This is a genomic window from Leclercia sp. LTM14 (genome assembly GCF_023736175.1).
GTDB lineage: Bacteria > Pseudomonadota > Gammaproteobacteria > Enterobacterales > Enterobacteriaceae > Enterobacter > Enterobacter barmai.
The window spans coordinates 115,344-173,014 of sequence record NZ_JAIKTT010000007.1; the positions used below are offsets into that span (position 1 = coordinate 115,344).

The 57,671-nt window shown below is 55.7% G+C and carries 45 protein-coding genes and 3 pseudogenes (1 of these 48 only partly in view); 32 read left to right on the top strand and 16 right to left on the bottom strand.

Translation table 11 applies throughout. The features are described 5' to 3' along the window. Positions 1-1,273 (bottom strand): annotated as a pseudogene (gene leuA, locus K5I40_RS15250) (2-isopropylmalate synthase) (it extends 298 nt beyond the left edge of the window). A 94-nt stretch (positions 1,274-1,367) separates the two neighbouring features. Continuing rightward, positions 1,368-1,454: a leu operon leader peptide gene (leuL, locus tag K5I40_RS24145; RefSeq protein WP_072036675.1), complete on the bottom strand. Its 87-nt coding sequence runs from the start codon at positions 1,452-1,454 to the stop codon at positions 1,368-1,370. Positions 1,455-2,089: 635 nt separating this feature from the next. On the opposite strand from leuL, the gene leuO reads away from it, so the two are divergent. The 23 genes from leuO to mutT all read left to right on the top strand — a co-directional run bounded on the left by leuO (position 2,090) and on the right by mutT (position 29,243). Next, positions 2,090-3,034 (top strand): transcriptional regulator LeuO, encoded by a 945-nt coding sequence (gene leuO, locus K5I40_RS15255; protein ID WP_223074968.1) that lies wholly within the window; start codon positions 2,090-2,092, stop codon positions 3,032-3,034. Positions 3,035-3,419: 385 nt separating this feature from the next. After that, complete coding sequence (gene ilvI, locus K5I40_RS15260; protein ID WP_223074967.1) at positions 3,420-5,144, top strand: acetolactate synthase 3 large subunit; 1,725 nt, start codon at positions 3,420-3,422, stop codon at positions 5,142-5,144. 1 nt (position 5,145) lies between these two features. Then, positions 5,146-5,637 (top strand): acetolactate synthase small subunit, encoded by a 492-nt coding sequence (gene ilvN / locus K5I40_RS15265; RefSeq protein WP_032616525.1) that lies wholly within the window; start codon positions 5,146-5,148, stop codon positions 5,635-5,637. A 179-nt stretch (positions 5,638-5,816) separates the two neighbouring features. Continuing rightward, entirely contained in the window at positions 5,817-6,821 is a 1,005-nt protein-coding gene (gene cra / locus K5I40_RS15270; RefSeq protein ID WP_039030384.1) for a catabolite repressor/activator, read from the top strand. Positions 6,822-7,420: 599 nt separating this feature from the next. Beyond that, positions 7,421-7,879, top strand: a complete 459-nt coding sequence (gene mraZ / locus K5I40_RS15275; protein ID WP_039030383.1) for a division/cell wall cluster transcriptional repressor MraZ — start codon at positions 7,421-7,423, stop codon at positions 7,877-7,879. Between the two features lie 2 nt (positions 7,880-7,881). Next, positions 7,882-8,823 (top strand): 16S rRNA (cytosine(1402)-N(4))-methyltransferase RsmH, encoded by a 942-nt coding sequence (gene rsmH, locus K5I40_RS15280; RefSeq protein ID WP_039030382.1) that lies wholly within the window; start codon positions 7,882-7,884, stop codon positions 8,821-8,823. Next, positions 8,820-9,185: a cell division protein FtsL gene (gene ftsL / locus K5I40_RS15285; protein WP_039030381.1), complete on the top strand. Its 366-nt coding sequence runs from the start codon at positions 8,820-8,822 to the stop codon at positions 9,183-9,185. The genes rsmH and ftsL overlap by 4 nt, the downstream gene beginning before the upstream one ends. Positions 9,186-9,200: 15 nt before the next feature. Then, on the top strand, positions 9,201-10,967 hold the full coding sequence (locus tag K5I40_RS15290) for a peptidoglycan glycosyltransferase FtsI (RefSeq protein ID WP_039030380.1): 1,767 nt from the start codon (positions 9,201-9,203) through the stop codon (positions 10,965-10,967). Continuing rightward, on the top strand, positions 10,954-12,441 hold the full coding sequence (gene murE, locus K5I40_RS15295; RefSeq protein WP_223074966.1) for a UDP-N-acetylmuramoyl-L-alanyl-D-glutamate--2,6-diaminopimelate ligase: 1,488 nt from the start codon (positions 10,954-10,956) through the stop codon (positions 12,439-12,441). The genes K5I40_RS15290 and murE overlap by 14 nt, the downstream gene beginning before the upstream one ends. After that, positions 12,438-13,796 (top strand): UDP-N-acetylmuramoyl-tripeptide--D-alanyl-D-alanine ligase, encoded by a 1,359-nt coding sequence (murF, locus tag K5I40_RS15300; RefSeq protein ID WP_223074965.1) that lies wholly within the window; start codon positions 12,438-12,440, stop codon positions 13,794-13,796. The genes murE and murF overlap by 4 nt, the downstream gene beginning before the upstream one ends. After that, a complete protein-coding gene (gene mraY, locus K5I40_RS15305) occupies positions 13,790-14,872 on the top strand; it encodes a phospho-N-acetylmuramoyl-pentapeptide-transferase (RefSeq protein ID WP_039030377.1) in 1,083 nt (360 codons plus the stop codon). The genes murF and mraY overlap by 7 nt, the downstream gene beginning before the upstream one ends. A 2-nt stretch (positions 14,873-14,874) precedes the next feature. Next, entirely contained in the window at positions 14,875-16,191 is a 1,317-nt protein-coding gene (gene murD, locus K5I40_RS15310; RefSeq protein ID WP_223074964.1) for a UDP-N-acetylmuramoyl-L-alanine--D-glutamate ligase, read from the top strand. Continuing rightward, positions 16,191-17,435 carry a cell division protein FtsW gene (ftsW, locus tag K5I40_RS15315; RefSeq protein WP_039030375.1) on the top strand — a complete coding sequence of 415 codons (1,245 nt, stop codon included), beginning with the start codon at positions 16,191-16,193 and terminating at the stop codon, positions 17,433-17,435. The genes murD and ftsW overlap by 1 nt, the downstream gene beginning before the upstream one ends. After that, positions 17,432-18,496, top strand: coding sequence for an undecaprenyldiphospho-muramoylpentapeptide beta-N-acetylglucosaminyltransferase (gene murG, locus K5I40_RS15320; RefSeq protein WP_039030374.1), 1,065 nt, complete (start codon positions 17,432-17,434; stop codon positions 18,494-18,496). Before ftsW ends, murG begins: the two co-directional genes overlap by 4 nt. Before the next feature lie 59 nt (positions 18,497-18,555). Next, positions 18,556-20,031, top strand: coding sequence for a UDP-N-acetylmuramate--L-alanine ligase (murC, locus tag K5I40_RS15325; protein ID WP_039030373.1), 1,476 nt, complete (start codon positions 18,556-18,558; stop codon positions 20,029-20,031). Next, the gene (locus K5I40_RS15330) at positions 20,024-20,944 is read left to right on the top strand and encodes a D-alanine--D-alanine ligase (RefSeq protein WP_223074963.1); all 921 of its coding nucleotides are present in this window, start codon (positions 20,024-20,026) and stop codon (positions 20,942-20,944) included. The genes murC and K5I40_RS15330 overlap by 8 nt, the downstream gene beginning before the upstream one ends. A 1-nt stretch (position 20,945) precedes the next feature. Further along, positions 20,946-21,779 (top strand): cell division protein FtsQ, encoded by an 834-nt coding sequence (gene ftsQ, locus K5I40_RS15335; RefSeq protein ID WP_039030371.1) that lies wholly within the window; start codon positions 20,946-20,948, stop codon positions 21,777-21,779. 2 nt (positions 21,780-21,781) lie between these two features. Then, the gene (gene ftsA / locus K5I40_RS15340) at positions 21,782-23,038 is read left to right on the top strand and encodes a cell division protein FtsA (RefSeq protein WP_039030370.1); all 1,257 of its coding nucleotides are present in this window, start codon (positions 21,782-21,784) and stop codon (positions 23,036-23,038) included. Positions 23,039-23,101: 63 nt separating this feature from the next. Beyond that, positions 23,102-24,253 (top strand): cell division protein FtsZ, encoded by a 1,152-nt coding sequence (ftsZ, locus tag K5I40_RS15345; RefSeq protein WP_039030369.1) that lies wholly within the window; start codon positions 23,102-23,104, stop codon positions 24,251-24,253. A gap of 101 nt (positions 24,254-24,354) precedes the next feature. Continuing rightward, on the top strand, positions 24,355-25,272 hold the full coding sequence (gene lpxC, locus K5I40_RS15350; RefSeq protein WP_223074962.1) for a UDP-3-O-acyl-N-acetylglucosamine deacetylase: 918 nt from the start codon (positions 24,355-24,357) through the stop codon (positions 25,270-25,272). Between the two features lie 251 nt (positions 25,273-25,523). Beyond that, positions 25,524-26,027 (top strand): secA translation cis-regulator SecM, encoded by a 504-nt coding sequence (gene secM, locus K5I40_RS15355; RefSeq protein WP_171029968.1) that lies wholly within the window; start codon positions 25,524-25,526, stop codon positions 26,025-26,027. 60 nt (positions 26,028-26,087) lie between these two features. Continuing rightward, positions 26,088-28,793, top strand: coding sequence for a preprotein translocase subunit SecA (gene secA / locus K5I40_RS15360; protein ID WP_039030367.1), 2,706 nt, complete (start codon positions 26,088-26,090; stop codon positions 28,791-28,793). A gap of 57 nt (positions 28,794-28,850) precedes the next feature. Further along, on the top strand, positions 28,851-29,243 hold the full coding sequence (mutT, locus tag K5I40_RS15365) for an 8-oxo-dGTP diphosphatase MutT (protein WP_223074961.1): 393 nt from the start codon (positions 28,851-28,853) through the stop codon (positions 29,241-29,243). A 34-nt stretch (positions 29,244-29,277) separates the two neighbouring features. On the opposite strand, the gene yacG is transcribed toward mutT, so the two are convergent. Genes yacG through coaE form a run of 3 tightly spaced genes read right to left on the bottom strand, consistent with a single transcriptional unit; the run spans position 29,278 to position 30,836 of the window. Beyond that, entirely contained in the window at positions 29,278-29,472 is a 195-nt protein-coding gene (gene yacG / locus K5I40_RS15370; RefSeq protein WP_223074960.1) for a DNA gyrase inhibitor YacG, read from the bottom strand. Between the two features lie 9 nt (positions 29,473-29,481). After that, positions 29,482-30,225 carry a cell division protein ZapD gene (zapD, locus tag K5I40_RS15375; RefSeq protein ID WP_223074959.1) on the bottom strand — a complete coding sequence of 248 codons (744 nt, stop codon included), beginning with the start codon at positions 30,223-30,225 and terminating at the stop codon, positions 29,482-29,484. After that, complete coding sequence (gene coaE, locus K5I40_RS15380) at positions 30,225-30,836, bottom strand: dephospho-CoA kinase (protein ID WP_223074958.1); 612 nt, start codon at positions 30,834-30,836, stop codon at positions 30,225-30,227. Before coaE ends, zapD begins: the two co-directional genes overlap by 1 nt. A 236-nt stretch (positions 30,837-31,072) precedes the next feature. Between coaE and K5I40_RS15385 the strand changes: the two genes are divergently transcribed. Further along, on the top strand, positions 31,073-32,116 hold the full coding sequence (locus K5I40_RS15385; RefSeq protein ID WP_039030362.1) for a GMP reductase: 1,044 nt from the start codon (positions 31,073-31,075) through the stop codon (positions 32,114-32,116). Between the two features lie 30 nt (positions 32,117-32,146). Here the strand turns inward: K5I40_RS15385 and hofC are convergent, their stop codons facing one another. From hofC to nadC, 4 genes are all read right to left on the bottom strand, one after another. Continuing rightward, positions 32,147-33,343 (bottom strand): protein transport protein HofC, encoded by a 1,197-nt coding sequence (gene hofC, locus K5I40_RS15390; RefSeq protein WP_223074957.1) that lies wholly within the window; start codon positions 33,341-33,343, stop codon positions 32,147-32,149. Beyond that, positions 33,333-34,718, bottom strand: coding sequence for a type II secretion system protein GspE (gene gspE / locus K5I40_RS15395; protein ID WP_223074956.1), 1,386 nt, complete (start codon positions 34,716-34,718; stop codon positions 33,333-33,335). Before gspE ends, hofC begins: the two co-directional genes overlap by 11 nt. Further along, positions 34,708-35,166, bottom strand: a complete 459-nt coding sequence (gene ppdD, locus K5I40_RS15400) for a prepilin peptidase-dependent pilin (protein ID WP_138370438.1) — start codon at positions 35,164-35,166, stop codon at positions 34,708-34,710. Before ppdD ends, gspE begins: the two co-directional genes overlap by 11 nt. Before the next feature lie 189 nt (positions 35,167-35,355). Further along, a complete protein-coding gene (gene nadC / locus K5I40_RS15405; RefSeq protein ID WP_139564339.1) occupies positions 35,356-36,249 on the bottom strand; it encodes a carboxylating nicotinate-nucleotide diphosphorylase in 894 nt (297 codons plus the stop codon). Positions 36,250-36,336: 87 nt separating this feature from the next. On the opposite strand from nadC, the gene ampD reads away from it, so the two are divergent. Continuing rightward, on the top strand, positions 36,337-36,900 hold the full coding sequence (gene ampD / locus K5I40_RS15410; RefSeq protein WP_223074955.1) for a 1,6-anhydro-N-acetylmuramyl-L-alanine amidase AmpD: 564 nt from the start codon (positions 36,337-36,339) through the stop codon (positions 36,898-36,900). Continuing rightward, complete coding sequence (ampE, locus tag K5I40_RS15415) at positions 36,897-37,751, top strand: beta-lactamase regulator AmpE (protein ID WP_039030356.1); 855 nt, start codon at positions 36,897-36,899, stop codon at positions 37,749-37,751. The genes ampD and ampE overlap by 4 nt, the downstream gene beginning before the upstream one ends. An 18-nt stretch (positions 37,752-37,769) precedes the next feature. On the opposite strand, the pseudogene K5I40_RS15420 reads toward ampE, so the two are convergent. The 3 genes and pseudogenes from K5I40_RS15420 to aroP all read right to left on the bottom strand — a co-directional run bounded on the left by K5I40_RS15420 (position 37,770) and on the right by aroP (position 41,659). Then, positions 37,770-38,719, bottom strand: a pseudogene (locus tag K5I40_RS15420) (family 43 glycosylhydrolase). A 10-nt stretch (positions 38,720-38,729) separates the two neighbouring features. Next, positions 38,730-40,127 carry a glycoside-pentoside-hexuronide (GPH):cation symporter gene (locus K5I40_RS15425; protein ID WP_039030354.1) on the bottom strand — a complete coding sequence of 466 codons (1,398 nt, stop codon included), beginning with the start codon at positions 40,125-40,127 and terminating at the stop codon, positions 38,730-38,732. 161 nt (positions 40,128-40,288) lie between these two features. Beyond that, positions 40,289-41,659: an aromatic amino acid transporter AroP gene (aroP, locus tag K5I40_RS15430; RefSeq protein WP_039030353.1), complete on the bottom strand. Its 1,371-nt coding sequence runs from the start codon at positions 41,657-41,659 to the stop codon at positions 40,289-40,291. A gap of 538 nt (positions 41,660-42,197) precedes the next feature. Between aroP and pdhR the strand changes: the two genes are divergently transcribed. From pdhR to lpdA, 4 genes are all read left to right on the top strand, one after another. Next, positions 42,198-42,962: a pyruvate dehydrogenase complex transcriptional repressor PdhR gene (pdhR, locus tag K5I40_RS15435; protein ID WP_039030352.1), complete on the top strand. Its 765-nt coding sequence runs from the start codon at positions 42,198-42,200 to the stop codon at positions 42,960-42,962. A 242-nt stretch (positions 42,963-43,204) separates the two neighbouring features. Continuing rightward, complete coding sequence (aceE, locus tag K5I40_RS15440) at positions 43,205-45,868, top strand: pyruvate dehydrogenase (acetyl-transferring), homodimeric type (RefSeq protein WP_039030351.1); 2,664 nt, start codon at positions 43,205-43,207, stop codon at positions 45,866-45,868. 14 nt (positions 45,869-45,882) lie between these two features. Beyond that, the gene (aceF, locus tag K5I40_RS15445; RefSeq protein WP_223074953.1) at positions 45,883-47,784 is read left to right on the top strand and encodes a pyruvate dehydrogenase complex dihydrolipoyllysine-residue acetyltransferase; all 1,902 of its coding nucleotides are present in this window, start codon (positions 45,883-45,885) and stop codon (positions 47,782-47,784) included. A gap of 175 nt (positions 47,785-47,959) precedes the next feature. Beyond that, a complete protein-coding gene (gene lpdA, locus K5I40_RS15450) occupies positions 47,960-49,384 on the top strand; it encodes a dihydrolipoyl dehydrogenase (RefSeq protein ID WP_039030349.1) in 1,425 nt (474 codons plus the stop codon). Positions 49,385-49,438: 54 nt separating this feature from the next. Here the strand turns inward: lpdA and K5I40_RS15455 are convergent, their stop codons facing one another. Together K5I40_RS15455 and K5I40_RS15460 are read right to left on the bottom strand one after the other, a co-directional pair. Continuing rightward, positions 49,439-50,233, bottom strand: a complete 795-nt coding sequence (locus K5I40_RS15455) for a DUF2950 family protein (RefSeq protein ID WP_139564342.1) — start codon at positions 50,231-50,233, stop codon at positions 49,439-49,441. 11 nt (positions 50,234-50,244) lie between these two features. Next, positions 50,245-51,857, bottom strand: a pseudogene (locus tag K5I40_RS15460) (DUF3300 domain-containing protein). A gap of 891 nt (positions 51,858-52,748) precedes the next feature. Here K5I40_RS15460 and acnB point away from each other — a divergent pair. Together acnB and yacL are read left to right on the top strand one after the other, a co-directional pair. Continuing rightward, positions 52,749-55,346, top strand: coding sequence for a bifunctional aconitate hydratase 2/2-methylisocitrate dehydratase (gene acnB / locus K5I40_RS15465; RefSeq protein WP_072036672.1), 2,598 nt, complete (start codon positions 52,749-52,751; stop codon positions 55,344-55,346). A 181-nt stretch (positions 55,347-55,527) separates the two neighbouring features. Next, entirely contained in the window at positions 55,528-55,890 is a 363-nt protein-coding gene (gene yacL / locus K5I40_RS15470; RefSeq protein ID WP_039030345.1) for a protein YacL, read from the top strand. A 30-nt stretch (positions 55,891-55,920) separates the two neighbouring features. On the opposite strand, the gene speD is transcribed toward yacL, so the two are convergent. Both speD and speE read right to left on the bottom strand, forming a co-directional pair. After that, complete coding sequence (gene speD, locus K5I40_RS15475; RefSeq protein ID WP_039030344.1) at positions 55,921-56,715, bottom strand: adenosylmethionine decarboxylase; 795 nt, start codon at positions 56,713-56,715, stop codon at positions 55,921-55,923. Positions 56,716-56,720: 5 nt separating this feature from the next. Further along, positions 56,721-57,578, bottom strand: coding sequence for a polyamine aminopropyltransferase (gene speE / locus K5I40_RS15480; protein WP_138370446.1), 858 nt, complete (start codon positions 57,576-57,578; stop codon positions 56,721-56,723). Positions 57,579-57,671 lie beyond the last annotated feature (93 nt).

Sequence of the window (57,671 nt, forward strand, 5' to 3'; positions counted from 1 at the left end):
CGTTAGCCGCTTCGGCTTTAATCTCTTCACCGCAGGCCAGCTTGACGGAGGCGGTGGCGATATCGCTTGAACCCGACTGCACGCTGAAGTAGTCCAGACGGAAATGCTCTGGCTCTTCCTGCTGCTTGTTGATAAACGCCAGCGCTTCCAGATCGTAATCAAAGACCTGACCTTTCTTATCGGCCAGCTTCAGGAAGGCGTCGTACAGATGATCCATGTTGTAGTCGGTATCTTTGTAACCCATCTCTTCCATGCGGTGTTTTACCGCCGCACGGCCAGAGCGGGAAGTCAGGTTCAACTGCACCTGATTCAGACCGATAGATTCCGGGGTCATGATTTCGTAGTTTTCACGGTTCTTCAGCACGCCGTCCTGGTGGATACCGGAGGAGTGGGCGAAAGCACCGGTGCCAACAATCGCTTTGTTCGCCGGGACCGGCATGTTGCAGATCTGGCTGACGGTCTGGCTGGTGCGCCAGATCTCCTGGTGATTGATGCGGGTCTGCACATTCATGATGTCTTTGCGCACTTTGATCGCCATGATCACTTCTTCCAGCGAACAGTTACCGGCGCGCTCGCCGATACCGTTCATGGCGCCTTCAACCTGACGTGCGCCGGCATGGACCGCGGCAATGGCGTTGCCCACCGCCAGGCCTAAATCGTCATGGGTATGAACAGAGATAATCGCTTTATCAATGTTCGGCACGCGCTCATACAGGCCGGTGATGATATTGGAGAACTCGAACGGCATGGTGTAGCCGACGGTATCAGGGATGTTGATGGTGGTGGCACCGGCACGGATGGCCGCTTCAACCACACGGGCCAGATCGTCAATCGGCGTACGGCCTGCATCTTCACAGGAGAACTCAACGTCGTCAGTGTAATTACGGGCGCGTTTTACCATATAGATGGAGCGCTCGATCACCTCATCCAGCGTGCTGCGCAGCTTGGTGGCGATATGCATCGGCGAGGTGGCAATAAAGGTATGAATACGGAAGGCTTCGGCGACTTTCAGCGACTCCGCGGCGACATCAATATCTTTCTCGACGCAGCGAGCCAGCGCACAGACCCGGCTGTTTTTAATGGTGCGGGCGATGGTCTGAACGGACTCAAAATCACCTGGAGAAGAGACCGGGAAGCCCACTTCCATTACGTCTACGCCCATACGTTCAAGGGCCAGAGCAATCTGCAATTTCTCTTTGACGCTCAGGCTTGCCTGTAATGCCTGTTCACCGTCACGTAAGGTCGTATCGAAAATAATGACTTGCTGGCTCATGGTTTAGGTCCTTGTCTGAATTTGGGCGCCTTGCTACGAGCATAAAAAAACCCGCGCAGTGGCGCGGGTTTTTTGTCTTAACCGGGGGAACGATTCAACGCTGAATTTCGCCCGCCAGTCTACCGCGCACAGTGGATGCGTTTAGTAGTAGTAGACCGGTGAAACGAGTGCTGTGAATCATGAGTCATGCCCCAGAGAAATAAGATATGCTTTTAGTGGTACTGGATACGCAGTTTGATGTCAACCCCTCAGATGTGAAAACGGCCCTTTGCTCCCCTGACATGTCAGAATGAAATTAGCTTATTGTGCTGGTTTTTCCCTGTCAGACAATTTTGTTCTTCTGATTTATGTCGGCGAATTTAACGGTGGAATTATTTAAATATATTTAATTGCAATTGTTTAAACTTTCGAAACAATAAGTCTGGCTTTTGAATTCTTTAACTTTCATTAAGTTACCATGATGAGACAGTCGAGAAAGATGGGAAAGTAATTTTCCCGATAATGAAATGTTAATTAATTTAATTATTTTACTGTTAATCTTTCATTAGTACTTAATTGGACCTTAACGAAATGCCATGTTGTTTATTTGTGTGATCTATGGTTTCATTCGCAATATAAACTAATTGATATGTTTTGTTGTTTTTTGAACATGTTCTCTTATCTTATGCCTTAGTCCTGTCACTGCTGACGGGTATTTATATATTCCTAATTTGTAACATTTCTCTTTAGCTTGTTTTATATGCGTGATAAATCATATTTTTTAAATTTATTGTTGCACACGAGAAAAGGGAGTTCAGCGTGACAGTGGAGCAGGATATGTCTGAAGAAAGTAGCGAAAAATCGCCTGTGTCAGAGGGGACGAAACCCCAACTTCGTACGGTGGATCTGAACCTTTTAACTGTCTTTGATGCGGTGATGCAGGAGCAAAATATTACGCGCGCCGCCCAGTCTCTGGGGATGTCGCAGCCCGCTGTCAGCAATGCTGTCGCAAGACTCAAGGTCATGTTTAACGATGAATTATTTGTTCGTTATGGCCGCGGTATTCAGCCTACTGCCCGCGCCTATCAGCTGTTTGCATCGGTACGCCAGGCGCTACAGCTGGTGCAGAATGAACTGCCGGGATCGGGGTTTGACTCCAGCAGCAGCGAGCGTATTTTCCATTTATGCGTTTGTAGCCCTCTGGATAATTATCTCACCTCGCTTATTTATAATAAGGTTGAGGAGGTTGCACCTAATATTCAGCTGGTTTTCAAATCATCCCTTAACCAGAATACGGAACATCAGCTGCGGTATCAGGAAACGGAGTTTGTTATTGGCTACGAAGAGTTTCGTCGCCCGGAGTTTTCCTGCGTGCCGTTATTCAGAGATGAAATGGTGCTGGTGACCAGCAAAACCCATCCGCGCCTGAATGGTATGTTGCTGGAAAGCGATATTTATCGCGAACAGCATGCGGTTGTCGCCCTCGATCGCTACGCTTCATTTAGCCAGCCATGGTACGACACGCCAGATAAGCAGGCCTGTGTGGCCTATCAGGGAATGGCGATGGTCAGCGTATTGAATATTGTCTCGCAAACCCACCTGGTCGCCATTGCCCCGCGCTGGCTGGTTGAAGAGTTTGCCGAGTCGCTGAACCTGCGAATTATGCCGCTGCCGCTGAACCTTAACTCGCGTACCTGCTATCTCTCATGGCATGAAGCAGCCGGTCGCGATAAAGGCCATCAGTGGATGGAGGAGTTGCTGGTCAGCGTCTGCCGACGATAAACACCGTCAGGATAAATTTCAGTGTTATTGTTATTTATCCTGACTATCTGATTATTTCTGAAATTTTATTCTGTTGGTGAATTTTTTATTGTTATTGTCTGGCAGTAAAAATGCATGAATTCCTGCGCCTCCCCCTTTTCAAATGACGAACGCTCACTCCTCCTCGTTATCGTAGTAGATTTATCCATAACAAATATTAATACCTCTTATTTCTTCTTTTTGGTTTATGCGCCAGCCGAGGTTTGCTAATTGCCTGCCTTCCGGCGAGCGGTTATGGTAACTGTCACTCTGCACAATAAAAATCGCCAGGGGTAACCCTGACAAAAACGACGGCTCAGAACCTGGATCTCCTGTCCGTCTGAAACGATAAGCCTGGAGGCAAATCATGGAGATGTTGTCTGGCGCCGAAATGGTCGTCCGATCGTTAATCGATCAGGGCGTGAAGCAAGTGTTCGGTTACCCTGGGGGCGCGGTCCTCGATATTTACGACGCACTACATACCGTTGGCGGTATCGATCACGTCCTGGTGCGTCATGAGCAAGCTGCCGTGCATATGGCCGACGGACTGGCGCGTGCGACAGGTGAGGTGGGCGTTGTGCTGGTGACATCCGGTCCTGGCGCGACCAACGCTATTACCGGTATCGCCACGGCCTATATGGATTCCATCCCGATGGTGGTGCTCTCCGGTCAGGTTGCGACCTCGCTGATTGGCTACGATGCCTTTCAGGAGTGCGACATGGTTGGCATCTCGCGTCCGGTGGTGAAACACAGTTTCCTGGTCAAGCAGACGGAAGATATTCCGGGCGTGCTGAAAAAGGCCTTCTGGCTGGCGGCCAGCGGACGTCCGGGGCCGGTGGTGGTTGACCTTCCCAAAGATATTCTGAATCCGGCAAACAAATTGCCTTATGTCTGGCCAGAGTCGGTCAGCATGCGTTCTTATAACCCAACCACTCAGGGGCACAAGGGCCAGATTAAGCGCGCCCTGCAAACCCTGGCGACGGCCAAAAAGCCGGTGGTGTACGTTGGCGGCGGAGCGGTCAATGCCCAGTGTGAAACACAGCTGCGGACGCTTATCGAAAAGCTGAATCTGCCGGTAGCCTCTTCATTAATGGGACTCGGGGCGTTCCCGGCCACGCATCGCCAGGCGCTTGGTATGCTCGGCATGCATGGCACGTATGAAGCTAACATGACGATGCACAATTCCGATGTCATCTTTGCCGTGGGGGTGCGCTTTGACGATCGCACTACCAATAACCTGGCGAAATACTGCCCCAATGCCACGGTGCTGCACATCGACATCGATCCTACCTCTATTTCCAAAACCGTTCCGGCGGATGTGCCAATTGTGGGCGACGCACGTCAGGTTCTGGATCAGATGCTGGAGCTGCTGGCGCAGGAAAACTATGTCCAGCCGCTCGATGATATTCGTGACTGGTGGCTGCAAATTGAGCAGTGGCGTGCGCGTCAGTGTCTGAAGTACGACACCCAAAGCGAGAACATCAAACCGCAGGCGGTGATTGAAACCATCTGGCGGCTGACCAAAGGCGAGGCTTACGTTACGTCTGACGTCGGCCAGCACCAGATGTTCGCCGCGCTCTATTACCCGTTTGATAAGCCGCGTCGCTGGATCAACTCCGGCGGCCTCGGCACCATGGGCTTTGGCCTGCCTGCCGCGCTGGGCGTTAAGCTGGCGTTACCGGAAGAGACGGTGGTCTGCGTGACCGGCGATGGCAGTATCCAGATGAACATCCAGGAGCTCTCCACCGCGCTGCAGTATGAGCTGCCGGTGCTGGTGCTCAACCTGAATAACGGCTATCTGGGCATGGTGAAGCAGTGGCAGGACATGATCTATTCCGGTCGTCATTCGCAGTCTTACATGAACTCGTTGCCTGATTTTGTCCGTCTGGCAGAAGCTTACGGCCACATAGGTATGCGCATCAGCAATCCGGCAGAGCTGGAAGCGAAGCTCAGCGAAGCCCTTGAGCACGTTAAAAATAACCGTCTGGTCTTTGTCGATGTGGTTGTGGATGGCACTGAACATGTTTATCCGATGCATATTCGCGGCGGCGGTATGGATGAAATGTGGTTAAGCAAAACGGAGAGAACCTGATATGCGCCGGATATTATCTGTATTACTGGAAAACGAGTCCGGGGCGCTGTCTCGCGTGATTGGGCTCTTTGCACAGCGCGGCTATAACATCGAAAGCCTGACGGTTGCTCCGACGGACGATCCAACGCTTTCCCGCATGACCATTCAGACGGTGGGTGATGCCAAGGTGCTGGAGCAGATCGAAAAGCAGCTGCATAAGCTGGTGGATGTCTTACGCGTCAGCGAGCTGGGGCAGGGGGCCTACGTTGAGCGCGAGATCATGCTGGTGAAAATTCAGGCCACCGGCTACGGGCGTGAAGAGGTGAAACGCAACGCGGATATTTTCCGTGGGCAGATCATCGATGTCACCCCGTCTATCTACACCGTTCAGCTTGCCGGTACCAGCGATAAGCTGGATGCCTTCCTTGCCTCGGTGCGGGATGTGGCAAAAATTGTTGAAGTGGCGCGTTCTGGCGTCGTGGGGCTCTCTCGCGGTGACAAAGTGATGCGTTAAGGATAAAAAGTTCGCCTCTCTATTGCCCGGTGCGATTAACCGGGCTTTTTTTTGCGCACCGATGCCGTTGTACGGACAAAAGCGGTTGCCGCACAGACTATTCTGCGCTTAGATGTTACAAGATTTAGTCTTAACCCTGACAAGGTCATGGACTCTTTTATACTTTTTAAGGGGCAATTGTGAAACTGGATGAAATCGCCAGGCTCGCCGGCGTGTCGCGAACAACGGCAAGCTATGTGATTAACGGTAAAGCGAAGCAGTATCGGGTCAGCGACAAGACCGTTGAGAAAGTGATGGCCGTGGTTCGTGAACATAACTACCATCCGAATGCTGTCGCGGCAGGTTTACGCGCCGGCCGCACCCGTTCGATCGGCCTGGTGATCCCGGATCTGGAAAACACCAGTTACACCCGGATCGCAAACTACCTTGAGCGCCAGGCGCGTCAGCGCGGCTATCAACTGTTGATCGCCTGTTCGGAAGATCAGCCCGATAATGAAATGCGTTGTATTGAGCACCTGCTGCAGCGTCAGGTCGATGCCATTATCGTTTCAACTTCACTTCCCCCGGAGCATCCGTTCTACCAGCGCTGGGCCAATGATTCCTTCCCTATTGTCGCCCTCGACCGTGCATTAGACCGCGAACATTTTACAAGCGTAGTGGGTGCCGATCAGGATGATGCCGAGATGCTGGCGGCGGAGCTGCGGACCTTCCCGGCGGAAAACGTCCTCTATCTGGGCGCCTTACCTGAGCTTTCCGTGAGCTTCCTGCGCGAGCAAGGGTTCCGCACCGCATGGAAAGACGATCCCCGCGAAGTGGATTTCCTCTATGCCAACAGCTACGAGCGTGAAGCCTCGGCGCAGCTTTTTGAGAAGTGGCTGGAAACCCATCCGATGCCGCAGGCGCTGTTCACCACCTCTTTTGCGCTTCTGCAGGGGGTGATGGATGTGACGTTGCGCCGCGAGGGCAAGCTGCCTTCGGATCTGGCGATTGCGACCTTCGGCGATCACGAGCTGCTCGACTTCCTGCAGTGTCCGGTGCTGGCCGTTGCCCAGCGTCATCGCGACGTGGCAGAACGGGTGCTGGAGATCGTTCTGGCGAGCCTCGATGAGCCGCGTAAGCCTAAACCAGGGCTAACGCGCATCCGTCGTAATCTCTACCGTCGTGGCATATTAAGCCGTACGTAAGGGTAGCAGGGCAGTGAAAGCTGCCCTGTATTTATTGCCATTACTATGCGCAAGAATTCCCTTATTATTTTTAAGATAATTCTCTAAAACACATCGCCTGCTATGCTTTTTATTTCCCCTGGCTATTTAAAACTTCTTTTCATGTTTATTTAATTGCCATAGATGACATCAATTGTATTATTTTGTTACATAACCGATCGCTATTGCTGAATTATCAGCCATTTTTTTCCTTGCACTATCCCACTCTCTGTTTACGCGCCACCGGCATGGCACCCGCGTTGAATCTGGCGCTGTTATCCCCTGAGAATATGGCTTAAAATGCCGCCCGCGTCGCAAACTGACACTTTATATTTCGTTGCGATGAGATGAGTGATTTTTAACGCTGGTATGCATATCTGAGTTTTTTCTCGCAAATATTCATCACGTTAATTTTGCCTCGCCAGTTGTACGGTTAATAGCCTGATTAACTTCCGTTCGTAAATCAGTAACATTTAGACTGATGTCGCGGAAGTCCTGGCTTGACAAGCTTTTCCATCGCTCCGTAAACTCCCTTAAGTGGGAATTTGTGGGTAAAAGTGGTGAGGAGGGGTGAGACTGGCATGTTCCGTGGAGCGACGTTAGTCAATCTCGACAGCAAAGGGCGTTTATCGGTCCCAACACGATATCGCGATCGGCTGAACGAGAGCGCTTCTGGTCAAATGGTCTGCACCATTGACATCAACCACGCCTGCCTGCTGCTTTACCCCTTGCCTGAATGGGAAATCATTGAGCAAAAGCTGTCTCGACTGTCGAGCATGAACCCGCAGGAACGCCGCGTGCAGCGGCTGTTATTGGGTCATGCCAGTGAATGTCAGATGGATAGCGCGGGGCGTCTGTTGATTGCGCCTGTGCTGCGGCAACATGCCGGTCTGACAAAAGAAGTGATGCTGGTCGGACAGTTCAATAAATTTGAACTGTGGGATGAAACGGCCTGGTATCAACGGGTCAAGGAAGATATCGACGCAGAGCAGTCTGATTCCGCGACATTGTCGGAACGATTGCAGGATTTGTCTCTATAAATATGATGGAAAATTATAAACATACGACGGTGCTACTGGATGAGGCCGTCAATGGCCTGAATATTCGTCCTGATGGCATCTATATTGATGGCACTTTTGGCCGGGGTGGTCACTCACGATTGATCCTCTCCCAACTGGGAGCGGAAGGCCGTTTGCTGGCAATCGATCGCGATCCACAGGCGATTGAGGTGGCAAAAACCATCGATGACCCACGCTTTTCCATCGTTCACGGTCCTTTCTCCGCGTTGGCTGATTACGTCGGCGAGCGCGGTTTAACCGGCAAGATCGACGGTATTCTTCTCGATCTTGGCGTCTCCTCACCACAGCTTGACGATGCTGAACGCGGTTTCTCCTTTATGCGCGATGGTCCACTGGACATGCGCATGGATCCAACGCGCGGCCAGTCTGCCGCCGAGTGGCTGCAAACCGCCGATGAAGCCGATATCGCCTGGGTGATCAAAACCTTTGGCGAAGAGCGTTTTGGCAAGCGTATTGCTCGTGCCATCGTTGAGCGCAACCGCATTGAGCCGATGACCCGCACCAAAGAGCTGGCGGAAGTGATCGCCGCGGCAACCCCGGTGAAGGACAAATACAAACATCCCGCCACCCGCACCTTCCAGGCCGTTCGCATCTGGGTGAACAGCGAGCTGGATGAGATTGAGCAGGCGCTGAAGAGTTCGCTTGGCGTGCTTGCCCCGGGTGGTCGCCTGTCGATTATCAGCTTCCACTCGCTGGAAGATCGCATCGTGAAGCGCTTTATGCGCGAGCAAAGCCGCGGCCCACAGGTTCCGGCCGGCTTACCGATGACGGAAGAGCAGCTCAAAAAGCTGGGTGGTCGTCAGCTGCGCGCATTGGGCAAATTAATGCCGGGCGAAGCAGAAGTGGAAGAGAACCCACGCGCCCGTAGTTCCGTGCTGCGTATTGCAGAAAGGACGAGCGCATGATTGGCAAGGTGGCAGATACCTTCAGCAAGGTTAAAGATTCGCTTAGCAGCAACGAGCGTCATGCCTTGCCCGGCGTCATCTGGGACGATCTGTTGCGTTTCGGCAAGCTGCCACTGTGCCTGTTTATTTGCATCATTGTGTCGGCGGTCACGGTCGTGACCACCGCTCACCATACCCGTTTGTTAACGGCGCAGCGCGAACAGCTGGTGCTGGAGCGTGATGCGCTGGATATCGAGTGGCGAAATCTGATCCTCGAAGAAAATGCGCTCGGCGATCATAGCCGGGTTGAACGGATCGCAACGGAAAAGCTGCAGATGCAGCATGTTGATCCTTCTCAGGAAAATATCGTAGTACAAAAATAAGGAAAAACGCGACGCATGAAATCGGCGGCGAAGGCGCTAAAACCAAAACGTCAGGAAGAACAGGCCAGCTTTATCAGCTGGCGTTTTGCGTTGCTGTGCGGCTGCATTTTACTGGCGCTGGGTTTCCTGCTGGGACGCGTGGCGTGGCTGCAGATCATTGCGCCCGACATGCTGGTGCGTCAGGGTGATATGCGCTCCCTGCGCGTTCAGGAAGTCTCCACCTCGCGCGGGCTGATCACCGACCGCTCGGGTCGTCCGCTGGCGGTCAGCGTGCCGGTAAAAGCGATCTGGGCGGATCCTAAAGAGCTGCATGACGCCGGTGGGATCTCGCTGGATAACCGCTGGAAAGCGCTGTCAGACGCGCTGAAAATGCCGCTCGATCAGCTGGCGGCGCGCGTGAATGCCAACCCGAAAGGGCGCTTTATCTATCTTGCGCGTCAGGTTAACCCTGACATGGCCGACTACATCAAAAAACTGAAGTTGCCCGGCATTCACCTGCGTGAAGAGTCACGTCGCTACTACCCATCCGGGGAAGTGACTGCCCACCTGATCGGCTTTACCAACGTCGACAGCCAGGGTATTGAAGGCGTAGAGAAGAGCTTCGATAAGTGGCTGACCGGTCAACCGGGCGAGCGCGTGGTGCGTAAAGACCGCTACGGCCGCGTAATTGAAGATATCTCTTCAACGGATAGCCAGGCGGCGCACAACCTGGCGCTGAGCATCGACGAACGTCTGCAGGCGCTGGTGTATCGTGAGCTGAATAACGCCGTGGCCTTTAACAAAGCGGAATCCGGCAGTGCGGTACTGGTGGATGTCAGCACTGGCGAAGTGCTGGCGATGGCCAGCAGCCCGTCCTACAACCCGAACAATTTTGCCGGAACGGCCAAAGACGCCATGCGTAACCGTTCGATCACTGACGTCTTCGAGCCGGGTTCAACGGTCAAACCGATGGTGGTGATGACGGCCCTGCAGCGCGGCATCGTCAATGAAAATACCGTGCTCAACACCATTCCTTACCGAATTAACGGTCACGAAATCAAAGACGTGGCGCGTTACAGCGAATTGACCCTCACCGGGGTTTTACAGAAGTCGAGTAACGTCGGCGTTTCTAAGCTGGCGTTAGCGATGCCGTCCTCAGCGTTAGTAGAAACTTACTCACGTTTTGGGCTGGGAAAAGCGACCAATTTGGGGTTGGTCGGAGAACGCAGTGGCTTATATCCTCAAAAACAACGGTGGTCTGACATAGAGAGGGCCACCTTCTCTTTCGGCTACGGGCTAATGGTAACACCGTTACAGTTGGCGCGAGTCTATGCAACGATTGGCAGCTATGGCGTCTATCGCCCGCTCTCAATCACCAAAGTTGATCCCCCGGTTCCCGGTGAGCGCGTCTTCCCGGAATCGATCGTCCGTACCGTCGTTCACATGATGGAAAGCGTGGCGCTGCCCGGCGGCGGCGGCGTGAAGGCGGCGATCAAAGGCTATCGCATCGCGATCAAAACCGGTACGGCGAAAAAAGTCGGTCCGGACGGCCGCTACATCAATAAATACATTGCATACACCGCAGGCGTTGCGCCTGCGAGTAATCCGCGTTTTGCGCTGGTGGTGGTCATCAACGATCCACAGGCGGGTAAATACTACGGTGGCGCCGTTTCCGCGCCGGTCTTCGGTGCCATCATGGGCGGCGTACTGCGCACCATGAACATCGAGCCGGATGCGCTGGCAACGGGCGAGAAAAGTGAATTTGTAATTAATCAAGGCGAGGGAACAGGTGGCAGATCGTAATTTGCGCGACCTTCTTGCTCCGTGGGTATCAGGTTTACCTGCGCGAGTACTGCGAGAGATGGTACTCGACAGCCGTTTGGCTGCGTCGGGCGATCTTTTTGTGGCAGTAGTGGGTCATCAGGCGGACGGGCGTCGGTATATCCCGCAGGCGATAGCGCAAGGTGTAGCTGCCATTATTGCTGAGGCAAAAGATGAGGCCACTGACGGTGAAATCCGTGAAATGCACGGCGTGCCGGTCATCTACCTCAGCCAGTTGAATGAACGACTCTCTGCGCTGGCGGGACGTTTTTATAACGAACCCTCTGACCGGCTGCGTCTGGTTGGCGTCACCGGAACTAACGGTAAAACCACGACCACGCAGCTGATGGCGCAGTGGGCACAATTGTTGGGTGAAACCAGTGCGGTGATGGGGACCGTAGGCAACGGCCTGCTGGGCAAAGTGAACCCAACGGAAAACACCACAGGCTCTGCGGTCGACGTACAGCACGTGCTGGCGGGTCTGGCAGGGCAGGGCGCGACCTTCGCGGCAATGGAAGTCTCTTCCCACGGGCTAGTACAGCACCGTGTTGCGGCCCTGAAATTTGCGGCTTCCGTGTTCACTAACCTGAGCCGGGACCATCTCGATTACCATGGCGACATGGAAAACTACGAAGCGGCGAAATGGCAACTTTATGCCACGCATCACTGCGGTCAGGCGATTATCAACGCTGATGACGAAGTGGGACGCCGCTGGCTGGCTAAGCTGCCGGATGCCGTTGCGGTCTCCATGGCCGACCATATCAACCCGAACTGCCACGGCCGCTGGCTGAAAGCCACCGACGTGACCTATCACGACAGCGGGGCGACCATTCGCTTTACCTCCTCATGGGGCGAAGGCGAAATCGAAAGCCGCCTGATGGGGGCCTTCAACGTCAGCAACCTGCTGCTGGCTCTCGCCACCCTGCTGGCGCTGGATTATCCGCTGGCGGACCTGCTCAGTACCTCCGCGCGCCTGCTGCCGGTCTGTGGTCGTATGGAAGTGTTCACCGCCCCTGGCAAACCGACCGTGGTGGTGGATTATGCCCACACGCCGGACGCACTGGAAAAAGCGCTGGAAGCCGCGCGCCTGCACTGTGCCGGTAAGCTGTGGTGCGTCTTTGGCTGCGGCGGCGATCGCGACAAAGGCAAACGCCCGCTGATGGGGGCTATTGCCGAGCAGTTCGCGGACATCGCGGTAGTTACCGATGACAACCCGCGCACCGAAGAGCCGCGCGCTATCATCAACGACATTCTGACCGGTATGCTGGATGCGGGCCGCGCCCGCGTGGTGGAAGGCCGCGCAGAAGCGGTGACCAACGCCATTATGCAGGCTAACGAAAACGACGTAGTGCTGCTGGCCGGTAAAGGCCACGAAGACTATCAAATTGTCGGCACCAACCGTCTGGATTACTCCGACCGTGTGACCGCGGCGCGTCTGCTGGGAGTGGTGGCATGATTAGCGTAACGCTAAACCAGCTAGCGACGATCCTGGGCGCTGACGTCAGCGGCGACGATCTGACCTTCGATGCTGTTACCACCGACACGCGCAAAATCACTCCTGGCTGCCTGTTTGTGGCGCTGAAGGGTGAGCGTTTCGATGCCCACGATTTTGCAGAACAGGCGAAAGCCGCCGGTGCTGGCGCACTGCTGGTAAGCCGTAAGCTGGATATCGACCTGCCGCAGGCGGTAGTGAAAGATACCCGTCTGGCGTTTGGTGAGCTGGCGGCATGGGTTCGCCAGCAGGTTCCGGCGCGCGTTGTGGCGCTGACCGGCTCCTCCGGTAAAACCTCCGTTAAGGAGATGACCGCCGCCATCCTCTCGCAGTGTGGCAACACGCTTTATACCGCAGGCAATCTGAACAACGACATCGGCGTGCCAATGACGCTGCTGCGCCTGACGCCCGAGCACGAGTTTGCGGTGATCGAGCTTGGGGCTAATCACCAGGGTGAAATCGCCTGGACCGTCAACCTGACCCGTCCGGAAGCGGCGCTGGTGAACAACCTTGCTGCGGCGCACCTCGAAGGTTTCGGCTCACTTGAAGGCGTGGCGAAAGCGAAAGGCGAGATTTATACCGGCCTGCCGGCAAACGGCATCGCCATCATGAATGCCGATAACAACGACTGGCTGAACTGGAAAAGCGTCATCGGGGATCGTAAAACCTGGCGCTTCTCGCCGAATGCTGCCAACAGCGACTTCACCGCGACCAACATCCACGTGACCTCCCACGGCACCGAATTTACGCTCCAGACCCCAACCGGCAATGTGGATGTGCTGCTGCCCCTGCCGGGTCGCCACAACATCGCCAATGCCCTGGCGGCAAGTTCGCTGGCGATGGCCGTCGGCGCGCCGCTGTCGGCTATCAAAGCCGGGCTGGCAAACCTCAAAGCCGTCCCTGGACGCCTGTTCCCTGTTCAGTTGGCAGAAAACAAACTGCTGCTGGATGACTCCTACAACGCCAACGTCGGCTCTATGACCGCTGCCGTACAGGTGCTGTCTGAGATGCCGGGCTATCGCGTGATGGTGGTCGGGGATATGGCCGAGCTGGGTGATGAGAGCGAGGCCTGCCACACCGAGGTGGGTGAGGCGGCGAAAGCCTCCGGTATCGATCGCGTGTTAAGCGCCGGTCATCTCAGTAAAAATATCAGCCAGGCCAGCGGCGTCGGTGAGCATTTTGCCGATAAAGCGGCGTTGATCGCCCGCCTCAAGGCGCTGGTTGCAGAACAACAAATAGTGACAGTTTTAGTGAAAGGTTCACGCAGTGCCGCCATGGAAGAGGTTGTGCACGCTTTACAGGAGAATGGGACATGTTAGTTTGGCTGGCCGAGCATTTGGTCAAATATTATTCCGGCTTTAACGTCTTTTCCTATCTGACGTTTCGCGCCATCGTCAGCCTGCTGACTGCGCTGTTCATCTCGCTGTGGATGGGCCCGCGCATGATTGCCCGTCTGCAAAAACTCTCTTTCGGTCAGGTTGTGCGTAACGACGGTCCGGAATCACACTTCAGCAAACGCGGTACGCCGACCATGGGCGGCATTATGATCCTTACCGCGATTGTGGTGTCGGTGCTGCTGTGGGCTTATCCGTCAAACCCGTACGTCTGGTGCGTGCTGGTGGTGCTGGTCGGGTACGGGATTATCGGTTTCGTCGATGACTACCGCAAAGTGGTGCGCAAGGACACCAAAGGCCTGATCGCCCGCTGGAAGTATTTCTGGATGTCGGTGATTGCGCTGGGCGTGGCGTTTGCGCTCTATCTGGCAGGCAAAGACACGCCAGCCACCGAACTGGTGGTGCCGTTCTTCAAAGACGTGATGCCGCAGTTGGGCCTGTTCTACATCCTGCTGGCCTACTTCGTGATTGTCGGTACCGGTAACGCAGTAAACCTGACTGACGGCCTCGACGGCCTGGCGATTATGCCTACCGTCTTCGTGGCGGCGGGCTTTGCGCTGGTGGCGTGGGCGAGCGGCAACATGAACTTCGCCAGCTATCTGCACATTCCTTATCTGCGTCATGCCGGTGAACTGGTGATCGTCTGCACGGCGATTGTCGGGGCAGGTTTAGGGTTCCTGTGGTTTAACACCTATCCGGCGCAGGTCTTTATGGGCGACGTGGGTTCGCTGGCGCTGGGCGGCGCGCTGGGCATTATCGCCGTGCTGCTGCGCCAGGAGTTCCTGCTGGTGATCATGGGCGGCGTGTTTGTGGTTGAAACCCTGTCGGTGATCCTGCAGGTGGGTTCATTCAAGCTGCGCGGACAGCGCATCTTCCGGATGGCCCCTATCCATCACCACTATGAACTGAAAGGCTGGCCGGAACCGCGCGTCATCGTGCGCTTCTGGATTATTTCGCTGATGCTGGTGCTGATTGGCCTGGCAACGCTGAAGGTACGTTAATCATGGCAGATTACCAGGGTAAAAAAGTCGTTATCATCGGGTTAGGCTTAACCGGCCTCTCCTGCGTGGACTTTTTCCTCGCGCGCGGCGTCACGCCTCGCGTGATGGATACGCGTGTCTCTCCGCCTGGTCTGGACAAACTGCCGGAACAGGTTGAACGCCACCTTGGTGGTCTGAATGAAGAGTGGCTGAACGCCGCCGATCTGATTGTCGCAAGCCCGGGTATCGCCCTGGCGCACTCGGCCCTCAGCGCTGCCGCCGAGGCGGGCGTTGAGATCGTCGGCGATATCGAACTGTTCTGCCGTGAAGCCCAGGCGCCAGTTATTGCCATTACCGGTTCAAACGGTAAAAGCACCGTCACTACGCTGGTCGGTGAGATGGCGAAAGCGGCGGGCGTCAATGTGGGGGTCGGCGGCAACATCGGCCTACCGGCACTGATGCTGCTCGATCCCGCGCGTGAGCTCTATATCCTTGAGCTCTCCAGCTTCCAGCTGGAAACCACTTCAAGCCTGCAGGCGGTGGCGGCGACCATCCTCAACGTCACCGAAGATCATATGGATCGCTATCCGTTTGGTCTGCAGCAGTACCGCGCCGCCAAGCTGCGCATCTATGAAAATGCCCGCGTATGCGTGGTGAACGCCGATGATGCGCTGACCATGCCGGTACGCGGCGCAGATGAGCGCTGCGTGAGCTTTGGCATCAATATGGGCGACTATCACCTGAACCGTCAGCAGGGCGAAACCTGGCTACGGGCAAACGGTGAGAAGGTGCTGAACGTCAAAGAGATGCCGCTTTCGGGCCAGCACAACTACACCAACGCCCTTGCGGCGCTGGCGCTGGCGGACGCTGCGGGATTACCCCGCGCCACCAGCCTGAAAGCCCTGACCACCTTTACGGGCCTGGCGCACCGTTTCCAGCTGGCGCTGGAGCATAACGGCGTGCGCTGGATCAACGATTCAAAAGCCACCAACGTCGGCAGTACGGAAGCGGCGCTGAATGGCCTGCACATCGACGGCACCCTGCACCTGCTGCTGGGTGGCGACGGTAAATCCGCCGATTTCTCTTCGCTGAAACAGTATCTCAGCGGCGATAACGTGCGTCTTTACTGCTTTGGCCGTGACGGTGCCGAACTTGCAGCGCTGCGTCCGGACATCGCCGAACAAACCGGGACCATGGAACAGGCGATGCGGCTGATCGCTCCGCGCGTGAAGCCAGGCGATATGGTGCTGCTCTCTCCGGCCTGCGCCAGCCTCGATCAGTTTAAGAATTTCGAACAGCGGGGCGATCTCTTCACCCGCCTGGCGAAGGAGTTAGGCTGATGCGCTTCTCTCTCCCTCGCCCGAAAATGCCGCGCCTGCCAGGATTTGGCATCCTGGTGTGGATCTCGTCGGCGTTAAAAGGCTGGGTCATGGGCTCCCGGGATAAAGATTCCGATAGCCTGGTGATGTACGACCGCATGCTGCTCTGGCTAACGCTGGGGCTGGCGGCGATTGGTTTTATTATGGTGACGTCGGCCTCGATGCCCGTCGGGCAGCGTCTGGCGAACGATCCCTTCCTGTTTGCCAAGCGTGACGGGCTGTACATCATCCTCGCGTTCTGTCTGGCGATGGTGACCTTACGTCTGCCGATGGCGTTCTGGCAGCGCCACAGTACCGCGATGCTGATCGCCTCGATCGTCATGCTGCTGATCGTACTGGTGGTGGGTAGCTCGGTGAACGGGGCATCGCGCTGGATTGCCTTCGGCCCGCTGCGTATCCAGCCGGCGGAATTTACCAAGCTGTCGCTGTTCTGCTATCTCGCCAACTACCTGGTACGTAAGGTTGATGAGGTGCGTAACAACCTGCGCGGCTTCTTAAAACCGATGGGCGTGATTCTGGTGCTGGCGGTTCTGCTGCTGGCCCAGCCTGACCTCGGTACCGTGGTAGTACTGTTCGTCACTACGCTGGCGATGCTGTTCCTGGCGGGGGCGAAACTGTGGCAGTTCATCGCCATCATCGGAATGGGGATCTCCGCGGTCGTGCTGCTGATCCTCGCCGAGCCGTATCGTATCCGCCGCGTGACCTCTTTCTGGAACCCCTGGGAAGATCCGTTTGGCAGCGGTTATCAGCTGACACAGTCGCTGATGGCGTTTGGCCGCGGTGAAATGTGGGGCCAGGGGCTGGGGAATTCAGTCCAGAAACTGGAGTATTTACCCGAGGCACATACCGACTTTATCTTCTCCATTATTGGGGAAGAACTGGGTTATATCGGTGTGGTATTGGCGCTTTTAATGGTATTCTTCGTCGCTTTCCGTGCAATGTCGATCGGTCGTAAAGCGCTGGTGATTGACCACCGTTTCTCGGGTTTTTTAGCCTGTTCGATCGGTATCTGGTTCAGTTTTCAGGCATTAGTCAACGTAGGTGCAGCAGCAGGTATGCTGCCGACCAAAGGTCTGACGTTGCCGTTAATCAGTTACGGTGGTTCGAGTCTGTTGATCATGTCGACCGCCATTATGTTTTTGTTGCGCATAGATTATGAAACGCGTCTGGAGAATGCCCAGGCGTTTACACGAGGTTCACGATGAATCAACCGAAGCGGTTAATGGTGATGGCGGGCGGTACCGGCGGACATGTTTTCCCGGGGCTCGCGGTTGCACACCATTTAATGGATCAGGGCTGGCAGGTACGCTGGCTGGGAACCGCAGACCGCATGGAAGCCGATCTGGTGCCAAAACACGGTATTGAGATCGACTTTATTCGTATTTCTGGCCTGCGCGGAAAAGGGATCAAAGCCCTGGCGCTGGCACCGGTGCGTATTTTCAATGCCTGGCGTCAGGCGCGGGCGATCATGAAGCGTTTTAAGCCGGACGTGGTGCTGGGAATGGGCGGTTATGTCTCGGGTCCTGGCGGACTGGCGGCGTGGTCGCTGGGGATCCCGGTTGTGCTCCACGAGCAGAACGGTATTGCGGGCCTCACCAATAAATGGCTGGCAAAAATCGCCAGCAAAGTGATGCAGGCATTCCCGGGCGCATTCCCGAAAGCCGACGTGGTGGGTAACCCGGTGCGCGTCGACGTGCTGGCGCTGCCATTGCCGCAGGAGCGACTCACCGGCCGTGAAGGGCCGGTACGCGTGCTGGTGGTAGGGGGATCGCAGGGCGCGCGCGTCCTGAATCAGACCATGCCGCAGGTGGCCGCAAAGCTTAACGATAGCGTGACGATCTGGCATCAAAGCGGAAAGGGCGCTCAGCAATCGGTAGAGCAGGCCTATGCCGATGCGGGCCAGCCGCAGCACAAAGTAACCGAATTTATCGACGACATGGCGGCGGCATATGCCTGGGCCGATGTCGTTGTCTGCCGCTCCGGCGCGCTGACGGTGAGCGAGATCGCCGCCGCCGGTTTGCCGGCGCTGTTTGTGCCCTTCCAGCACAAAGACCGTCAGCAGTACTGGAATGCGCTGCCGCTTGAAAAAGCCGGGGCAGCCAAAATTTTTGAACAGCCGCAGTTTACCGCCGAGGCGGTCGCCACCACCCTGGCGGGCTGGGACCGGGAGACATTACTGGCGATGGCGCAGCACGCACGTGCGGCGGCGATCCCGGATGCAACGGAGCGGGTGGCGAAAGAAGTGAGCCTGGCAGCCCAGGTTTAATCCTCGCAGCGCGTGTTGCGCTGCAAGATTTTTTTGAAGTAGTCGATGGCGTTTAGAGAATGAATACACAACAACTGGCGAAACTGCGTTCAATCGTGCCCGAGATGCGTCGCGTCCGGCACATTCACTTTGTTGGCATCGGCGGCGCCGGTATGGGCGGTATTGCCGAGGTGCTGGCGAATGAAGGCTACCAGATCAGCGGGTCCGATCTGGCGCCGAACCCTGTTACGCAACAGTTGGCGTCCCTGGGTGCGACAATCTATTTCAACCATCGCCCGGAAAACGTTCTTGATGCGAGCGTGGTGGTGGTCTCCAGCGCCATTTCTGCCGATAACCCGGAAATCGTTGCGGCACACGAAGCGCGTATTCCGGTGATCCGCCGCGCAGAGATGCTGGCAGAACTGATGCGTTTTCGTCACGGCATTGCCATTGCCGGTACCCACGGCAAAACCACGACCACGGCGATGGTCTCCAGCATTTATGCTGAAGCGGGCCTCGATCCGACCTTCGTTAACGGCGGCCTGGTGAAAGCTGCGGGCGTTCACGCTCGCCTGGGGCACAGCCGCTATCTCATCGCTGAAGCGGATGAAAGCGACGCGTCGTTCCTGCACCTGCAGCCGATGGTCGCGATTGTGACCAACATCGAAGCCGACCATATGGATACCTACCAGGGCGATTTCGAAAATTTAAAGCAAACCTTTATAAACTTTTTGCACAACCTGCCGTTTTATGGACGTGCCGTAATGTGCGTTGACGATCCGGTGATCCGCGAGCTGCTGCCGCGCGTAGGACGTCAGATCACCACCTACGGTTTCAGCGAAGATGCTGATGTCCGCGTGGAGAGTTACAGGCAGGTTGGTGCGCAGGGGCATTTCACCCTGGCGCGTCAGGACAAAGAGCTGTTGCAGGTGACGCTTAACGCGCCGGGACGCCATAACGCACTGAACGCGGCGGCGGCCGTTGCGGTCGCCACGGAAGAGGGCATTGACGACGAGGATATCCTGCGGGCGCTCGAAAGCTTCCAGGGGACCGGTCGTCGTTTTGATTTCCTCGGCGAGTTCCCGCTGGAAAGCGTTAACGGGAAAAGCGGTACCGCAATGCTGGTGGATGACTACGGCCATCACCCGACGGAAGTGGACGCCACGATCAAAGCGGCGCGCGCAGGCTGGCCGGACAAAAATCTGGTTATGCTGTTCCAGCCACACCGTTACACCCGTACGCGTGACTTATACGACGATTTCGCTAATGTGCTGTCACAGGTTGATACGCTGCTGATGCTGGAAGTGTACGCGGCAGGTGAGGCGGCCATTCCGGGTGCCGACAGCCGTTCGCTGTGCCGTACCATTCGTGGTCGCGGCAAGATCGATCCGATTCTGGTCTCCGATCACGCCCAGGCGGCAGCGATGCTTGCCCCGGTATTGACCGGCAATGATTTGATTCTGGTGCAGGGTGCCGGAAATATCGGCAAAATCGCCCGTACGCTGGCCGAAATCAAACTTAAGCCGCAAATTTCGGAGGAAGAGCGCCATGGCTGATAAGATTGCGGTCCTCTCTGGCGGCACCTCTGCCGAGCGCGAGGTTTCCCTGAATTCCGGCGCGGCCGTGCTGGCAGGGCTGCGCGAAGGCGGCGTTAATGCGCACCTGGTCGATCCGAGAGAGACCGACGTGACGCGCCTGAAAGAGCTGGGCTTTGATAAAGTTTTTATCGCGCTGCACGGTCGCGGCGGTGAGGATGGCACGCTGCAAGGCTTGTTGGACATCATCGGCCTGCCTTACACCGGCAGCGGTGTGATGGCGTCGGCCATTTCCATGGACAAACTGCGCAGCAAACTGCTGTGGCAGGGTGCCGGTTTACCGGTTGCCCCCTGGGTGGCACTGACGCGTCGTGAATTTGAGCAGGGCCTGACAGCCAGCGTTAGCGGGCACATTGCCGCGCTGGGTTTACCGGTGATTGTTAAGCCCAGCCGTGAGGGCTCAAGCGTAGGAATGTCTAAAGTTGATAAAGCTGACGATATATCATCAGCATTAGCGCTGGCTTTTCAACATGATGAAGAAGTTCTGGTGGAAAAATGGCTAAGCGGACCGGAATTTACCGTCGCGATGCTCGGTGAAGAAATTTTACCGTCAATTCGTATCCAACCAGCCGGAACCTTCTATGATTATGAGGCGAAGTATCTCTCTGATGAGACGCAATATTTCTGCCCAAGTGGTCTGGATGCCGGGCGTGAAGCTCAAATCAACGCGCTGGTGCTTAAAGCCTGGCAAGTTCTTGGCTGCCATGGATGGGGAAGAATCGACGTCATGCAGGATAGCGACGGACAGTTTTATCTGCTGGAAGCCAATACCTCACCGGGTATGACCAGTCATAGCCTGGTGCCAATGGCGGCTCGCCAGGCTGGCATGAGCTTCTCGCAGCTGGTAGTCCGCATTCTGGATCAGGCGGGCTGATATGTCTCAGGCTGCGCTGAACACGCGAAACCGCGAAGAGGAAGAAGAATATTCTTCACGGCGGAGTAATGGAACGCGTCTTGCAGGGATCACCTTCCTGCTTGCCGTGCTGTGTACTGTGTTTGTCAGCGGCTGGATGGTGCTCGGCTGGATGGAAGATGCACAGCGTCTGCCTCTGTCGAAACTGGTGGTGACCGGCGACCGTCACTACACGCGTAATGACGATATCCGTCAGTCGATCCTGGCATTAGGGTCGCCTGGCACCTTCATGACGCAGGATGTGAACATCATCCAGAGTCAGATTGAGCGCCTGCCCTGGATTAAACAGGCGAGCGTCAGAAAGCAGTGGCCCGATGAATTGAAGATTCATCTGGTTGAATATGTACCCATTGCGCGTTGGAATGATCAGCATATGGTTGACGTAGATGGAGTTTCTTTCAGCGTCCCGGCCGATCGTGTCAGCAAGCAAAATTTACCTATGTTGTATGGGCCGGAAGGCAGCGAAAACGAAGTACTGGAAGGTTTTCGTAGCATGGGTAAAGTGCTGGCTAAGGATCGTTTTACCCTGAAACAGGCTGCAATGACGGCGCGTCGTTCCTGGCAGTTAACGCTGACGAACGATATCAAGCTGAATCTGGGGCGGGGTGACACGATGAAGCGTCTGGAACGTTTTGTAGAACTTTATCCCGTTCTGCAGCAGCAGGCGCAGGCTGAAGGCAAAAGGATTAGCTACGTTGATTTGCGCTATGACTCAGGCGCATCGGTCGGGTGGTCCCCGGCCCCGGTTGAGGAACCTAATCAGCAACAGAATCAGGCTCAGGTACAGGCAGAATAACAATGATCAAGGCGACGGACAGAAAACTGGTAGTAGGACTGGAGATTGGCACTGCGAAGGTTGCCGCTTTAGTAGGGGAAGTTCTGCCCGACGGTGTGGTCAATATCATTGGTGTGGGTAGCTGCCCGTCCCGTGGTATGGATAAAGGTGGGGTAAACGACCTCGAGTCGGTGGTGAAATGCGTACAGCGCGCCATCGATCAGGCCGAACTGATGGCAGATTGCCAGATTTCCTCCGTGTATCTGGCACTCTCTGGCAAGCACATCAGCTGCCAGAACGAGATCGGTATGGTGCCGATCTCAGAAGAAGAAGTCTCGCAGGAAGACGTCGAGAACGTAGTGCATACTGCGAAGTCGGTACGTGTTCGCGACGAGCATCGCGTCCTGCATGTGATCCCGCAGGAATATGCGATCGACTACCAGGAAGGTATTAAGAATCCGGTAGGACTTTCAGGCGTGCGTATGCAGGCAAAAGTGCACTTGATCACATGTCACAACGATATGGCGAAGAACATCGTCAAAGCCGTTGAACGTTGTGGCCTGAAAGTTGACCAACTTATTTTCGCCGGTCTGGCGGCAAGTTATTCGGTGCTGACGGAAGACGAACGTGAACTGGGCGTCTGTGTCGTCGATATCGGCGGTGGTACTATGGACATGGCCGTCTACACCGGTGGCGCACTGCGCCACACCAAGGTTATCCCTTATGCAGGGAATGTGGTCACCAGCGATATCGCGTACGCCTTCGGTACGCCACCGAGCGATGCCGAGGCAATTAAAGTGCGCCACGGTTGTGCACTGGGCTCCATCGTGGGTAAAGATGAGAGCGTTGAAGTGCCGAGCGTCGGTGGTCGTCCGCCGCGCAGCCTGCAGCGCCAGACCTTAGCCGAGGTGATTGAGCCGCGTTATACCGAGCTGCTTAACCTGGTGAACGAAGAGATTTTGCAATTACAGGAACAGCTTCGCCAGCAGGGTGTTAAACATCATCTTGCGGCGGGGATTGTATTAACCGGCGGCGCGGCGCAAATTGAAGGTCTTGCGGCCTGCGCTCAGCGGGTGTTTCATACGCAGGTGCGTATTGGTGCACCGCTGAACATCACCGGTCTGACGGATTATGCTCAGGAGCCGTATTACTCAACGGCAGTGGGCTTGCTTCATTACGGGAAGGAAACCCATCTCAGTGGCGAAGCAGAAGTAGAAAAACGTACGTCGGTAGGTTCGTGGTTTAAGCGAATCAATACCTGGCTGCGAAAAGAATTTTAATTTTAGTAAGAGACCGGAGAGAATTTACGGTTTCAGGCGACAGGCACAAAACGGAGAGAAATTATGTTTGAACCTATGGAACTGACCAACGACGCGGTGATTAAAGTCATCGGCGTCGGTGGCGGCGGCGGTAATGCTGTAGAGCACATGGTGCGCGAGCGCATCGAAGGTGTTGAGTTCTTCGCGGTGAACACCGATGCGCAGGCACTGCGTAAGACGGCTGTTGGCCAGACAATCCAGATCGGTGGCGGCATCACCAAAGGGCTGGGGGCTGGGGCAAACCCGGAAGTCGGCCGTAATGCTGCAGAAGAAGACCGTGAAGCACTGCGTGCTGCGCTGGATGGTGCAGACATGGTGTTTATCGCCGCAGGTATGGGCGGTGGTACCGGAACCGGTGCTGCGCCAGTTGTTGCGGAAGTGGCTAAAGATTTAGGTATCCTGACTGTTGCCGTAGTGACCAAGCCTTTCAACTTTGAAGGCAAGAAGCGTATGGCGTTTGCAGAGCAGGGTATCACCGAGCTGTCCAAGCACGTGGACTCGCTGATCACCATTCCAAACGACAAGCTGCTTAAAGTGCTGGGCCGTGGCATCTCTCTGCTGGACGCTTTTGGCGCGGCGAACGATGTCCTTAAAGGCGCAGTCCAGGGTATTGCCGAGCTGATTACCCGTCCTGGCCTGATGAACGTCGACTTTGCTGACGTGCGCACCGTGATGTCCGAAATGGGCTACGCGATGATGGGCTCCGGCGTGGCGAAAGGTGAAGACCGTGCAGAAGAAGCCGCTGAAATGGCGATCTCTTCTCCGCTGCTGGAAGATATCGATCTGTCCGGCGCGCGCGGCGTGCTGGTTAACATCACTGCGGGCTTCGACCTGCGTCTGGATGAGTTCGAAACCGTGGGTAACACCATCCGTGCGTTCGCTTCTGACAACGCCACCGTGGTAATCGGTACTTCCCTTGATCCGGAAATGAACGATGAACTGCGCGTAACGGTTGTTGCGACCGGTATTGGCATGGACAAACGTCCTGAGATCACTCTGGTGACCAACAAACCTGCTCAGCAGCCGGTGATGGATCGTTACCAGCAGCACGGCATGGCACCGCTGACCCAGGAGCAGAAACCAGCCGCTAAGGTGGTTAATGACAATACTCCACAAACTCAGAAAGAGCCGGATTATCTGGACATTCCCGCGTTCCTGCGTAAGCAAGCTGATTAAGAATTAGCTGGAATTAGGGGATTTACGCTCTTTGTGCTAAACTGGCCGCCCGATAGTGATGTACACTCTCGGTTGGATAAGTAACTTGGCGAGATTATACGATGATCAAACAAAGGACATCAAAACGTATCGTTCAGGCGACAGGTGTCGGTTTACATACCGGCAAGAAAGTCACCCTGACGTTGCGCCCTGCGCCGGCCAACACCGGGGTCATCTATCGTCGCACCGACTTGAATCCACCGGTAGATTTCCCGGCTGATGCCAAATCTGTGCGTGATACCATGCTCTGTACTTGCCTGGTAAATGAGCATGACGTGCGGATCTCTACCGTAGAGCACCTGAATGCCGCCCTGGCGGGTCTGGGTATCGACAACATCGTTATTGAAGTCGATGCGCCAGAAATCCCAATCATGGATGGCAGTGCTGCACCGTTTGTCTATCTGTTGCTGGATGCCGGCATCGAAGAGCTGAATAGCGCGAAGAAATTCGTACGCATTAAAGAGACCGTTCGTGTCCAGGATGGCGACAAATGGGCAGAATTCAAGCCGTTTAATGGTTTTTCGTTGGATTTCACCATCGATTTTAACCACCCGGCGATTGATTCCAGCACTCAGCGCTATGCGATGAACTTCTCTGCTGATGCGTTTATGCGTCAGATCAGTCGAGCTCGTACGTTTGGTTTCATGCGTGATATCGAATATCTGCAGTCCCGTGGCCTGTGCCTGGGCGGCAGCTTCGATTGTGCCATCGTTGTTGACGATTATCGCGTACTGAACGAAGACGGCCTGCGTTTTGAAGATGAATTCGTTCGTCACAAAATGCTGGATGCGATCGGCGACCTGTTCATGTGTGGTCACAACATCATTGGTGCGTTTACCGCGTATAAATCCGGTCACGCGCTGAACAACAAACTGTTGCAGGCTGTTCTGGCAAAACAGGAAGCCTGGGAATATGTGACCTTCGAAGACGAAGCTGAACTGCCACTGGCATTCAAAGCACCGAGCACGGTTCTGGCGTAACGGCACACTCCGTTATTTAAATTCGACTGGTTGACCTGGCACTCTCTCCGGCCAGGAAGACCAGTCGTTTTTGTTTTTGCCTTTCCCGAATCGCTGTAGTCAATGGCGCGTTTGCTGATTTCATCACCATTTTTAACCTCCCCGGTGCCTCAATACTGCTGCTGTGAAGTAGCTTTAGTGGTACTATCTTGGCGCGAAAATATAAAAATCATACGGTGAGCCTGAAAGCTTACTTACTTGTGGTGGGGCAATTGAGCGGAATTCTGACGCGCTGGCGACAATTTGGCAGACGTTACTTCTGGCCGCATCTCCTTCTGGGGATGGTCGCGGCGAGTCTTGGCCTGCCCGCGCTCAGCAGTAACGCTGAAGCCGCCAGTACTGCCAGGACCACCACCACCCGCCACGATCTGAACACGCGGGTTAATTTCACCAATCTTGCCCTGCTGGAAGCGAACCGCCGACCGAATTTCACGGTAGATTACTGGCATCAGCATGCCATTCGTACCGTCATCCGGCATCTCTCCTTTGCCATGGCGCCGCAGGCGTTACCTGCTGTTGAAGAGTCTTTACCGGTTCAGGCGCACCATCTGGCGCTGCTGGATACGCTCAATACGCTTCTGACGCAACAGAGCAAGCCGCCGGTTATTGTCCGTCAGGTCGCGCTTGCTGCATTCGAGCCACACACCGCTTTCTCCGTGTCCGCCTGGATTAGCCAGGTACAGGGCATCCGCGCCGGACCTCAACGCCTCAGCTAAATTAACCGTCTTTCAATACCTTAATTTAACTGCCCATGATGGGGCGTTTGAGAATTTATTATGTTAATCAAATTACTAACTAAAGTTTTCGGTAGCCGTAACGATCGTACCCTGCGCCGCATGCGTAAAGCTGTCAGCGTCATCAATGGCCTCGAGCCAGCGATGGAAAAACTTTCTGATGATGAGCTGAAAGCCAAAACCGCTGAATTCCGTGCCCGCCTTGAAAAAGGTGAAACCGTTGAAAGCCTGATCCCGGAAGCGTTCGCCGTTGTGCGCGAAGCGAGTAAGCGCGTGTTCGGCATGCGTCACTTCGACGTGCAGCTGTTGGGCGGTATGGTTCTGAACGACCGCTGCATCGCCGAGATGCGTACCGGTGAAGGTAAAACCCTGACCGCGACTCTGCCAGCCTACGTTAACGCCCTGTCGGGTAAAGGCGTGCACGTGGTGACCGTCAACGACTATCTGGCCCAGCGTGACGCCGAAAACAACCGTCCTCTGTTCGAATTCCTCGGTATGAGCGTCGGGATCAACATGTCAGGCCTGCCGGCTCCCGCTAAACGCGAAGCCTACAACGCTGACATCACCTACGGTACCAACAACGAATACGGCTTCGACTACCTGCGCGATAACATGGCGTTCAGCCCTGAAGAGCGCGTCCAGCGCAAACTGCACTATGCGCTGGTGGATGAGGTGGACTCCATCCTGATCGACGAAGCGCGTACGCCGCTGATCATCTCCGGCCCGGCTGAAGACAGCTCCGAGATGTATCGCAAAGTCGACAAAATCATTCCGCACCTGATCCGTCAGGAAAAAGAGGACTCCGACACCTTCCAGGGTGAAGGTCACTTCTCCGTGGACGAAAAAGCCCGTCAGGTGAACCTGACCGAGCGTGGCCTGGTCCAGATTGAAGAGCTGCTGGTTGCCCAGGGCATTATGGAAGAGGGCGAGTCGCTCTACTCTCCGGGCAACATCATGCTGATGCACCACGTGACTGCCGCCCTGCGCGCGCACGTGCTCTTTACCCGTGACGTGGACTACATCGTTAAGGATGGCGAAGTCATCATCGTCGACGAACACACCGGTCGTACCATGCAGGGTCGCCGCTGGTCCGATGGTCTGCATCAGGCGGTTGAAGCCAAAGAGAACGTCGATATCCAGAACGAGAACCAGACCCTGGCATCGATCACCTTCCAGAACTACTTCCGTCTGTACGAGAAGCTGGCAGGGATGACCGGTACGGCAGATACCGAAGCCTTCGAATTCAGCTCCATCTATAAGCTGGATACCGTGGTGGTGCCAACCAACCGTCCGATGATCCGTAAAGATATGCCGGACCTGGTCTACATGACCGAAGCGGAAAAAATTCAGGCCATCATCGAAGATATCCGCGATCGTACCGCTGCGGGCCAGCCGGTGCTGGTAGGGACTATCTCCATCGAAAAATCGGAAGTGGTCTCCGAAGAGCTGACCAAAGCCGGTATTAAGCACAACGTGCTCAACGCCAAATTCCACGCCAAAGAAGCAGATATCGTTGCGCAGGCGGGTTATCCGTCAGCCGTGACCATCGCCACCAACATGGCGGGTCGTGGTACTGACATCATGCTGGGCGGTAGCTGGCAGGCAGAAGTGGCCGCGCTGGAAAACCCAACGCCGGAGCAGATCGCACAGATCAAAGCCGACTGGCAGGTTCGTCACGATGCGGTGCTGGCTGCGGGCGGTCTGCACATCATTGGTACTGAGCGCCATGAATCCCGCCGTATCGATAACCAGCTGCGCGGCCGTGCGGGTCGTCAGGGTGATGCCGGTTCTTCACGCTTCTACCTGTCGATGGAAGATGCGCTGATGCGTATTTTCGCCTCTGACCGTGTGTCAGGTATGATGCGTAAGCTGGGCATGAAGCCGGGCGAAGCGATTGAACACCCGTGGGTGACCAAAGCCATCGCTAACGCCCAGCGCAAAGTGGAAAGCCGTAACTTCGATATTCGTAAGCAGCTGCTTGAGTATGATGATGTGGCCAACGATCAGCGTCGCGCGATCTACACCCAGCGTAACGAGCTGCTGGACGTTTCCGACGTGAGCGAAACCATTAACAGCATCCGCGAAGACGTGTTTAAAGCCACCATCGATGGGCACATTCCTCCGCAGTCCCTGGAAGAGATGTGGGATGTTGAAGGTCTGCAGGCGCGTCTGAAAAACGACTTCGACCTGGATCTGCCGATTCAGGAGTGGCTGGATAAAGAGCCGGAGCTGCACGAAGAGACCCTGCGCGAGCGTATTTTTGCTAACGCCCTTGAGGTGTATAAGCGCAAAGAAGAAGTTGTTGGCGCAGAGATGATGCGTCACTTCGAAAAAGGCGTGATGCTGCAAACCCTGGACTCCCTGTGGAAAGAGCACCTGGCGGCGATGGACTACCTGCGTCAGGGCATCCACCTGCGTGGCTATGCGCAAAAAGATCCGAAGCAGGAGTACAAGCGCGAATCCTTTGCGATGTTTGCCTCCATGCTTGAATCACTGAAGTATGAAGTGATCAGCACTCTGAGCAAAGTTCAGGTGCGCATGCCGGAAGAAGTGGAAGAGATGGAGCAGCAGCGTCGTGAAGAAGCTGAGCGTCTGGCCCAGATGCAGCAGCTCAGCCATCAGGACGACGAAGAAGCCGCAGCCGCCGCGATTGCCGCGCAGTCCGGTGAGCGTAAGGTCGGTCGTAACGATCCGTGCCCATGCGGTTCCGGTAAAAAATACAAACAGTGCCATGGCCGTCTGAGCTAAGCCTGAAACACACCTGAAAGGCGCAGATATCTGCGCCTTTTTTATGGACGTAAGACAATGAAAATACTGCAAATCGCTGTCGGGATCATTCGCAATTCAGATAACCAAATCTTTATTACCCAGCGTGCAGCGGATGCGCACATGGCAAATAAATGGGAGTTTCCGGGCGGCAAAATCGAGTCTGGCGAGACGCCGGAACAGGCGCTGGCCCGCGAACTTCAGGAAGAGGTGGGGATCACCCCGCTCGGTGCGACCCTGTTCGACAAACTGGAATATACCTTCCCCGATCGCCATATCACGCTGTGGTTCTGGCTGGTGGAAAGCTGGGAGGGGGAGCCCTGGGGCAAAGAGGGACAGCCTGGAAACTGGGTGACGCTGAGCGCGCAGGATGCCGATAAATTCCCACCGGCAAACGCGCCTGTCATTGCCCGTTTAGTGGACAATCTGTAAGCCTGCCGGACAAAGCGCCAGCAGGCATTAAACGTTACTGCTGGCTTTCACTCCAGTCGTCGCTGTCAGAGAGATCGCCTTCGCTTGGAATGCGTTTCTCTTCCGCGGCCCACTCACCCAGATCGATCAGCTGACAACGCTTGCTGCAAAAAGGACGCAACGGGCTCTGCTCGCCCCAGACGACGGGCTTCCCACAGGTGGGGCAGTTCACGGTAGTAACATCAGACATCTTAACTCCTTAACAACAGGCCAGTTCAAAGTCGAGGCGTTCCGGCACCAGGCCATGTTCACTGTCGAGCGGCATGAAACGAATCGCAAAGCGGCTTTTATGGCCTGAAATCTGCGGATAAAGCTGAGCGGCAAGGGGCAACTGCAGGCGCAGCAGATCGGCATCTTCCCCATTATCCTGATAAAAACCGTTCAGGCTGGTTTGTTTGCGGAACGGCGCGGAGTTGCGGATCAGGTCAAGGATCAGCGTCAACGCCTGGTTCAACGGCTCAAGGCTGACCAGCCAGTTTTGTACCTGGATATCGCGCTGCTCCTGCGACATATGCAGCCAGATGTGCAGGGTCGGTAAATCGAAACTGCAGCAGCCGCCGGGAATGCTCAGACGCTGACGCACCAGCGCTACCAGGCGGTCTTCCCGCAGAAACTGGCCGATACGGGGTGCGGCCATTAACACTCCGCTGCTGTTTTTCAGCTGCTGGCGCAGGCTGTCGATGCGGCTGTTGTCCACTCCCGGCACTTCTGCCCAGGCCTGCAATTTACGCTGCTGACGCTCCAGCTCTTTCACTAAATCAGTGCGGACTTCGCCACGCTCTAACACATCCAGCAGGTCGCCCACGTTACGGAAAAAATGCAGCGCCGTGGTGTGGTCGTGAACCGGAAGCAGGCTCGAAAGCTGCTGGATTAAAAACTCAATGCGCAGCCAGGTGCGCATTTTTTCATTGAGGGGATGCTCAAAAAGAACGTGGGTGTGCATTAGGCTTTTTCCTGTAAAACGGCCTGCGCCAGGTATTGCTGATGCAGGCGAGCCACATCCGATGCAATGGCATCCGGTGCGCCGTTATTATCAATAACATCATCCGCGACGGCCAGACGCGCTTCACGCGTGGCCTGCGCGGCAAGAATTTGTTCCGCATGTTCACGCCCGACATTATCGCGGGCAATGGTGCGCTGAATTTGTGTTGCCGGGGAGACGTCCACCACCAGCACCCGGTCCGCTTTGTCATGGAGATTATTTTCCACAAGAAGCGGGACAACCCAGAGCACATAGGGTGACGTTGCTTGTGCTATCTGCTTCTGCGTCTCCTGCTGGATAAGCGGGTGAAGCAGGGCGTTAAGCCAGGCTTTCTCTTCAGGGTGGGCAAAAATGCGTTCGCGCAGCTTACGGCGATTAAGGGTGCCGTCAGGGGCGATCGTATCGTTGCCGAAATGTTCTGCGATAGCGCGTAATGCGGGTGTACCGGGCTCTACCACCTGGCGGGCAAGGATGTCGGCATCAATTATTGTGACGCCCAGACGAGAGAAGGCATCTGCCACAGTGCTTTTGCCACTGCCAATGCCTCCCGTTAGTGCAACGATGTACCCCATTAAATAAAATCCTGGGAAATATTCATTATTGATATCAATTACTTAAGATTTAATCTTTTATCAGCAAAGATTAAGCTCTGCTTACGTACTTTTTACCAGGTAAATTTATAGGATTGTAGCGTAAAAAAAGTGATTTTCGCAGTCTTGCGCAACAGGTATTAGTGCGTATGATAGCGTCACTGGAGTTGTGTGTTACGTTTTTTCGACATTTACCCCAGTACCCCAGGAATCCGCAAATGCGTATCGAAGAAGATCTGAAGTTAGGTTTCAAAGACGTTCTTATCCGCCCTAAACGTTCTACTCTGAAAAGTCGCTCCGACGTTGAACTTGAACGTCAATTCACCTTTAAGCATTCCGGTCAGACCTGGTCTGGCGTACCTGTTATCGCCGCGAATATGGATACCGTCGGGACGTTTGCCATGGCAAAAGCGCTGGCCTCCTTCGACATTCTGACCGCTGTGCACAAGCATTACAGTGTTGAGGAGTGGAATGCGTTTGCAGGTTCCGTATCTGAAAACGTACTGAAGCACGTGATGGTTTCCACCGGCACCTCTGATGCCGATTTCGAAAAAACAAAACAGATCCTGATTGCGAATCCAAACCTGAACTTCGTCTGTATTGACGTGGCGAATGGTTACTCCGAGCACTTCGTTCAGTTCGTCAGCAAGGCGCGTCAGGCCTGGCCGACCAAAACCATTATTGCGGGTAACGTGGTTACCGGTGAAATGTGTGAAGAGCTGATCCTCTCCGGCGCAGACATCGTGAAAGTGGGCATCGGCCCGGGCTCCGTCTGCACAACGCGTGTAAAAACTGGCGTTGGCTATCCGCAGCTGTCAGCAGTGATCGAGTGTGCTGATGCAGCCCACGGCCTGGGCGGCCAGATCATCAGTGACGGTGGATGCACCATGCCGGGCGACGTGGCGAAAGCCTTCGGCGGCGGCGCAGACTTCGTGATGCTGGGCGGTATGCTGGCGGGCCACGAAGAGAGCGGCGGTACCGTGGTTGACGAAAACGGTGAAAAATTCATGCTCTTCTACGGCATGAGCTCTGAATCTGCGATGAACCGCCACGTGGGTGGTGTTGCGCAGTATCGTGCCGCGGAAGGTAAAACCGTTAAGCTGCCTCTGCGCGGCCCGGTTGAGAATACCGCGCGTGACATCCTGGGTGGCCTGCGTTCCGCATGCACCTACGTGGGTGCATCCCGCCTGAAAGAGCTGACCAAGCGCACGACCTTTATCCGCGTTCAGGAACAGGAAAACCGCGTCTTCAACAGCCTGTAATGCCTCTCGCTGGCGCGTCCCGCGCCAGCGTTATCCCGCACTCATCGCATCCCCCAGATGGAAAATCGGCAGATACATCGCCACCACCAGCGTGCCAATAATCAGTCCCGTCACAATCAACAGTAATGGCTCCAGCAGCGAGGCAAGATTGTCCGCCTGCTGAAAGGTCTGCTCATTGTGATGCTGCGCCAGATTGCTCAGCATGGTATCCAGCGCTCCCGATGCCTCGCCGGTGCGAACCAGCTGAATGCAGAGTGGCGTAAAAATTGCGGCGTCGTTCAGGGCTGACCAGATGGGCATACCCTGCATAATGCGATGCCGTATCGTCTGTAATTTCTCCCGCCAGAAGGGGCACTCCAGCGTCTCCTCCGTACTTTCCAGCCCCTGTATAAAAGCGATGCCCGCCTGTTGCGTGAGGGACAGAACGGTAAAGATCTGGCTAAGCTTTTGCCCCCGCACCAGCGGGCCAATCACCGGGCTGGTCAGGAGCAGACGCTGGGTGGCGTACTGCCATCGTCGTTTGCGCCGAAGAAACAGCAGGCCCGATATGATTGCCAGCAGGCTTAACAGCAGTACAGCGCCCTGCTCCTGGAGCGCATTTGCCAGCCCCATGACTGCCCGGGTCAGGGCAGGTAAGGGGGTGTTAAAGGTTTTGTAGATCGCAGCAAACTCCGGCAACACCAGCGTCACCATTGCCAGCACCACGGCGACAGCCAGACTGAGAATAATCACCGGATAGCGCAGCGCTTTTTTTACCTTTGCGCTGAGCTGCTGCTGGGTTTTTTGCTGATGCGCCAGCTGACGACAACATTCATCCAGCTTGCCGGTTAGCTCCCCGGTTTTAATCATCGAGATATAGAGCGGCGGGAAGACGTGCGGCCACTTTTTCAGGGCGTCAGAGAAGGCGCACCCGGCGCTGAGGTCGTCGGCGACGCTTTGCAACAGCGCCTGCCATTGCCGGGCCGGATGCTGCTGCGCCAGAAGCGACAGCCCTGCCGACAGCGTTAAGCCCGCCTGCAGCAGCGTCGCCAGCTGGTGGATAACATCGTAGCGATGCTGCGCCTGCCAGCGACTCTGCTGCGCGCATCGTCTGAGCTCAAGGGGGACGAGCTCTTTGCCCTGCAGGACTGTCCATGCCGTTTGTTTGTCGGGCGCCCAAAGTGCGCCCGCCAGGCGCTCCCCTTGTGGGCTGAGTGCCCGCCAGCGCCAGAGCTGATTACCTGCCATCCGGGGCACCCAGCATCTGCACCACCTCTTCGAGGGTGGTGTGGCCCTGTTCTACCGCCATGCAGCCATGTTCAAACAGCGTGACCATGCCCGTCTGTCGGGCCAGTTTTTCGATCTCTTCCACCGCAGCTCCGCTGGCAATGGCCGAGCGCAGTTCGCGGGTAATAACCATTACCTCGAAGATGGCCACACGGCCATAAAAACCGTGATAGCAGCGGTCGCAACCCACCGGCAGCCAGTGCGGCAGAGGGCGAGGCCACAGCGCCTGCGGTAGCGGCGTATCCCTTAGGGCCTCCTGACGACAGTGCGGACACAGCCGACGGACCAGCCGCTGGGCAATCACCAGAGACAACGCCGAGGAGATCATCCAGCGCGCCACCCCCATCTGCTGCAGACGTACCAGCGTTTCGGCGGTGGAGTTGGTATGCAGCGTCGACAGCACCAGATGGCCGGTTTGGGCGGCGTTGATGGCGATCTCCGCCGTTTCGCCATCGCGTATTTCGCCCACCATGATGATGTCCGGATCCTGACGTAACAGCGCGCGCAGAACGCTCTGGAAGGTTAACCCCGCCCGGGGGTTAATGGGGGTCTGGTTTAGCCCATCAAGCGGGATTTCGACAGGATCTTCGACGCTGCAGATGTTCACTGCGGGCGTGTTACGGGCCTGCAACGCGCTGTACAGGGTGACGGTTTTGCCGCTTCCGGTGGGCCCGGTCACCAGAATCAGCCCCTGGGATTTATGCAGCGCTCCGGTGAATAATCGCTGCTGGGTTGTGCTCATGCCCAGCTGATCGAGCAAAAGTGCCTGTTGCTCCTGCTGCAGAAGCCGCAGGACGATTTTTTCTCCGCTGCGACAGGGGAGCGTGGCAATACGAAACGAGACGGGAGCCCCTGAAAGTTCAACCGTAAATTGCCCATCCTGGGGTAAGCGCCGCTCGGCGATATCCAGGTTGCCCAGCACCTTCAGCCTGGCGATAAGCGTTGTGCCCAGCTCGGATGAGAGGGGCTGTTGCGGGTACAGCACGCCATCGATGCGCAAGCGGATCTGCCAGCTCTCGTCGGCGGGCTCGATATGAATATCCGAGGCCCGCTGACTCATCGCCTGTATCAGGGTGCGGTTAAGGATCTCAATGGCGGAGCTCGTGGCGCTGGCGACGGCGGGCAGATGCGATTCTGACGCGGTTTGCCGGTGTTTTTCCATTCTCTCGCTGGTCCAGCATTCGATATCGATCCTTTTCTGTGTGGCGAAACGTAGCGCCTCCAGTAGCTCAGACGGCGGGTTACCGACAACCGCGATAGTGATTTTGTCCGGATCGCGGTTCAGCAGCTGGGCGTTATGACGCTGACACAGGGCCATTAACCGATCAGGATTCATTGCCTTTCTCCTCACCGGCCGTAAAGCGGAACACCTCTTCACAGGCCTGCTTCAGGGCACCGTCTGCGGCAATGGTACAGACGCGCTTCCAGCCGGTGATGCCATTGCCGTTATCCCACTGCGGCGTCATGACCACCTCCAGACCGTTCAGGCTCTCCTGTCCCGTCAGGGTGATGGCACCTTTGGCGATGCTCATGCCTGAGACATAGCGGGATGTCGCGGGGGAGGGGACACCGTTCACGCCCGCATCGCAGCTATCCGTCCCGCCATGATCGAGCGCGCAGAGTTCGACGGCGGTACGGTAGGGCAGGAAGGTTTGCAGCATATCGGTGAGGGCGGCTTTACGCAGGTAGTTCTGATAGGCCGGAATGCCGATGGCGCTAAGAATGGCGACAATGCCGATGACAACCATTAATTCGATGAGGGTAAATCCTTTTTGTCTTTCCATGATTCGCTCCTTGTTTAGACTGGCGCTACTGTGGCAGGCAGACAAACAGGGGGCGAGCGGCAAAACGCGTTTCGTGAAGCGGGATTCAGAGGGATGTGCTGGCGTTTCAGTGAGGTGCAACGGGCGTGCGAGAGAGGTCGTAAATCGGGCAAGCCCGGTCGGTGCAGACCGGGCTTAATGTAATGTCACTTAGCGAAAGCGCATCGACAGGTCGAGGGCGCGAATGTGTTTGGTCAGCGCGCCAACGGAGATGAAATCGACGCCGGTTTCGGCAAATTCACGTAAGGTTTCACGCGTCACGTTGCCAGAGACCTCCAGGCGGGCCTGGCCGTTGGTGCGTTTCACGGCTTCACGCATTTGCTCAGTTTCGAAGTTATCCAGCATGATGATGTCAGCGCCGGCTTTCAGCGCATCCTCCAGCTCCTGCAGGCTTTCCACTTCCACTTCGACCGGCACGTCCGGATGCAGCCAGAAGGCTTTCTCCACCGCCTGGCGTACGGAGCCGGAGGCAATAATATGGTTCTCTTTGATCAGGAACGCATCGGACAGCCCCAGACGGTGGTTCGCACCGCCGCCGCACAGCACGGCGTATTTCAGCGCGGTGCGCAGGCCCGGCAGGGTTTTACGCGTATCCAGCAGCTGGGTGTTGGTGCCTTCGAGCAGGTCAACATAGCTGCGCACTTCGCTTGCCACGCCGGAGAGCGTCTGGACAAAGTTAAGCGCGGTGCGTTCACCGGTGAGCAGCACGCGTGAAGGCCCCTCAAGTTCAAACAGCGGCTGGTTAGCCTTGATGCTGTCGCCGTCTTCAACATGCCACGTCACCTGGACCCGATCCCCGGCCAGTTGCGTAAAGACCTCTTCCACCCAACGTTTACCACAGAAAACCCCGTCCTCACGGGTAATAACGACGGCATGCGAACGGGCATCTTCCGCCAGCAGCTGGGCGGTAATGTCGTTGTCAGCGTTGACGTCTCCGCCCAGATCTTCGCGCAGCGCGTTGGCGACGCTTGCCGGAATATCCATATTTATACGTTCCAGCAGTACGTTACGTCTGTGGTCGGGGTTGTAGCGGCGTGGCGGCATGTTAAAACTCCAAATTGGTAACGAATCATAAGATTGAAACATGCTACTCTGAACCGGGAATCAGCACCATATATAAGGAGATCCTGCATGCACTCAGAACATGGCTGGCTGGCAGATGCACGGCACGTTCCTTCGCCACACCACGATTGCCGCCCGGAAGATGAAATTCCGTCGCTGCTGGTTGTGCATAACATCAGCCTGCCGCCCGGCGAATTTGGCGGCCCGTGGATTGACGCATTATTCACCGGGACAATCGATCCTGATGCTCACCCCTTCTTCGCGGAAATCGCCCACCTGCGCGTTTCTGCCCATTGTCTGATTCGTCGTGACGGCGAGATCGTCCAGTATGTTCCTTTCGATAAACGAGCCTGGCATGCGGGCGTGTCTCAGTATCAGGGGCGTGAACGCTGCAATGACTTTTCTATCGGCATCGAGCTTGAAGGGACAGATACGCTGCCCTACACCGACGCGCAATATGAGCAGTTGGCCGCGGTAACGCGCACGCTGATTTCGCTCTATCCGGCTATCGCCCGCAACCTGACCGGGCATAGCGATATTGCGCCGCAGCGCAAGACCGATCCCGGCCCAGCGTTTGACTGGGAAAGATTTAAAACCTTGCTTACCGCCCTGTCAGAAAAGGAGATGACATGACGTTATTTACCATGCTGCTGGTGATGATTGCTGAGCGTTTATTTAAGCTGGGCGAACACTGGCATCTGGATCATCGGATGGAAGTGCTGTTTCGTCGCATCCGCCACTTTTCCATGATCCGCACGATGCTGATGACGGCGGGCGTGATGGTGGTGGTGTTCCTGCTGCTGCGCTCGCTGTATGGCCTGTTCTTCAACGTGCCGCTGCTGGTGGTGTGGATCCTGCTCGGCGTGCTCTGTATTGGCGCAGGGAAGGTGCGTCTGCATTATCATGCCTATCTGAAGGCCGCCACCAACAATGATGCTCATGCCCGTGGGGCAATGGCTAGCGAGCTAACGCTTATTCACGGTATCCCGCCGGAGTGCGATGAACGCGAATTTTTACGCGAACTACAGAACGCGCTGCTGTGGATTAACTTCCGCTATTATCTGGCGCCGTTGTTCTGGTTTGTGGTGGGGGGCGCATGGGGCCCGGTGCTGCTGATGGGCTATGCGTTCTTACGTGCCTGGCAGAGCTGGCTGGCACGCTATCTGACCCCGCACGAGCGTTTACAGTCCGGTATCGACGCGATCCTGCACGTGGTGGACTGGTTGCCGGTACGGCTGTTCGGCGTGGTGTATGCCCTGATTGGCCACGGCGAGAAAGCCCTGCCGGCGTGGTTCGCTTCGCTGGGGGATCGCCATACCTCACAATATCTGGTGTTAACGCGTCTGGCGCAGTTCTCTCTGGCGCGTGAGCCGCATACGGATAAGATCGAAACGCCAAAAGCGGCCGTTTCGATGGCCAAGAAAACCTCTTTTGTGGTGGTGGTGATTGTGGCGCTGCTGACCATTTACGGCACGCTGATCTAAACCAGCGTGCCGCAGGCCTTACACTGTATCAGCTGACGGGATGCCGAAATCGGGCATCCCGTTTTCTTTCCAGACAACGGTTTTCAGGCGGGTGTGGCGGTTCGGATCGTACAGCGGATCGCCCTCGATCTCGGTGTAGTTGCGCGCATGGTAAACCAGTACGTCTTCACCGTCCGGCGTTTGGGTAAAGCTGTTGTGCCCCGGCCCGTACTGGCGGTTCTCGTAGCTGGTGGTGAATACCGGCTGCGGGGATTTATGCCAGTTCGCCGGGTTGCGTGGGTCGGCATTGAGGTCGATCCACAGCAGCCCCATGCAGTAGTTTTCATCGGTGGCGCTGGCGGAGTAGCTGATAAACAAGCGGTCACCGTGGAACAGAACCGCCGGGCCTTCATTGACCCAGAACCCACGGCACTCCCAGTCATATTCCGGTTTACTGAGCATCACCGGTTCGCCTTTGAGCGTCCACGGATTTTCCATTTCGCACAGATAAAGGTTCGAGTTACCGGCGATGTCCGGGGCTTTTTGTGCCCAGAGATACCAGCGTTTGCCCTGGTGAACAAAGGTGGTCGCATCCAGCGCAAAGGTGTCGAACGGGGTGGTGATTTGCCCTTTCTCTACCCAGGTACCGGTGAGCGGATCGTTGTCGCTACATTCCAGGGCAAACATCCGGTGCTGGAACATACCGAGCTTGTCCAGCGCCTGGGTATGGGTGGCGGCAAAGTAGATGTACCATTGCCGTCGATACAGTGCAGTTCCGGCGCCCAGATAAGCTCACTCATCGGGCCGGTCTCAGGCTTGCGCCAGACCACGACCTGCTCCGCGCTGCGCAGTCCGTCCAGCGATTCGGCGCGGCGGATCTCCAGCCGGTCGTACTCCGGGACCGAGGCAATAAAGTAGTACTCTCCTTCATGGCGAAGAATGTACGGATCGGCGCGTTGTTCAATAAACGGGTTTGGCCAGGTTTGCATTTGGCTCTCCTTATTTAGTCTCAGCGGCTTTGAGTTCCTGATAGTCGTTCAGCTCGCGATAGTTGTTCCGGCGTTTCTCCAGATCTTGCTGAATCTGCTTCATGGTTTCGCGGTCCACCTTCAGCAGACGCACCACGCCTGCGGTAATGAGATACCCGACGCCAGGGATCACAGTGAAGAGCAGGACGATGCCGTTGATGGCGTCAGCGCTTTGCGCTTTTGCACCCGCATCATAACCGTACCAGGAGAGCAGGAAGCCCACCATGGCACCGGCAATCGCCAGCCCGAGCTTGAGGAAGAAGATGTTGCCGGAGAAGCTGATCCCGGTGATGCGTTTGCCGGTTTTCCATTCGCCGTAGTCATCCACGTCGGCCATCAGGGACCAGTGCAGCGGAGACGGGATCTGGTGCAGGATGTTCAGCAGGAAGTAGAGCACCACGATGGTTACGGTGGCTTTCGGATCGAAGAAATAGAAGGCGGTTGAGAAGATCGCCAGCACGATGTTGGTCCAGAAGAAGACCTTCAGCTTACACCAGCGGTCGGTCAGCACTTTTGCCAGCACGCTGCCCAGCATCATCCCTACCACGCCCAGGCTGATAAACAGGGTCGCGAAGTGGGTGCTCTGGCCCATCACCCAGGTGACGTAGTACATGGTGGCCGCCATGCGGATAAAGCCCGGGCAGACGTTGCAGAGGGTCAGCAGCAAAATGCGCACCCACTGGTCGTTCTTCCACACGTCCTTGAGATCGTTTTTCAGTTCGTCATTGGTTTGTACCGCCGGTTGCACACGCTCGCGCACGGTAGAGAAGCTGAACAGGAACATGCAGGTGCCAATCAGCGCCAGCACGGTCATCGCCATCTGGTAGCCTTTGGCCTTGTCCTCACCGCCGAACCAGTCGGCCATCGGCAGCAGGGTCAGGGACAGCAGCAGGGTGGCAATACCCACCAGCACAAAGCGGTAGGACTGACAGGCAACACGCTCTTTCGGATCGTTGGTGATAACCCCGCCCAGCGAGCAGTAAGGAATATTAATCGCCGTATAGGTCAGAGAAAGCAGGAAATAGGTGACAAAGGCATAGATAACTTTGCTGTTGTAGGTCCAGTCCGGGGTGGTGAACATCAGGATACTGAACAGCGCATAAGGGAAAGCAATCCACAGCAGCCATGGACGAAATCGCCCATACTTACTGCGGGTACGGTCGGCGATAGCGCCCATGATCGGGTCGGTAACGGCATCGATGACGCGCACCGAGAGCAGCAGGACGCCCACCAGCGCAGGGGCCAGGCCGAAAATGTCCGTATAAAAATAGTTCACAAACAACATGATGGCGCCAAAGATGATGTTGCACCCGGCATCACCCATCCCATAGCCGATCTTTTCTTTCACTGATAGTTTATTGTTATCCATCGACGTTTCTCCGAGTAACGGTATGGAGAGAATTATTCGCTGGCAAAGCAAAATATGCGTTGCAGTATAACGTCGGTGATATGGATAAAATTGCTGTAGACGGGAAAGTGTGAGGAAGGTAACAACCCTCTGCACCCGGTAAAGGTGCAGAGGGGAGGGGATTAGTGCGCTTTTACCGTTTTGGCATTTTTCTGTTTACACATGTAGCCCACCCCGAGGACCACAATCCAGACCGGGATCAGGTAGACCGAAATGGCCATGCCTGGGGTCATCAGCATGATAATCAGTACGGCCGCCATAAACAGCAGGCAAACCCAGTTACCCAGCGGGTAGAGCAGGGCAGGGAAGCGTGTTTTCACGCCCTGCTGCTGCTTGGCACGACGGAACTTCATGTGCGCCAGGCTAATCATCGCCCAGTTGATCACCAGAGCAGATACCACCAGCGCCATCAGCAGGCCGAAGGCCGATTCCGGTGCCAGGTAGTTGATCAGCACGCACAGTGCGGTCACCACAGCCGACACGATAATGGTATTCACCGGCACGCCACGCTTATCCACGTTGAGCAGCGCTTTCGGGGCGTTGCCCTGCTGGGCCAGGCCGAACAGCATACGGCTGTTACAGTAAACGCAGCTGTTGTAAACCGACAGTGCCGCGGTCAGTACCACCACGTTCAGCGCGTTCGCCACGAAGGTGTCGCCCAGCTCGTGGAAGATCAGGACAAACGGGCTGGTGTCAGCGGTAACGCGGGTCCACGGCAGCAGCGAGAGCAGCACGGCCAGCGAGCCCACATAGAAGATCAGGATACGGTAGATAACCTGGTTAGTGGCTTTCGGGATGCTCTGCTCCGGGTTGTCGGCTTCCGCAGCGGTGATACCCACCAGTTCCAGACCGCCGAAGGAGAACATGATGATCGCCATCATCATCACCAGCCCGGTCATGCCGTGCGGCAGGAATCCGCCCTGATCCCAGAGGTTGCTCACGGAAGCCTGCGGGCCGCCGTTGCCGCTGAACAGCAGCCAGCCGCCGAACAGGATCATCGCCACAACCGCGATAACTTTAATAATGGCGAACCAGAACTCCATCTCCCCGAACACTTTGACGTTGGTCAGGTTGATGGCGTTGATCACCACAAAGAAGACCGCCGCTGAGGCCCAGGTTGGGATTTCAGGCCACCAGAACTGGATGTATTTCCCGACCGCGGTCAGTTCCGCCATCGCGACAAGGACGTACAGCACCCAGTAGTTCCAGCCGGACGCAAAACCGGCAAAGCTACCCCAGTATTTGTAAGCAAAATGGCTGAAGGAACCGGCTACCGGCTCTTCGACCACCATTTCACCCAGCTGACGCATAATAAGGAATGCAATAAAACCGGCAATGGCGTAGCCCAGAATAATTCCCGGACCGGCAGACTGAATGACCGATGCGCTACCCAGGAACAGGCCTGTGCCAATAGCGCCACCAAGAGCAATAAGCTGTATATGGCGGTTTTTGAGGCCGCGCTTTAGCTGATCGCCGTGCTGTTGACCTTCCATTATAAAACCTCGTGTGTGGTTGTTATGTTCACGCTCGGGCGTGTGTAATTATGAAATTCCATTTCATGTATTTATAAGTTTACGGTTCAATTGGCTGAAATAAACGGATGTGTCTTCCGTAATCGGAAGAATAGTGGTAAGCGACAGCGAATGCACCTGCTTTATGCGAGGAGAAAGCGAGTTCGAATAAAAAGAAAGCATTTGTAAATCGTCCCGTTTAAGTCCCTTTATCAACCTATAGAATAAAAATGCTCCATAAGTGGGCAGATTTTCATTTTTTACTCCGCTAAATCGGTTCAGATCGCACTTTCCACCGTTTCATTAAAGTTAAAACTGCCTCTTTTGGGGTAATCAATTCATTTGTGCAGAGTTACATTTTTGAAACGTTATTTCTGTAAGGTTGTTAAAATAAGCAGGGTTTAATGATTTCAATCAAAACCAATATGGACACAAGGTGAATACTTTGTTACTTTAGCGATACGAACATGAAATTGGTAAGACCAATTGACTCCGGGCAAAAAGGCGTAAGACAGGGAATATGGCCTACAGCAAAATTCGCCAACCAAAATTATCCGATGTGATTGAGCAGCAGCTGGAGTTTTTGATCCTTGAGGGGACCCTGCGCCCCGGTGAAAAACTACCACCTGAACGCGAACTGGCTAAACAGTTCGACGTTTCCCGTCCCTCGCTGCGTGAGGCGATCCAACGCCTCGAAGCCAAGGGCCTTCTGCTTCGTCGCCAGGGTGGCGGAACCTTTGTGCAAAACAGCCTGTGGCAGAGTTTCAGCGACCCGTTAGTGGAGCTGCTCTCCGACCACCCAGAATCCCAGTTTGATCTGCTTGAGACCCGTCACGCGCTTGAAGGCATCGCGGCCTATTACGCGGCGCTGCGCAGCAATGATGCCGATCGCGAGCGTATCCGCGAGCTGCATCAGGCCATCGAACGGGCCCAGGAATCCGGCGATCTCGACGCCGAATCCGACGCCGTTGTCCAGTATCAAATTGCCGTCACCGAAGCTGCCCACAACGTGGTGCTACTCCATCTGCTACGCTGCATGGAGCCAATGCTTGCCCAAAACGTTCGTCAGAATTTTGAATTGTTGTATGCCCGCCGGGAGATGCTTCCGCTGGTCAGCAACCATCGCACCCGAATCTTCGAGGCGATAATGGCCGGGGAGCCGGAGCAGGCGCGTGAAGCGTCGCACCGTCACCTGGCTTTCATTGAGGAAATCTTGCTGGACCGCAGCCGTGAACAGTCGCGTCGCGAACGTTCATTACGCCGCATACAGCAACGAAAGGATTAAGCGCCAGTTTTTTAGAGCGCGGCAACTAAACGCAGAACCTGTCTTATTGCGCTTTTAGTTTTCGAAATAGTTCGGGTTGTATCGCGGCGGCAAGCGCGCGAATCCCCAGGAGCATAGTTAACTATGTGACTGGGGTGAGGAAGCGCAGCCAACAAAGAGACAGCCTGAAATATGAAGAAAAGAAAGTGCAATGGGACAGGTTCCAGACAAATCAACGTATTAGATAGATAAGGAATACCCCCATGTCAGAACGTCTCCAAAATGACGTGGATCCGATCGAAACTCGCGACTGGCAACAGGCGATCGAATCGGTCATCCGTGAAGAAGGTGTTGAGCGCGCTCAGTATCTGATTGAACAGATGCTTTCTGAAGCCCGCAAAGGCGGCGTGAAAGTAGCTGCAGGTGCAGGGGCTAACAACTACGTAAACACGATTGCCGTCGAAGACGAACCGGAATACCCGGGCAATCTGGATCTGGAACGCCGCATCCGTTCTGCAATTCGCTGGAACGCCATCATGACCGTTCTGCGCGCGTCCAAAAAAGATCTGGAGCTGGGCGGCCACATGGCTTCCTTCCAGTCTTCTGCAACCGTTTATGAAGTGTGCTTCAACCACTTCTTCCGCGCGCGCACCGAAAAAGACGGCGGCGACCTGGTGTACTTCCAGGGCCACATCTCTCCGGGCGTCTACGCACGTGCTTTCCTGGAAGGTCGTCTGACTGAAGAGCAGATGAACAACTTCCGTCAGGAAGTTCACGGTAAAGGTCTGTCTTCTTACCCGCACCCGAAACTGATGCCAGAATTCTGGCAGTTCCCGACCGTATCTATGGGTCTGGGTCCAATCGGTGCGATCTACCAGGCTAAATTCCTGAAATATCTGGAACACCGTGGCCTGAAAGACACCTCCCAGCAGACCGTATACGCCTTCCTGGGCGACGGCGAGATGGATGAGCCAGAATCTAAAGGTGCGATCACCATCGCAACCCGTGAGAAGCTGGACAACCTGTGCTTCATCATCAACTGTAACCTGCAGCGTCTGGATGGTCCGGTAACCGGTAACGGCAAGATCATCAACGAACTGGAAGGCATCTTCGCAGGTGCTGGCTGGAACGTGATTAAAGTCATGTGGGGCGGTCGTTGGGATGAGCTGCTGCGTAAAGACACCAGCGGTAAACTGCTCCAGCTGATGCAGGAAACCGTTGACGGCGACTACCAGACCTTCAAATCCAAAGACGGTGCCTATGTACGTGAGCACTTCTTCGGTAAATACCCTGAGACCGCAGCCCTGGTTGCAGACTGGACTGACGATCAGATCTGGGCCCTGAACCGTGGTGGTCACGATCCGAAGAAAGTCTACGCTGCACTGAAAAAAGCGCAGGACACCAAAGGCAAAGCAACTGTAATCCTGGCGCATACCGTTAAAGGTTATGGCATGGGTGACACTGCCGAAGGTAAAAACATCGCGCACCAGGTTAAGAAAATGAACATGGACGGCGTGCGTTATATCCGCGACCGTTTCAACGTTCCAGTGACCGACGAGCAGGTTGAAAACCTCTCTTACATCACCTTCCCGGAAGGTTCTGAAGAGCACACCTATCTGCACGCCCAGCGTCAGAAGCTGAACGGCTACCTGCCGTCTCGCCAGGTGAACTTCACAGAGAAACTGGAACTGCCAGCGCTGGAAGACTTCTCTCAGCTGCTGGAAGAGCAGAACAAAGAGATCTCCACCACTATCGCCTTCGTGCGTGCCCTGAACGTGATGCTGAAGAACAAGTCGATCAAAGATCGTCTGGTTCCAATCATCGCTGACGAAGCGCGTACCTTTGGTATGGAAGGTCTGTTCCGTCAGATCGGTATCTACAGCCCGAACGGTCAGCAGTACACCCCGCAGGACCGCGAGCAGGTTGCATACTACAAAGAAGACGAGAAAGGTCAGATCCTGCAGGAAGGTATCAACGAGCTGGGCGCAGGCGCATCCTGGCTGGCTGCTGCGACCTCTTACAGCACCAACAACCTGCCGATGATCCCGTTCTACATCTACTACTCCATGTTCGGTTTCCAGCGTATCGGTGACCTGTGCTGGCAGGCTGGCGACCAACAGGCTCGCGGCTTCCTGGTAGGTGGTACTTCCGGTCGTACGACCCTGAACGGTGAAGGTCTGCAGCACGAAGATGGTCACAGCCACATTCAGTCTCTGACTATCCCTAACTGTATCTCTTACGACCCGTCTTACGCGTACGAAGTGGCAGTCATCATGCATGACGGTCTGACCCGTATGTACGGTGAAGCACAAGAGAACATTTACTACTACATCACCACCCTGAACGAAAACTACCATATGCCGGCTATGCCAGCAGGTGCCGAGGAAGGTATCCGTAAAGGTATCTACAAACTCGAAACCATCGAAGGTAGTAAAGGTAAAGTTCAGCTGCTGGGCTCCGGTTCTATCCTGCGTCACGTCCGTGAAGCAGCGCAGATCCTGGCGAACGACTACGGCGTAGGTTCTGACGTGTACAGCGTCACCTCCTTCACCGAACTGGCGCGTGATGGCCAGGATTGCGAGCGCTGGAACATGCTGCACCCACTGGAAACTCCACGCGTTCCTTACATCGCTCAGGTGATGAACGACGCGCCAGCGGTTGCGTCTACTGACTATATGAAACTGTTCGCTGAGCAGGTTCGTACTTACGTTCCAGCTGATGATTATCGCGTACTGGGTACTGACGGCTTCGGCCGTTCTGACAGCCGCGAAAACCTGCGTCACCACTTCGAAGTTGATGCTTCTTATGTGGTTGTAGCAGCACTGGGCGAACTGGCTAAACGTGGCGAAATCGATAAGAAAGTGGTTGCGGAAGCAATTACCAAATTCAACATCGATGCAGAAAAAGTTAACCCGCGTCTGGCGTAAGAGGTAAAAGAATAATGGCTATCGAAATCAATGTACCGGACATCGGGGCTGATGAAGTTGAAATCACCGAGATCCTGGTCAAAGTAGGCGACAAAGTTGAAGCTGAACAGTCGCTGATCACCGTAGAAGGCGACAAAGCCTCTATGGAAGTCCCGTCTCCTCAGGCTGGCATCGTCAAAGAGATCAAAGTCTCTGTGGGCGATAAAACCGAGACTGGCAAACTGATCATGATTTTCGATTCCGCCGACGGTGCAGCAGCTGCTGCACCTGCGCAGGAAGAGAAGAAAGAAGCTGCTCCGGCTGCCGCTGCTCCAGCAGCTGCCGCGGCAGCAAAAGAAGTGAACGTGCCTGACATCGGCGGTGATGAAGTTGAAGTCACTGAAATCCTGGTGAAAGTGGGCGATACCGTTGCGGCTGAGCAGTCACTGATCACCGTAGAAGGCGACAAAGCCTCTATGGAAGTGCCGGCGCCGTTCGCGGGTACCGTTAAAGAGATCAAGATCAACACCGGTGACAAAGTCTCTACCGGCTCCCTGATCATGGTCTTCGAAGTGGCGGGCGCAGCGCCTGCTGCTGCTCCTGCACAGGCTGCCGCTCCGGCACCTGCTGCTGCTCCGGCTGCGGCTGGCGGCGCGAAAGACGTTAACGTACCAGACATCGGCGGTGACGAAGTTGAAGTGACCGAAGTGATGGTGAAAGTGGGCGACAAAGTTGCCGCTGAGCAGTCACTGATCACCGTTGAAGGCGACAAGGCTTCTATGGAAGTTCCTGCGCCATTCGCCGGTACCGTTAAAGAGATCAAAATCAGCACCGGCGACAAAGTCTCTACCGGTTCCCTGATTATGGTCTTCGAAGTAGAAGGCGCTGCGCCTGCAGCAGCTCCGGCTGCCGCTGCTGCTCCAGCACCTGCTGCTGCACCGGCTCAGGCGGCTAAACCTGCTGCTGCTCCGGCTGCTAAAGCGGAAGGCAAATCAGAGTTCGCTGAAAACGACGCTTACGTCCACGCTACCCCACTGATTCGTCGCCTGGCGCGTGAATTCGGTGTGAACCTGGCGAAAGTGAAAGGGACTGGCCGTAAAGGTCGTATCCTGCGCGAAGACGTTCAGGCTTACGTTAAAGAAGCGGTGAAACGCGCTGAAGCGGCTCCTGCTGCTGCCACCGGCGGCGGTATCCCGGGCATGCTGCCATGGCCGAAAGTGGACTTCAGCAAGTTCGGCGAAATCGAAGAAGTGGAACTGGGCCGTATCCAGAAAATCTCTGGTGCCAACCTGAGCCGTAACTGGGTGATGATCCCGCACGTTACGCACTTCGACAAAACCGATATCACCGATCTGGAAGCGTTCCGTAAACAGCAGAACGCCGAAGCTGAGAAGCGTAAACTGGACGTGAAATTCACCCCAGTGGTCTTCATCATGAAAGCCGTTGCTGCGGCACTTGAGCAGATGCCACGCTTCAACAGCTCCCTGTCCGAAGATGGCCAGAAGCTGACGCTGAAGAAATACATCAACATCGGTGTTGCGGTTGATACGCCAAATGGTCTGGTTGTTCCGGTCTTCAAAGACGTGAACAAGAAGAGCATTACTGAGCTGTCTCGCGAACTGACCACCATCTCCAAAAAAGCGCGTGATGGCAAGCTGACTGCTGGCGAAATGCAGGGCGGTTGCTTCACCATCTCCAGCATCGGCGGCCTGGGTACTACCCACTTCGCACCGATTGTTAACGCGCCGGAAGTGGCGATCCTCGGTGTGTCCAAGTCCGCGATGGAGCCGGTATGGAATGGCAAAGAGTTCATGCCGCGTCTGATGATGCCAATCTCTCTGTCCTTCGACCACCGCGTGATCGACGGTGCTGATGGTGCTCGCTTCATTACCATCATCAACAACACCCTGAGCGACATTCGCCGCCTGGTGATGTAATCGAAGAGCCGGCCTGACGGCCGGCTTTTTTCTGGTAATCTCATGAAGTTTGTGGGGTTATTAGCGAAAGCGACAATTCGTGAGCCGTTTGTTGTTTCAAAATTGTTAACAATTTTGTAAACTGCGGGCGGATTGAACGACCCGGTGGACGACGGGTATAAATTAAGAGGTCATGATGAGCACAGAAATCAAAACTCAGGTCGTAGTACTTGGGGCAGGCCCGGCAGGTTATTCCGCAGCATTCCGTGCCGCGGATTTAGGTCTGGAAACCGTCATCGTAGAGCGTTACAACACCCTCGGCGGTGTTTGTCTGAACGTCGGCTGTATCCCTTCTAAAGCGCTGCTGCACGTTGCTAAAGTTATCGAAGAAGCCAAAGCGCTGGCTGAGCACGGTATCGTCTTCGGCGAGCCGAAAACCGATATCGACAAAATTCGTACCTGGAAAGAGAAAGTTATCACCCAACTGACCGGTGGTCTGGCCGGTATGGCCAAAGGCCGTAAGGTGAAAGTGGTAAACGGTCTGGGTAAATTTACCGGGGCAAACACCCTGGAAGTGGAAGGCGAAAACGGCAAAACCGTAATCAACTTCGACAACGCGATCATCGCGGCGGGCTCCCGTCCGATCGAACTGCCGTTCATTCCACATGAAGATCCGCGCGTGTGGGATTCCACCGATGCGCTGGAACTGAAAACCGTTCCAAAACGCCTGCTGGTTATGGGTGGCGGTATCATCGGTCTGGAAATGGGTACCGTGTACCATGCGCTGGGTTCAGAGATTGACGTGGTTGAAATGTTCGACCAGGTTATCCCGGCTGCTGACAAAGACATCGTTAAAGTCTTCACCAAACGCATCAGCAAGAAGTTCAACCTGATGCTGGAAACCAAAGTGACTGCCGTTGAAGCGAAAGAAGACGGTATTTACGTTTCCATGGAAGGCAAAAAAGCCCCTGCGGAAGCACAGCGTTATGACGCGGTGCTGGTGGCTATCGGTCGTGTACCGAACGGTAAAAACCTCAATGCAGGTGCAGCGGGCGTGGAAGTTGACGACCGCGGCTTTATCCGCGTTGATAAACAGCTGCGCACCAACGTGCCGCACATCTTTGCTATCGGCGATATCGTCGGTCAGCCAATGCTGGCACACAAAGGTGTTCACGAAGGCCACGTTGCCGCAGAAGTTATCGCCGGCATGAAGCACTACTTCGACCCGAAAGTGATCCCATCTATCGCGTACACCGAGCCAGAAGTTGCATGGGTTGGTCTGACCGAGAAAGAAGCGAAAGAGAAAGGCATCAGCTACGAAACCGCCACCTTCCCGTGGGCTGCTTCTGGCCGTGCTATCGCTTCCGACTGCGCAGATGGTATGACCAAACTGATCTTCGACAAAGAGACTCACCGTGTGATCGGTGGTGCGATTGTCGGCACCAACGGCGGCGAGCTGCTGGGTGAGATCGGCCTGGCGATCGAAATGGGCTGTGACGCTGAGGACATCGCGCTGACCATCCACGCTCACCCGACTCTGCACGAGTCAGTTGGCCTGGCGGCAGAAGTGTTTGAAGGCAGCATCACCGACCTGCCAAACGCGAAAGCGAAGAAGAAGTAATTCTTCCGGCATGAAAAAAGCGGCTCAAGGGCCGCTTTTTTTATGCCTGAAAGGTTACTGCGCGACCAGCTGCCAGCGGTCGTCCGGTTTAAACGCCGACATCGCTTTCGCTTCCTCTGCCGACTTCTCGCCGAGATTCGCCTGCCACACCCGATCGTCGCCGTTGATCATAAAGCTCATCACCCCGGTTTCGCCGTAGCTTACCGGCCAGGCGATCATCGCGAAGCCTGATTTGGTATCCGGCAGAATACGGAAGTGATAGCCGTGATAGCCCTGACCGGGCTCTTTCGGGCTGAAGGCCGGGCCAAGCGGGCTGGGCGCTTCGCCGGGTTTTACCGGCCAGTACAGACCATCTTTTTTGCCCTCGCTGCTGACAATCTTCTGCGCGTAGTGCGTGGTGAGGGCGTAGTAGCTGTCCTGGGCATCCACATAGGCATGCAGCGCTTCAATGGCGGCGAGCTCGTTGCGACCCACCTCGCGATTCAGGATCTCCTCTTTGGCTTCCTGCATGTCGAAATGCCAGCCTTTGTCGGTTTTCACCACCGGGATCGGCAGCTGCCAGTGGTACTCCCCGACGGTCAGCCATGCCATGTCGCCGTCTATCACCGTATGGTGGTTTACCTGCCAGTCGCGTTTAAAGCGATCCACGGCCTCGGGGTCGACGCCATCCGCCGGTAAGAAGCTTCGCCAGTCTTCTCCGAGAAGGTCGCCCAGTGCCGTTTCGTTCTGCTCGTTAATGGCTTTTGCCAGCGCATCGGTCGCCTGTTCGGGCGTGCTGAAATGGTGTTGGGCAAAGACGCCGGTCGATACCATGAACAACATCATTCCGCTGAGTAGTTTACTTTTCATTGTCGTCTCCCTTAACGATGACGGAATTCACGGTGTTCGCCACCACTGCGGCGCTCAGACATCTGCGCCCGGCCGCCGCTGCGTTCGACATTACGTGCCGTCTGCTGACGGCTCTGCATGCCGCGCTGCTGCTGCGCCTGCCAGTTGGCTGAACGGCTGTCGTTGCCGCTGAGCGCATTGGCCCGCTGGTGAGTCTGCGTCACACGCTGTTGGTTCTGTGCGGTACGCTGCTGAGTTTGTACCTTGCGGGTGGTCTCCTGGCGTGCCGCCGTACGCTGCGTATCGCGCTGGGTGCTGGTAGCCCGTTTCGCCGTTTGCGGTCGATCGTTGTCGTATCCGCGGTAGTTGTTGCGCTGGGAGATTTGATTCAGCTGCTTATTTGCCGCCTGACGCTGCACGTCGCGGGTGGGAGGCGCGCCGTCTGGGACAGGTTTTTCCCCGTTGAACGTTCCATCTGCGTCATTGCCGCCTAGCGCTGGGCGTCGCGGTTGACGCTGCCCTGCGGCGTGGCTGCGCTGAGGCTGGTGGTATTCCGGCGCACCGCAGGCGTGTTCTGCGCGTAGCGGTTATTCAGCTGGCTGGAGGCATAAGGCACGCCGCCGCGATAGGCCGGGTTGTGCTGCCAGCCCCGGTTGGCATCAAGTCGCTCACCGCTGATTTTATTGAAGTTATCCACGTTGATATTGATGTTGTTATCACCGTTTCGCGAATAACCGCCGTGGTGATCGTCATCGTGGTGATGGTGATCCCAGTCGTCATCGTCATCCCAGTCGATGTTGCTGAAGATGGCGTAGGTCGTCGCCACGCCGAGACTAAAGCCAAGCCCTTTGACCAGGCTGTCGGTGAACTGCTCCCCCGGAGGCGGCGGCAGATAGACCGGCGGATAGCTGGTGTTAGGCCAGGTGCCGTAGACCGTGCTGGGGTTGTAGGTCGGGACGTAAACTACCTGTGGATCGGCGGATTCAATCTTGATGACCGTCGGGGCAGGGGCCGGGGTTGATGTGGTCGATGTGGATGTGGTGGACGATGAGCTCACTTTGGCGGGCTCGGTTTTCGTCACGGTGGTCACCTTCTGCTGCGGCGTGGACTGCAGCGCGCCGGTCTGCTGCGCCAGCAGACGTAAGCGCTGAACGGAGTCCATCACATCCTTCGGCTGGGCCAGAAACGCATCGCCGAGACTCTGCACCCACGGCGGGTTTTCCCCCATCAGCGACATCAGTTGCGGGAAGGCGACCAGCGATTTCACGCTCGGATCCCAGGGCTGCCCGGCGACGGCCTGAATCGCCGCATCCCCCTGCATTCGCGGGTTATCACGCGACCACTGCGCCGCCTGTATCACGTTCGTCGGATAGGTTGCGGCCATCAAGATTTGCGACAGCAGGGCATCCGGATAGAGTGCAATGGGTGCCACCCACTGGTCGATCTGCGCGGCGGTATAGACCACCGGCGCGGTTTGCCCCTGGGCCGGTGCAGGGGCTGGTGAGGTCAGTGCGGTCGGCGCGGGCTGTGCTGGCTGAGTGACGGTCTCTGGCGCACGGCTGTTGACGTAGACAACGCCAGATGCGGCTAACAGCCCGGCGCTACACAGGAGAACAAGCAGATGTGGCTTAAAGGGCAACTTCATAGTAAGACTCCGACGAAAGCGAGGCCGTGAGGCGTTTACGTTGCCGCGAGTATATGCACCCGGGTATTACTTTTTTGACTTAAACTGGGAACCGTTGCGAATGGCCTGATAAAGAGTGTGAGCAGTTATTACACAGATTATATCCGATAGCGAAAAACGCGTTGGGGTATTCAAACGGCCGCTCTTGCGAGCGGCCAACAGCTAGTTGCCGAGGTTAATGACAAACAGCACTGTGATGTCGGATATGCTCCAGCCACCGTGCAGTGCCGTCAGCAGTAAACCGATCACAACGATCAGCGTATAGAATCGCATCTCCATTGCGAGCGTTCCTTTGCAGGCTACGCGGGTTCATTCTTCACCGGGAAAGGCAGAACCAGGCAAATTGGGACTTTGCCACGTAGGTTACGGAACTGCTCCCGGGCCCGGTGACTGGTTGCTACACCAGCGAAGCAGGCCGATCGAAACAATAGCGGAATCATGTTCAGCCCAGAAGCAGGAAGGGATAATTACATGTGGTTTCATCCGAAACTGGATAAGGCTACGCAATAGTGAAATTACAGGTTGCAAATGAACAAGCCTGGGAGCAAAATCTTTTTCGTTGGGACTTTGCCGCAAATCTGCCAACCCGGTGTGCTACCACCGCAAGGCAACAAACTAACCGCTTAAGGGCGGTTTTTTTGTGCCTGAAATTCTTCCCGCCTCGCCGCTATACCATGCTTAACGATTCAGCAAACAATTTAATGTTGCTTTTTTGTAAACGGATTAACACTGTCTGAAAATCCTGCTATGCTGCCCGACGCGGTATCGGGCATATACCCTACAAACTGCTGTCTCACAGGAGCGTGAAGAGAACGCCCGCCGCATATGACAATGAGAGCGAGGAGAACCGTCGTGCTAGAAGAATACCGTAAGCACGTAGCAGAACGTGCCGCCGAGGGGATTGTACCCAAACCTTTAGATGCAACCCAAATGGCCGCGCTCGTCGAGCTGCTGAAGAATCCGCCAAAAGGCGAAGAAGAATTCCTGTTAGATCTGTTGATCAACCGCGTACCGCCAGGCGTAGATGAAGCTGCCTACGTAAAAGCCGGTTTCCTTGCTGCGATTGCCAAAGGCGAAGCAACCTCCCCACTGGTTACCCCTGAAAAAGCGATTGAACTGCTCGGCACCATGCAGGGTGGTTACAACATTCATCCGCTGATTGATGCCCTGGACAGCGACACGCTGGCACCGATTGCCGCTAAAGCCCTGTCCCACACGCTGCTGATGTTCGATAACTTCTACGACGTAGAAGAGAAAGCCAAAGCGGGCAACCGCTATGCGAAGCAGGTTATGCAGTCCTGGGCTGATGCCGAATGGTTCCTGAGCCGCCCTGCGCTTGCAGAAAAAATGACCGTCACCGTCTTCAAGGTGACCGGTGAAACCAACACCGATGACCTGTCTCCGGCACCGGATGCCTGGTCACGCCCGGATATCCCACTGCACGCCCTGGCGATGCTGAAAAACGCCCGTGAAGGCATTGAGCCGGATCAGCCAGGCGTGGTCGGCCCGATCAAACAGATCGAAGCGCTGGCACAGAAAGGCTTCCCGCTGGCGTACGTCGGTGACGTGGTCGGGACCGGTTCTTCCCGTAAATCGGCAACCAACTCCGTGCTGTGGTTCATGGGTGATGATATCCCGAACGTGCCGAACAAACGCGGCGGCGGCCTGTGCCTCGGCGGTAAAATCGCACCTATCTTCTTCAACACCATGGAAGATGCCGGCGCACTGCCAATTGAAGTGGACGTTAACAACCTGAACATGGGCGACGTGATTGACGTGTACCCGTTCAAAGGTGAAGTGCGTAACCACGAAACCAACGAGCTGCTGGCGAGCTTTGAACTGAAAACCGACGTACTGATCGACGAAGTGCGTGCTGGTGGCCGTATCCCGCTGATCATCGGTCGTGGCCTGACCACCAAGGCGCGTGAAGCGCTGGGTCTGCCGCACTCAGACGTATTCCGTCAGGCGAAAGACGTGGCGGAAAGCGACCGTGGTTACTCTCTGGCGCAGAAAATGGTAGGCCGCGCGTGCGGCGTAGCCGGTATCCGTCCGGGTGCCTACTGCGAGCCGAAGATGACCTCCGTGGGCTCTCAGGACACCACCGGTCCAATGACCCGTGACGAACTGAAAGACCTGGCGTGCCTGGGCTTCTCTTCTGATCTGGTGATGCAGTCCTTCTGCCATACAGCGGCCTATCCGAAGCCGGTTGACGTGACCACCCACCACACCCTGCCAGACTTCATCATGAACCGCGGCGGTGTCTCCCTGCGTCCGGGCGACGGCGTTATCCACTCCTGGCTGAACCGTATGCTGCTGCCAGATACCGTGGGTACCGGTGGTGACTCCCACACCCGTTTCCCGATTGGGATCTCCTTCCCGGCGGGCTCCGGCCTGGTGGCGTTTGCCGCTGCGACCGGCGTAATGCCGCTGGACATGCCGGAATCCGTGCTGGTGCGTTTCAAAGGTAAAATGCAGCCGGGCATCACCCTGCGCGACCTGGTGCATGCGATCCCGCTGTACGCTATCAAGCAGGGCCTGCTGACCGTTGAGAAGAAGGGCAAAAAGAACATCTTCTCTGGCCGTATCCTCGAGATCGAAGGTCTGCCGGATCTGAAAGTGGAGCAGGCGTTCGAACTGACCGATGCGTCCGCTGAGCGTTCTGCTGCCGGCTGTACCATCAAGCTGAACCAGGCGCCAATCGAAGAGTACCTGACCTCCAACATCGTGCTGCTGAAGTGGATGATTGCAGAAGGCTATGGCGACCGCCGTACCCTGGAACGTCGTATTCAGGGCATGGAGAAATGGCTGGCGGATCCACAGCTGCTGGAAGCCGACGCTGATGCAGAATATGCCGCAGTGATCGACATCGATCTGGCCGACATTAAAGAGCCAATCCTGTGTGCGCCGAACGATCCGGACGACGCGCGTCTGCTCTCTGACGTTCAGGGCGACAAGATTGACGAAGTGTTCATCGGCTCCTGCATGACCAACATCGGTCACTTCCGTGCGGCCGGTAAGCTGCTGGATACCCATAAAGGCCAGCTGCCAACTCGTCTGTGGGTGGCTCCGCCAACCCGTATGGACGCGGCGCAGCTGACCGAAGAGGGTTACTACAGCGTGTTTGGTAAGAGCGGTGCGCGTATCGAAATCCCTGGCTGTTCCCTGTGTATGGGTAACCAGGCGCGCGTGGCGGACGGTGCGACGGTGGTTTCCACCTCTACCCGTAACTTCCCGAACCGTTTAGGTACGGGGGCAAACGTCTACCTGGCCTCTGCGGAGCTGGCGGCGGTTGCGGCGCTGATTGGCAAACTGCCAACGCCGGAAGAGTACCAGACCTTTGTGGCTCAGGTTGATAAGACTGCGGTGGATACCTATCGCTATCTGAACTTCGACCAGCTCTCTCAGTACACCGAGAAAGCGGACGGGGTTATCTTCCAGACCGCAGTATAAAACCTGACCCCTCACCCTAACCCTCTCCCCATAGGGGAGAGGGAACAATTACACCCTCTCCCCTTTGGGGAGAGGGCCAGGGTGAGGGGTATTTTTTATTTTCATTCCTTCCACCCGTTCCGCTTTTTTTCTTCCTCCGGGCTGCGATAATTACTGCAAGAGCTTTGCAGAGGAAAATACTATGGATTACGAATTTCTGCGTGATATCACCGGTGTGGTGAAAGTGCGTATGTCGATGGGCCACGAAGTGGTCGGTCACTGGTTCAATGAGGAAGTGAAAGAGAACCTGAGCCTGCTCGATGAAGTGGAACAGGCTGCACGCACGGTAAAAGGCAGTGAACGATCCTGGCAACGTGCCGGCCATGAATACACGCTGTGGATGGACGGCGAAGAGGTCATGGTTCGCGCCAATCAGCTGGAGTTTTCCGGCGACGAGATGGAAGAGGGGATGAGCTACTACGATGAAGAGAGTCTGTCGCTGTGCGGCGTAGAGGATTTTCTGCAGGTGGTAGCGGCCTACCGCGAGTTTGTGAAACAGAAATAATATCAGGAGCGTCCCTGCTCCAGACGGGTCTTATACGGTCGCGATATTGCGGCCGTAGTAAATTTCACGCATCTCTTTCCACAGCAGGTCGGTAATGACCTTGCGCTCTTCTTCGCTTAAATCTTCCGGCCGGGTATGGAACATGTAGTGCTTAAGATCGAACTCCTTAAGCAGCATCTTGGTATGGAAGATATTCTCCTGATAGACGTTTACATCCATCATGTCATACAGCGCTTTCATATCCTCGGACATGAAGTTCTGAATCGAGTTAATTTCATGATCGATAAAGTGCTTCATACCGTTGATATCACGGGTAAAGCCGCGCACGCGATAGTCGATGGTCACGATGTCAGACTCAAGCTGATGAATTAAGTAATTCAGCGCATTGAGCGGGGAGATCACGCCGCAGGTCGAGACTTCTATATCGGCGCGGAAGGTACATAACCCGCCCTCAGGATGGCTCTCCGGGTAGGTATGCACGCAGATATGGCTCTTATCGAGATGGGCAACCACCGCCTCCGGCAGCGGGCCGGGGTGCTCGGTATGGTCGATGAGCCCAGGATCAACGGGCTCTTCGCTGACCAGAATGGTCACGCTGGCACCCTGGGGTTCATAATCCTGACGGGCGATGTTCAGGATATTGGCGCCGATAATAGAGCAGGTTTCTGACAGGATCTCGGTCAGTCGGTTGGCGTTATAGAGTTCATCGATATAGGCGATATAACCATCGCGCTCTTCCGCCGTTTTTACATAGCAGATATCGTAAATACAAAAACTCAGGCTTTTGGTCAGGTTGTTAAAGCCATGCAGTTTCAGCTTTTTCAATTCATTCACCCCCTCAGAGCATCTTGCAAATATTGTGGTAAGGCAAAGGCTGCGGTATGCACGGCCGGATTGTAGTAGCGGCAGGCCAGATTCGCTTGCTGGAAGCGCGCCTGAATAATGCCGGTAGAGAGATGGCGCAGGGCTTCGTTGTCCGTCGCCCAGGCAAAGGTCATCACGCCGCCGTAGTAAGTCGGGATCGCCGCCTGGTAGAAGCTGACGTCAGTAAAGTAGTGGCTCAGCTTACGGTGGCTGTCGATGGCCTCGTCCTGCTGCAGGAAGCAGACGCCGTTCTGGGCCACAAAGACACCGCCGGGATTCAGGCAGCGTTTGCAGCCCTCGTAGAACGCCGAGGTAAACAGGCTCTCCCCTGGCCCAATCGGGTCGGTGCAGTCGGAGATGATCACATCGAAGGTGCGCGTCGTCTGGTTAACAAAATTAACGCCATCGTCGATGACCAGCGTGAAGCGCGGATCGTCGTAGCTACCGGCATTGTGGTTAGGCAGATACTGGCGACAGAAGGAGACCACGCCAGCGTCGATCTCGACCATGGTGATGCTTTCGATGGATTTGTGGCGGGACACTTCGCGCAGCATAGCGCCGTCGCCGCCGCCGATGATCAGCACGTGTTTCGCATTGCCGTGTGCCAGTAGCGGGACGTGAGTCATCATTTCATGATAGATGAATTCATCACGTTCTGTGGTTTGCACCACGCCATCCAGCGCCATCACCCGGCCAAAGGCCGCGTTTTCGAAAATGATCAGATCCTGATGATCGGTTTTCTCATGATAGAGCACGTTATCAATGGCAAAGTACTGCCCAAAATGGTCATGCAGCGTTTCATGCCACACATTTTTTTCGGCCATGGGATGATACCTCCTTTGTTAACACCCGCTTAAAACGGGGGCAACATCATAGCTAACAATGACCGTGGTTGCACGGTCATAAATTCAGCAAAG

What these genes read in the sequence shown, in the direction of transcription:
- leuL (WP_072036675.1), bottom strand. Translation starts at nt 1,454, where the DNA reads ATGATTCACAGCACTCGTTTCACCGGTCTACTACTACTAAACGCATCC.
- leuO (WP_223074968.1), top strand. Translation starts at nt 2,090, where the DNA reads ATGTCTGAAGAAAGTAGCGAAAAATCGCCTGTGTCAGAGGGGACGAAA.
- ilvI (WP_223074967.1), top strand. Translation starts at nt 3,420, where the DNA reads ATGGAGATGTTGTCTGGCGCCGAAATGGTCGTCCGATCGTTAATCGAT.
- ilvN (WP_032616525.1), top strand. Translation starts at nt 5,146, where the DNA reads ATGCGCCGGATATTATCTGTATTACTGGAAAACGAGTCCGGGGCGCTG.
- mraZ (WP_039030383.1), top strand. Translation starts at nt 7,421, where the DNA reads ATGTTCCGTGGAGCGACGTTAGTCAATCTCGACAGCAAAGGGCGTTTA.
- rsmH (WP_039030382.1), top strand. Translation starts at nt 7,882, where the DNA reads ATGATGGAAAATTATAAACATACGACGGTGCTACTGGATGAGGCCGTC.
- ftsL (WP_039030381.1), top strand. Translation starts at nt 8,820, where the DNA reads ATGATTGGCAAGGTGGCAGATACCTTCAGCAAGGTTAAAGATTCGCTT.
- K5I40_RS15290 (WP_039030380.1), top strand. Translation starts at nt 9,201, where the DNA reads ATGAAATCGGCGGCGAAGGCGCTAAAACCAAAACGTCAGGAAGAACAG.
- murF (WP_223074965.1), top strand. Translation starts at nt 12,438, where the DNA reads ATGATTAGCGTAACGCTAAACCAGCTAGCGACGATCCTGGGCGCTGAC.
- mraY (WP_039030377.1), top strand. Translation starts at nt 13,790, where the DNA reads ATGTTAGTTTGGCTGGCCGAGCATTTGGTCAAATATTATTCCGGCTTT.
- murD (WP_223074964.1), top strand. Translation starts at nt 14,875, where the DNA reads ATGGCAGATTACCAGGGTAAAAAAGTCGTTATCATCGGGTTAGGCTTA.
- ftsW (WP_039030375.1), top strand. Translation starts at nt 16,191, where the DNA reads ATGCGCTTCTCTCTCCCTCGCCCGAAAATGCCGCGCCTGCCAGGATTT.
- murG (WP_039030374.1), top strand. Translation starts at nt 17,432, where the DNA reads ATGAATCAACCGAAGCGGTTAATGGTGATGGCGGGCGGTACCGGCGGA.
- murC (WP_039030373.1), top strand. Translation starts at nt 18,556, where the DNA reads ATGAATACACAACAACTGGCGAAACTGCGTTCAATCGTGCCCGAGATG.
- K5I40_RS15330 (WP_223074963.1), top strand. Translation starts at nt 20,024, where the DNA reads ATGGCTGATAAGATTGCGGTCCTCTCTGGCGGCACCTCTGCCGAGCGC.
- ftsQ (WP_039030371.1), top strand. Translation starts at nt 20,946, where the DNA reads ATGTCTCAGGCTGCGCTGAACACGCGAAACCGCGAAGAGGAAGAAGAA.
- ftsA (WP_039030370.1), top strand. Translation starts at nt 21,782, where the DNA reads ATGATCAAGGCGACGGACAGAAAACTGGTAGTAGGACTGGAGATTGGC.
- ftsZ (WP_039030369.1), top strand. Translation starts at nt 23,102, where the DNA reads ATGTTTGAACCTATGGAACTGACCAACGACGCGGTGATTAAAGTCATC.
- lpxC (WP_223074962.1), top strand. Translation starts at nt 24,355, where the DNA reads ATGATCAAACAAAGGACATCAAAACGTATCGTTCAGGCGACAGGTGTC.
- secA (WP_039030367.1), top strand. Translation starts at nt 26,088, where the DNA reads ATGTTAATCAAATTACTAACTAAAGTTTTCGGTAGCCGTAACGATCGT.
- mutT (WP_223074961.1), top strand. Translation starts at nt 28,851, where the DNA reads ATGAAAATACTGCAAATCGCTGTCGGGATCATTCGCAATTCAGATAAC.
- yacG (WP_223074960.1), bottom strand. Translation starts at nt 29,472, where the DNA reads ATGTCTGATGTTACTACCGTGAACTGCCCCACCTGTGGGAAGCCCGTC.
- zapD (WP_223074959.1), bottom strand. Translation starts at nt 30,225, where the DNA reads ATGCACACCCACGTTCTTTTTGAGCATCCCCTCAATGAAAAAATGCGC.
- coaE (WP_223074958.1), bottom strand. Translation starts at nt 30,836, where the DNA reads ATGGGGTACATCGTTGCACTAACGGGAGGCATTGGCAGTGGCAAAAGC.
- K5I40_RS15385 (WP_039030362.1), top strand. Translation starts at nt 31,073, where the DNA reads ATGCGTATCGAAGAAGATCTGAAGTTAGGTTTCAAAGACGTTCTTATC.
- hofC (WP_223074957.1), bottom strand. Translation starts at nt 33,343, where the DNA reads ATGGCAGGTAATCAGCTCTGGCGCTGGCGGGCACTCAGCCCACAAGGG.
- gspE (WP_223074956.1), bottom strand. Translation starts at nt 34,718, where the DNA reads ATGAATCCTGATCGGTTAATGGCCCTGTGTCAGCGTCATAACGCCCAG.
- ppdD (WP_138370438.1), bottom strand. Translation starts at nt 35,166, where the DNA reads ATGGAAAGACAAAAAGGATTTACCCTCATCGAATTAATGGTTGTCATC.
- nadC (WP_139564339.1), bottom strand. Translation starts at nt 36,249, where the DNA reads ATGCCGCCACGCCGCTACAACCCCGACCACAGACGTAACGTACTGCTG.
- ampD (WP_223074955.1), top strand. Translation starts at nt 36,337, where the DNA reads ATGCACTCAGAACATGGCTGGCTGGCAGATGCACGGCACGTTCCTTCG.
- ampE (WP_039030356.1), top strand. Translation starts at nt 36,897, where the DNA reads ATGACGTTATTTACCATGCTGCTGGTGATGATTGCTGAGCGTTTATTT.
- K5I40_RS15425 (WP_039030354.1), bottom strand. Translation starts at nt 40,127, where the DNA reads ATGGATAACAATAAACTATCAGTGAAAGAAAAGATCGGCTATGGGATG.
- aroP (WP_039030353.1), bottom strand. Translation starts at nt 41,659, where the DNA reads ATGGAAGGTCAACAGCACGGCGATCAGCTAAAGCGCGGCCTCAAAAAC.
- pdhR (WP_039030352.1), top strand. Translation starts at nt 42,198, where the DNA reads ATGGCCTACAGCAAAATTCGCCAACCAAAATTATCCGATGTGATTGAG.
- aceE (WP_039030351.1), top strand. Translation starts at nt 43,205, where the DNA reads ATGTCAGAACGTCTCCAAAATGACGTGGATCCGATCGAAACTCGCGAC.
- aceF (WP_223074953.1), top strand. Translation starts at nt 45,883, where the DNA reads ATGGCTATCGAAATCAATGTACCGGACATCGGGGCTGATGAAGTTGAA.
- lpdA (WP_039030349.1), top strand. Translation starts at nt 47,960, where the DNA reads ATGAGCACAGAAATCAAAACTCAGGTCGTAGTACTTGGGGCAGGCCCG.
- K5I40_RS15455 (WP_139564342.1), bottom strand. Translation starts at nt 50,233, where the DNA reads ATGAAAAGTAAACTACTCAGCGGAATGATGTTGTTCATGGTATCGACC.
- yacL (WP_039030345.1), top strand. Translation starts at nt 55,528, where the DNA reads ATGGATTACGAATTTCTGCGTGATATCACCGGTGTGGTGAAAGTGCGT.
- speE (WP_138370446.1), bottom strand. Translation starts at nt 57,578, where the DNA reads ATGGCCGAAAAAAATGTGTGGCATGAAACGCTGCATGACCATTTTGGG.